At 65.9% G+C, this 56,211-nt stretch carries 57 protein-coding genes (2 of these 57 only partly in view); 24 read left to right on the top strand and 33 right to left on the bottom strand.

Translation table 11 applies throughout. The annotated features are described in order from the left end of the window. The 4 genes in view from M1248_RS05740 to M1248_RS05725 are tightly spaced (at most 40 nt apart) and all read right to left on the bottom strand, a layout consistent with a single transcriptional unit that may run on beyond the window. Positions 1 to 2,453, bottom strand: the 5' portion of a protein-coding gene (locus M1248_RS05740; RefSeq protein ID WP_317147795.1) for an AAA family ATPase. Its footprint begins 328 nt before the window's first position; 2,453 of the gene's 2,781 nt are visible here — the first part of the coding sequence; its start codon is at positions 2,451 to 2,453; its stop codon lies beyond the left edge, outside the window. A 36-nt stretch (positions 2,454 to 2,489) separates the two neighbouring features. Then, positions 2,490 to 3,581 (bottom strand): NAD-dependent epimerase/dehydratase family protein, encoded by a 1,092-nt coding sequence (locus M1248_RS05735; RefSeq protein ID WP_163732901.1) that lies wholly within the window; start codon positions 3,579 to 3,581, stop codon positions 2,490 to 2,492. Then, positions 3,539 to 4,057 (bottom strand): nuclear transport factor 2 family protein, encoded by a 519-nt coding sequence (locus M1248_RS05730; RefSeq protein ID WP_163732897.1) that lies wholly within the window; start codon positions 4,055 to 4,057, stop codon positions 3,539 to 3,541. Before M1248_RS05730 ends, M1248_RS05735 begins: the two co-directional genes overlap by 43 nt. A gap of 40 nt (positions 4,058 to 4,097) precedes the next feature. Continuing rightward, on the bottom strand, positions 4,098 to 4,496 hold the full coding sequence (locus M1248_RS05725) for a hypothetical protein (RefSeq protein ID WP_317147794.1): 399 nt from the start codon (positions 4,494 to 4,496) through the stop codon (positions 4,098 to 4,100). A gap of 57 nt (positions 4,497 to 4,553) precedes the next feature. On the opposite strand from M1248_RS05725, the gene msrB reads away from it, so the two are divergent. Together msrB and msrA are read left to right on the top strand one after the other, a co-directional pair. Continuing rightward, positions 4,554 to 5,015, top strand: a complete 462-nt coding sequence (gene msrB, locus M1248_RS05720) for a peptide-methionine (R)-S-oxide reductase MsrB (RefSeq protein ID WP_163732891.1) — start codon at positions 4,554 to 4,556, stop codon at positions 5,013 to 5,015. An 80-nt stretch (positions 5,016 to 5,095) separates the two neighbouring features. Next, positions 5,096 to 5,566, top strand: a complete 471-nt coding sequence (gene msrA / locus M1248_RS05715; RefSeq protein ID WP_232076662.1) for a peptide-methionine (S)-S-oxide reductase MsrA — start codon at positions 5,096 to 5,098, stop codon at positions 5,564 to 5,566. A 17-nt stretch (positions 5,567 to 5,583) separates the two neighbouring features. On the opposite strand, the gene M1248_RS05710 is transcribed toward msrA, so the two are convergent. From M1248_RS05710 to M1248_RS05700, 3 genes are read right to left on the bottom strand one after another with little or no spacing between them, the layout of a single operon-like run. Continuing rightward, complete coding sequence (locus M1248_RS05710) at positions 5,584 to 6,030, bottom strand: YiiD C-terminal domain-containing protein (RefSeq protein WP_163732885.1); 447 nt, start codon at positions 6,028 to 6,030, stop codon at positions 5,584 to 5,586. Positions 6,031 to 6,053: 23 nt separating this feature from the next. After that, positions 6,054 to 7,379: a cytochrome P450 gene (locus tag M1248_RS05705; RefSeq protein ID WP_163732883.1), complete on the bottom strand. Its 1,326-nt coding sequence runs from the start codon at positions 7,377 to 7,379 to the stop codon at positions 6,054 to 6,056. Positions 7,380 to 7,401: 22 nt separating this feature from the next. Beyond that, a complete protein-coding gene (locus M1248_RS05700; RefSeq protein ID WP_317147793.1) occupies positions 7,402 to 8,766 on the bottom strand; it encodes a cytochrome P450 in 1,365 nt (454 codons plus the stop codon). Positions 8,767 to 8,901: 135 nt separating this feature from the next. On the opposite strand from M1248_RS05700, the gene M1248_RS05695 reads away from it, so the two are divergent. Beyond that, positions 8,902 to 9,513, top strand: a complete 612-nt coding sequence (locus tag M1248_RS05695; protein ID WP_410506620.1) for a TetR/AcrR family transcriptional regulator — start codon at positions 8,902 to 8,904, stop codon at positions 9,511 to 9,513. Here M1248_RS05695 and M1248_RS05690 read toward each other — a convergent pair. Beyond that, entirely contained in the window at positions 9,510 to 10,079 is a 570-nt protein-coding gene (locus M1248_RS05690; RefSeq protein WP_163732874.1) for a TetR/AcrR family transcriptional regulator, read from the bottom strand. The two genes, M1248_RS05695 and M1248_RS05690, sit on opposite strands and share 4 nt — an antisense overlap. 53 nt (positions 10,080 to 10,132) lie before the next feature. Here M1248_RS05690 and M1248_RS05685 point away from each other — a divergent pair, with 53 nt between their 5' ends. Further along, positions 10,133 to 10,852, top strand: a complete 720-nt coding sequence (locus M1248_RS05685) for a class I SAM-dependent methyltransferase (RefSeq protein WP_317147792.1) — start codon at positions 10,133 to 10,135, stop codon at positions 10,850 to 10,852. Between the two features lie 58 nt (positions 10,853 to 10,910). On the opposite strand, the gene M1248_RS05680 is transcribed toward M1248_RS05685, so the two are convergent. From M1248_RS05680 to M1248_RS05670, 3 genes are read right to left on the bottom strand one after another with little or no spacing between them, the layout of a single operon-like run. Continuing rightward, on the bottom strand, positions 10,911 to 11,984 hold the full coding sequence (locus M1248_RS05680; RefSeq protein ID WP_317147791.1) for a prenyltransferase: 1,074 nt from the start codon (positions 11,982 to 11,984) through the stop codon (positions 10,911 to 10,913). Next, a complete protein-coding gene (locus M1248_RS05675; RefSeq protein ID WP_163732868.1) occupies positions 11,981 to 12,697 on the bottom strand; it encodes a class I SAM-dependent methyltransferase in 717 nt (238 codons plus the stop codon). The genes M1248_RS05680 and M1248_RS05675 overlap by 4 nt, the downstream gene beginning before the upstream one ends. Further along, positions 12,691 to 13,926 (bottom strand): glycosyltransferase family 4 protein, encoded by a 1,236-nt coding sequence (locus M1248_RS05670; protein ID WP_317147790.1) that lies wholly within the window; start codon positions 13,924 to 13,926, stop codon positions 12,691 to 12,693. Before M1248_RS05670 ends, M1248_RS05675 begins: the two co-directional genes overlap by 7 nt. A gap of 223 nt (positions 13,927 to 14,149) precedes the next feature. On the opposite strand from M1248_RS05670, the gene M1248_RS05665 reads away from it, so the two are divergent. Continuing rightward, complete coding sequence (locus tag M1248_RS05665; protein WP_163732862.1) at positions 14,150 to 14,533, top strand: DUF3224 domain-containing protein; 384 nt, start codon at positions 14,150 to 14,152, stop codon at positions 14,531 to 14,533. 3 nt (positions 14,534 to 14,536) lie between these two features. Here M1248_RS05665 and M1248_RS05660 read toward each other — a convergent pair whose 3' ends face one another. Continuing rightward, the gene (locus M1248_RS05660; protein ID WP_163732859.1) at positions 14,537 to 15,001 is read right to left on the bottom strand and encodes a PPOX class F420-dependent oxidoreductase; all 465 of its coding nucleotides are present in this window, start codon (positions 14,999 to 15,001) and stop codon (positions 14,537 to 14,539) included. 26 nt (positions 15,002 to 15,027) lie between these two features. On the opposite strand from M1248_RS05660, the gene M1248_RS05655 reads away from it, so the two are divergent. Genes M1248_RS05655 through M1248_RS05645 form a run of 3 tightly spaced genes read left to right on the top strand, consistent with a single transcriptional unit; the run spans position 15,028 to position 17,136 of the window. Further along, positions 15,028 to 15,510, top strand: a complete 483-nt coding sequence (locus tag M1248_RS05655; RefSeq protein ID WP_163732856.1) for a flavin reductase family protein — start codon at positions 15,028 to 15,030, stop codon at positions 15,508 to 15,510. Positions 15,511 to 15,563: 53 nt separating this feature from the next. Then, complete coding sequence (locus M1248_RS05650) at positions 15,564 to 15,767, top strand: hypothetical protein (protein ID WP_163732853.1); 204 nt, start codon at positions 15,564 to 15,566, stop codon at positions 15,765 to 15,767. A gap of 4 nt (positions 15,768 to 15,771) precedes the next feature. Beyond that, the gene (locus M1248_RS05645; protein ID WP_317147789.1) at positions 15,772 to 17,136 is read left to right on the top strand and encodes an HNH endonuclease signature motif containing protein; all 1,365 of its coding nucleotides are present in this window, start codon (positions 15,772 to 15,774) and stop codon (positions 17,134 to 17,136) included. Positions 17,137 to 17,166: 30 nt separating this feature from the next. On the opposite strand, the gene M1248_RS05640 is transcribed toward M1248_RS05645, so the two are convergent. Both M1248_RS05640 and M1248_RS05635 read right to left on the bottom strand, forming a co-directional pair. Beyond that, a complete protein-coding gene (locus tag M1248_RS05640) occupies positions 17,167 to 17,475 on the bottom strand; it encodes a hypothetical protein (RefSeq protein ID WP_083127788.1) in 309 nt (102 codons plus the stop codon). 7 nt (positions 17,476 to 17,482) lie between these two features. Next, a complete protein-coding gene (locus M1248_RS05635) occupies positions 17,483 to 18,013 on the bottom strand; it encodes a hypothetical protein (RefSeq protein ID WP_317147788.1) in 531 nt (176 codons plus the stop codon). A gap of 220 nt (positions 18,014 to 18,233) precedes the next feature. On the opposite strand from M1248_RS05635, the gene M1248_RS05630 reads away from it, so the two are divergent. The 8 genes from M1248_RS05630 (at position 18,234) to M1248_RS05595 (ending at position 25,645) form a co-directional block, all read left to right on the top strand. Continuing rightward, complete coding sequence (locus tag M1248_RS05630) at positions 18,234 to 18,533, top strand: hypothetical protein (RefSeq protein ID WP_083127683.1); 300 nt, start codon at positions 18,234 to 18,236, stop codon at positions 18,531 to 18,533. 122 nt (positions 18,534 to 18,655) lie between these two features. Next, a complete protein-coding gene (locus tag M1248_RS05625; RefSeq protein ID WP_317147860.1) occupies positions 18,656 to 20,050 on the top strand; it encodes an acyl-CoA dehydrogenase family protein in 1,395 nt (464 codons plus the stop codon). Positions 20,051 to 20,112: 62 nt separating this feature from the next. Beyond that, positions 20,113 to 21,291, top strand: coding sequence for a zinc-dependent alcohol dehydrogenase (locus tag M1248_RS05620; RefSeq protein ID WP_163732837.1), 1,179 nt, complete (start codon positions 20,113 to 20,115; stop codon positions 21,289 to 21,291). Positions 21,292 to 21,382: 91 nt separating this feature from the next. Continuing rightward, positions 21,383 to 23,215: a hypothetical protein gene (locus tag M1248_RS05615; protein ID WP_163732833.1), complete on the top strand. Its 1,833-nt coding sequence runs from the start codon at positions 21,383 to 21,385 to the stop codon at positions 23,213 to 23,215. Continuing rightward, entirely contained in the window at positions 23,212 to 23,382 is a 171-nt protein-coding gene (locus M1248_RS05610) for a hypothetical protein (RefSeq protein WP_174262131.1), read from the top strand. The genes M1248_RS05615 and M1248_RS05610 overlap by 4 nt, the downstream gene beginning before the upstream one ends. Beyond that, the gene (locus M1248_RS05605; RefSeq protein WP_163732830.1) at positions 23,379 to 23,795 is read left to right on the top strand and encodes a hypothetical protein; all 417 of its coding nucleotides are present in this window, start codon (positions 23,379 to 23,381) and stop codon (positions 23,793 to 23,795) included. The genes M1248_RS05610 and M1248_RS05605 overlap by 4 nt, the downstream gene beginning before the upstream one ends. After that, positions 23,792 to 25,084: a hypothetical protein gene (locus tag M1248_RS05600; protein ID WP_317147787.1), complete on the top strand. Its 1,293-nt coding sequence runs from the start codon at positions 23,792 to 23,794 to the stop codon at positions 25,082 to 25,084. Before M1248_RS05605 ends, M1248_RS05600 begins: the two co-directional genes overlap by 4 nt. A gap of 9 nt (positions 25,085 to 25,093) precedes the next feature. Further along, positions 25,094 to 25,645 carry a nicotinamidase gene (locus M1248_RS05595; protein ID WP_163732826.1) on the top strand — a complete coding sequence of 184 codons (552 nt, stop codon included), beginning with the start codon at positions 25,094 to 25,096 and terminating at the stop codon, positions 25,643 to 25,645. Here M1248_RS05595 and M1248_RS05590 read toward each other — a convergent pair. Next, positions 25,638 to 26,471: an enoyl-CoA hydratase/isomerase family protein gene (locus M1248_RS05590; RefSeq protein WP_163732823.1), complete on the bottom strand. Its 834-nt coding sequence runs from the start codon at positions 26,469 to 26,471 to the stop codon at positions 25,638 to 25,640. The genes M1248_RS05595 and M1248_RS05590 overlap by 8 nt on opposite strands. Positions 26,472 to 26,520: 49 nt before the next feature. Between M1248_RS05590 and glgX the strand changes: the two genes are divergently transcribed. Further along, a complete protein-coding gene (gene glgX, locus M1248_RS05585) occupies positions 26,521 to 28,680 on the top strand; it encodes a glycogen debranching protein GlgX (protein WP_317147786.1) in 2,160 nt (719 codons plus the stop codon). Here the strand turns inward: glgX and M1248_RS05580 are convergent, their stop codons facing one another. Beyond that, positions 28,681 to 29,028 carry a hypothetical protein gene (locus M1248_RS05580; protein WP_174262130.1) on the bottom strand — a complete coding sequence of 116 codons (348 nt, stop codon included), beginning with the start codon at positions 29,026 to 29,028 and terminating at the stop codon, positions 28,681 to 28,683. A 199-nt stretch (positions 29,029 to 29,227) separates the two neighbouring features. Between M1248_RS05580 and M1248_RS05575 the strand changes: the two genes are divergently transcribed. Further along, positions 29,228 to 30,166: a sensor domain-containing protein gene (locus M1248_RS05575; RefSeq protein WP_163732814.1), complete on the top strand. Its 939-nt coding sequence runs from the start codon at positions 29,228 to 29,230 to the stop codon at positions 30,164 to 30,166. Positions 30,167 to 30,171: 5 nt separating this feature from the next. Here M1248_RS05575 and M1248_RS05570 read toward each other — a convergent pair whose 3' ends face one another. The 6 genes from M1248_RS05570 to treS form a co-directional block, all read right to left on the bottom strand. Then, the gene (locus M1248_RS05570) at positions 30,172 to 32,157 is read right to left on the bottom strand and encodes a serine/threonine-protein kinase (RefSeq protein ID WP_317147785.1); all 1,986 of its coding nucleotides are present in this window, start codon (positions 32,155 to 32,157) and stop codon (positions 30,172 to 30,174) included. Between the two features lie 95 nt (positions 32,158 to 32,252). Next, a complete protein-coding gene (locus M1248_RS05565; RefSeq protein WP_317147784.1) occupies positions 32,253 to 33,527 on the bottom strand; it encodes a hypothetical protein in 1,275 nt (424 codons plus the stop codon). 59 nt (positions 33,528 to 33,586) lie between these two features. Continuing rightward, positions 33,587 to 34,321 carry a sensor domain-containing protein gene (locus M1248_RS05560; RefSeq protein ID WP_317147783.1) on the bottom strand — a complete coding sequence of 245 codons (735 nt, stop codon included), beginning with the start codon at positions 34,319 to 34,321 and terminating at the stop codon, positions 33,587 to 33,589. 392 nt (positions 34,322 to 34,713) lie between these two features. After that, positions 34,714 to 35,094, bottom strand: coding sequence for a hypothetical protein (locus tag M1248_RS05555; RefSeq protein WP_163732801.1), 381 nt, complete (start codon positions 35,092 to 35,094; stop codon positions 34,714 to 34,716). 52 nt (positions 35,095 to 35,146) lie between these two features. Then, positions 35,147 to 36,490, bottom strand: coding sequence for a maltokinase N-terminal cap-like domain-containing protein (locus M1248_RS05550; protein ID WP_317147782.1), 1,344 nt, complete (start codon positions 36,488 to 36,490; stop codon positions 35,147 to 35,149). Continuing rightward, complete coding sequence (gene treS, locus M1248_RS05545; RefSeq protein WP_163732795.1) at positions 36,487 to 38,265, bottom strand: maltose alpha-D-glucosyltransferase; 1,779 nt, start codon at positions 38,263 to 38,265, stop codon at positions 36,487 to 36,489. Before treS ends, M1248_RS05550 begins: the two co-directional genes overlap by 4 nt. 221 nt (positions 38,266 to 38,486) lie before the next feature. On the opposite strand from treS, the gene M1248_RS05540 reads away from it, so the two are divergent. From M1248_RS05540 to M1248_RS05525, 4 genes are all read left to right on the top strand, one after another. Next, on the top strand, positions 38,487 to 38,876 hold the full coding sequence (locus M1248_RS05540; RefSeq protein WP_163737989.1) for a hypothetical protein: 390 nt from the start codon (positions 38,487 to 38,489) through the stop codon (positions 38,874 to 38,876). A gap of 345 nt (positions 38,877 to 39,221) precedes the next feature. Continuing rightward, entirely contained in the window at positions 39,222 to 40,019 is a 798-nt protein-coding gene (locus tag M1248_RS05535; RefSeq protein WP_317147781.1) for a hypothetical protein, read from the top strand. Between the two features lie 119 nt (positions 40,020 to 40,138). Then, entirely contained in the window at positions 40,139 to 41,131 is a 993-nt protein-coding gene (locus tag M1248_RS05530) for a hypothetical protein (RefSeq protein WP_317147780.1), read from the top strand. Between the two features lie 162 nt (positions 41,132 to 41,293). Continuing rightward, positions 41,294 to 43,348, top strand: coding sequence for a hypothetical protein (locus M1248_RS05525; RefSeq protein ID WP_317147779.1), 2,055 nt, complete (start codon positions 41,294 to 41,296; stop codon positions 43,346 to 43,348). Here the strand turns inward: M1248_RS05525 and M1248_RS05520 are convergent. Beyond that, the gene (locus M1248_RS05520; protein ID WP_163732780.1) at positions 43,345 to 43,578 is read right to left on the bottom strand and encodes a hypothetical protein; all 234 of its coding nucleotides are present in this window, start codon (positions 43,576 to 43,578) and stop codon (positions 43,345 to 43,347) included. The two genes, M1248_RS05525 and M1248_RS05520, sit on opposite strands and share 4 nt — an antisense overlap. 100 nt (positions 43,579 to 43,678) lie before the next feature. On the opposite strand from M1248_RS05520, the gene M1248_RS05515 reads away from it, so the two are divergent. Continuing rightward, entirely contained in the window at positions 43,679 to 44,164 is a 486-nt protein-coding gene (locus tag M1248_RS05515; RefSeq protein WP_163732777.1) for a WXG100 family type VII secretion target, read from the top strand. Positions 44,165 to 44,265: 101 nt separating this feature from the next. Continuing rightward, positions 44,266 to 45,087 (top strand): hypothetical protein, encoded by an 822-nt coding sequence (locus M1248_RS05510; RefSeq protein WP_317147778.1) that lies wholly within the window; start codon positions 44,266 to 44,268, stop codon positions 45,085 to 45,087. 5 nt (positions 45,088 to 45,092) lie between these two features. Here M1248_RS05510 and M1248_RS05505 read toward each other — a convergent pair whose 3' ends face one another. The 10 genes from M1248_RS05505 to eccB form a co-directional block, all read right to left on the bottom strand. Beyond that, the gene (locus tag M1248_RS05505) at positions 45,093 to 45,401 is read right to left on the bottom strand and encodes a type VII secretion target (protein WP_317147777.1); all 309 of its coding nucleotides are present in this window, start codon (positions 45,399 to 45,401) and stop codon (positions 45,093 to 45,095) included. A gap of 18 nt (positions 45,402 to 45,419) precedes the next feature. Further along, complete coding sequence (gene eccD, locus M1248_RS05500; protein ID WP_317147776.1) at positions 45,420 to 46,943, bottom strand: type VII secretion integral membrane protein EccD; 1,524 nt, start codon at positions 46,941 to 46,943, stop codon at positions 45,420 to 45,422. Then, positions 46,940 to 48,310, bottom strand: coding sequence for a MinD/ParA family protein (locus tag M1248_RS05495; RefSeq protein WP_317147775.1), 1,371 nt, complete (start codon positions 48,308 to 48,310; stop codon positions 46,940 to 46,942). The genes eccD and M1248_RS05495 overlap by 4 nt, the downstream gene beginning before the upstream one ends. A 97-nt stretch (positions 48,311 to 48,407) precedes the next feature. Further along, complete coding sequence (locus tag M1248_RS05490; protein WP_163732734.1) at positions 48,408 to 48,704, bottom strand: WXG100 family type VII secretion target; 297 nt, start codon at positions 48,702 to 48,704, stop codon at positions 48,408 to 48,410. Positions 48,705 to 48,734: 30 nt separating this feature from the next. Further along, positions 48,735 to 49,049, bottom strand: coding sequence for a WXG100 family type VII secretion target (locus tag M1248_RS05485; protein ID WP_232076248.1), 315 nt, complete (start codon positions 49,047 to 49,049; stop codon positions 48,735 to 48,737). A gap of 80 nt (positions 49,050 to 49,129) precedes the next feature. Next, positions 49,130 to 50,413: a PPE family protein gene (locus M1248_RS05480; RefSeq protein ID WP_163732731.1), complete on the bottom strand. Its 1,284-nt coding sequence runs from the start codon at positions 50,411 to 50,413 to the stop codon at positions 49,130 to 49,132. Between the two features lie 41 nt (positions 50,414 to 50,454). Then, positions 50,455 to 50,748: a PE family protein gene (locus M1248_RS05475; protein WP_163732728.1), complete on the bottom strand. Its 294-nt coding sequence runs from the start codon at positions 50,746 to 50,748 to the stop codon at positions 50,455 to 50,457. 165 nt (positions 50,749 to 50,913) lie between these two features. After that, entirely contained in the window at positions 50,914 to 52,674 is a 1,761-nt protein-coding gene (gene eccCb, locus M1248_RS05470; RefSeq protein WP_317147774.1) for a type VII secretion protein EccCb, read from the bottom strand. Next, positions 52,671 to 54,902, bottom strand: a complete 2,232-nt coding sequence (gene eccCa, locus M1248_RS05465) for a type VII secretion protein EccCa (protein ID WP_317147773.1) — start codon at positions 54,900 to 54,902, stop codon at positions 52,671 to 52,673. Before eccCa ends, eccCb begins: the two co-directional genes overlap by 4 nt. Further along, positions 54,899 to 56,211: the 3' portion of a type VII secretion protein EccB gene (gene eccB / locus M1248_RS05460; protein ID WP_317147772.1), read on the bottom strand. It continues 169 nt past the right edge of the window; only the last 1,313 of its 1,482 coding nucleotides appear in the window; its start codon lies off the right edge, out of view — the gene reads right to left on this strand; its stop codon occupies positions 54,899 to 54,901. Before eccB ends, eccCa begins: the two co-directional genes overlap by 4 nt.

Here is a 56,211-nt window from a genome sequence, read left to right as displayed (position 1 = left end):
ATACGGCGCAGCCACTCCCCGAACACGAGATGCGAACGAGCGAGATAGACCTTCATCCGGGTGCGACCGAGCCGTTCGATTGCCTCGCGGTAGAGCATCTCAGCGGTCTGGTCGTCGGCGACGAGAGCCCGGCAGCGGGCCAATGTGCCGAGTGCCCAATCTGTGTCGGCGACGGCCTGGGTCTCCATCAGCGCGACTCCGCGGGCGGCCGCTTCCCGGTCGCCGCACCGGACACCCGCCTCGATGAGTTCGGCGAGCGCCATCCGGTACGGGCCCAGGTCCTCGTGCTCGCACGCCTGCTTCGCCGCGGTGAGCGCTTCTTGATAGCGGCCGAGCCCGTTGTTGAGGATCGCGGTGAAGCATCCGACCAGCCCCGTGACTCGGCCCTCGCCGCGTGACTCCGCGAGCTTCGTGGTGGCCTCGAGCAGTCGCAACGACTCGGTCTCCGCGCCGCGCCAGACGGTGAGCGAGATCGCGTGGTACCGCACCGGCGCCAATCCCGTTGCGGCGGAGATCGTATTGGCCTCCTCGATCAGCGCCGCGGCCGCCTCGAACTCGCCCGCGAACACGTGGCTGCCCGCCCGTGTCGCCAGCGCCAGCGGGAGCATCGCGAGCGCACCCGATTCGCGTGCCAGGCGAACCGCGGTGGTGCCGACGTTGTGCCACATGTCGTCGTCCCACAATTCCCCCGCCGCGCACTCGAGCGCGATGGGAAAGCCCTGCCAGAACGATCGCATCACATCGTCGTCGGTGTGCTGCGCTGCCTCGAGGACCTTCGTCACGGCGGTGCGCAACGTCGGCAGGCTCGCGGCGTGGCCGTCGGTGAACCGCATTGCCAAACCGTCCAGCAGCAGATCGTGCGGGCGCGGCGGCTGCGGTCCCGGAGGTGCGTGGCGGGCCGGTTCGGCGACGACGATCGGCCCGCCGTACGGGCACAACCTGCCCGCGTACATCGCGGCGCCGAGGGCGTCCAGATAGGTCTCTCTCGCGAGCCCGTCGTCGAGCCCTTCCAGACCCCGGGCGGCATCAAGCAAGCCGAGCGCGGTGTCGGCCACCGGCGCGGCACCGTCCACGCCGCCGCGACTCTCCACGAAGGCGATCCGCGCACGCAGTCGCTGAGCACGCGCGCGCTGCAGCGCATCAAGGGGGCTCATCTCCGCGATCGCCAGCAGGCCGAACGCCGCTTCGGAGGACGTGGCCGCGAACTTGGCCTCGGCGGCGGCCAGCGCCCTGGCTCCTCGTTGTGCCGGGTCCGACGTCAGCTCGGTCGCCCGTTCCAGGAACGCCGCCGCGGCGGCGACACCGCCCCTGGCGGCGGCGCGGTCGGCGGACCTTTCGAGTTCGTCGGCCACACCGTCGTCGGTGCCGAACGCGGCGTTGGCGCCGTGCCAGGCGCGGCGGTCGGGGTCGGAGTTCGGATCGGTCTCTTCCGCGAGGGCGCGGTGCGCCTGTCGCCGATCGTCGATGTCGGCGGCGAGGTAGGCGGCCGAGCGCATCAGCGGGTGGCGGAACCGGACCCGGGTGCCGATCTCGATCAGTCCATCGGCCTCCGCGTGTGCGGCGTCGTCCGGGGTGATTCCCAGCCGACGCGCGGCTCGTATCAGGAGGGCTTTGTCGCCGACGGGTTCCGCCGCAGCGGCGAGCAACAGCTTCTGCGTCGGCGCGGGCAGCGACTTGACCCGTCGCACAAAGCTCTGCTCCAGATGGCTCGATGGGGCGCGCGCGTCGGGACGTCCGTAGCCACCCTCGGCCGCGGCCGGATCGCGCGGCAGCTCCAGCAGCGCCAGCGGATTGCCGCGCGCCTCGGCGATGATCCGTTCGCGCACCCGATCGTCGAGGCGGCCGCGAATCACGGTGTCCAGCAGGGCGCGCGAGTCGCCGTCGGACAGACCGTGGATCTCCATGTCGGGCAGCCCGGTCAACTCGTCGGCGACGGTGATGTTGCGCACCGCGAACACCAAGGCGACGGGCTCGGCGAGCAGACGGCGCGCGACGAACGCGAGCGTCTGCGCCGAAACCTGGTCCAGCCATTGGGCGTCGTCGACGATGCAGATCAGCGGTCGGTCCGCGGTGAGTTCGGCGAGCAGGCTCAGCGTGGCGAGACCGACTAGGAAGCGGTCCGGCGGCGGTCCAGCACTCTGGCCGAACGCGGTGGCAAGCGCGTCGCGCTGCGGCGCGGGCAGGGCATCCAGACGGTCCAGCATCGGGGCGCACAGTTGGTGCAGGCCCGCGAAGGCGAGTTCGACTTCGGCCTCGACACCGGCTGCGCGGGCGACGTGGAACCCGGCGGCGCGCTCGGCGACGTAGTCCAGCAGTGCGGTCTTGCCCACGCCCGCCTCGCCTCGCAGCACGACGACCTGGCTCTCGCCCCTGCCGGCAGCCTTGACTAGACGGTCCAGCGCCTCGCACTCGTCATGTCGGCCGCGCAGGGGATTTTCCGCACCGCCTGCCATGTACACCGCCGTCGATCTTGAAGGGCGGCCTTCACGTTAGCCTGTGCTGCCGTCCGACGGCGATTTGGCCTTGCGCCGGGCCTCGCGCAGCCCGACCCAGAAACGGGCCGCTTCCCTGATCGACTCCTCGACGGGTCGCGGCTCCCAACCCAATTCGCGCTTGGCTTTGTCACACGCCACCGGCGCCTCCGCACGCATGAGACGCAGCGAACCCATCGACAGTTGTTCGTCGGTGCCGCGCAGCTTGGCCTTCGCGCTGCCGAGTACGGCCATCGCGTACGACACCGGCAGAGGAATCGACTTGGTCGGTGCGGGCACCCCGGCGGCCTCGGCGGCGATGCGCACCACTTCGGCGTTGCTGATCATCTTCTCCGAGATCAGATAGCGCTCACCGTTCCTGCCCTTTTCGGCGGCCAGGATGAGCGCCCGCGCCGCGTCGTCGATGCCGACGGCCTCGAGCTCGATCTTGTCCATCACGAACGGCAGCTTGCCGAACGCGGTACCGGCGATGATCTGGCCGTGCGGGGTCATGCCCCAGTCGCCGGCGCCGTACGTCGTCGACACACACATCGCGACGGCGGGCAGATCGTGTTCGCGCGCGTACTGGAGCACGAGTTCCTCGGCCTGCACCCGGGAGCGGACGTACGGTGTCAGGCCTCGGAGCCGAGAGGTCGGCGACATTCCACCCCTGTCGACGATCATGTCGTCCTCGGTGGCGACCCGACCGCGTTTACGTCCGACGGTGACGTAACTGCTGGTGAAGACAAACCGGTGCAGCCCGGCATCTTTCGCGATCTCCAGCACGTTGCGGGTGCCGTCGACGTTGGTGTGGAACAGCGGCGCGGGGTCGCGCAGCCAGCCGCGGGTGTCGACGACGCAGTAGTAGACGTCGTCGACACCGGCCATCGCTTCGCGCAGGGTCTCGTTGTCCCAGATGTCGCCGACGAACCGCGTGACGTCGAGATCGTCGATGCCGATCGTGTTGGCACCGTCGCGCACCATCACGCGCACGTCTTCGCCCTTGTCGACCAGCTGACGGGTGACGTGCGAGCCGAGATAGCCGTTGGCGCCGATGACCAGTGCGGTCACTTCTGTCCGCCCTGCTGCCCGCCGAACTGCTTCATCCATTCGGCCGCTTCGTCGGGCAGGGTGCCCAGTTCCTCCGCCTTACGGCACCACTTCACCGCGGCCCTCACGAACCGCAACGGGTTGTAGATGTCCTCCTGACGGCGCCACAGCCCGTCGCCCGCGTACGTGATGATCGAGATGTTGGTGGCCGTGATGATCGTGCCGTCGCCGGGGTCACGCATCGGGTTGTCGAGCTCGCAGATGACCCGGCCGGTCGCCTCGTCGAACACCTTCCAGAGCGCCGGGAACGACGTCATGTAGCTGCCGGGGAAGCTCTCCATCGTCTGCCAGATCCAGGGGCGCACCTCGTCCCGGCCGCGCATGGTGCCCGCCGCGTGCTCGACGTAGAGGACGTCGGGTGTGTACTGCTCAACCCAGGGATCCCAGTCGCGGGTCTGCGCCGCGCGATCGACCGTCGCTTCGAATTGCTCGAACGCCGCGACCAACTCATCGCGGCTGAAAGTGCTGCCAGTCACACCAGAACTAGAACACGTTCTACTGAGGTTTGTCGAGCAGTCAGGACACGCTGAGAACCCGCCGGTCACCGAGCGGGCCGGCCAGCCGCACCTCGACGCTGCCGGATACCGCGATCATGATGCAGGCACGGCCGGCTGCCTCGGGCAGCGTGCCGGAAAGCAATTCGACGCTGACGGTCTCGGCGGTCTCGGTGACGGTGGCATGGACGCCGTAACACTCCGGTGTTCCGGTCGTGAAGTGCACGTCCACGGCCTGGTCGCCAGCGACGCGGCTGAACGAGTCGGCGGGCATCGGATGGGCGTCCACGGTCGCCGGATTGTCGACGAAGACGACGCCTGCGGGTCCCTGCCGTTCCGGCAGCACCGTCGTCTCCGCAGCCGCCGCGGGTGCGCCCCAGACAGCGATCGCGACAGCGGCGAGGATCGGGAATGAACGCATCACACTTCGGTAATCTCCGCACGGAACAGCGCCGTTACCCGCGTCGTTAGTCGTTACATGAGCGTGCAATACAACAAGAATCCCGCCGCGGTCAGTGCGTTGTCGCCGGAGCAGTATCACGTCACCCAGGAGAACGGCACCGAGCGGCCGTTCACCGGTGAGTACTGGGACAACCACGAGCCCGGCATCTACGTGGACGTGGTGTCTGGCGAGCCGTTGTTCGCCTCGGTCGACAAGTTCGAGAGTGGCACCGGCTGGCCGAGCTTCACCCGGCCGATCGAGGACGCGAACGTGGTCGAGAAAGTTGACCGCACGCTGTTCATGAAGCGCACCGAGGTCAGGTCGGCACAGGGCGACAGCCATCTCGGGCACGTGTTCAACGACGGCCCGCGATCCGAGGGTGGGTTGCGCTACTGCATCAACTCGGCTTCGCTGAGGTTCATCCACCTCAACGATCTGGACGCCGAGGGTTATGGCGACTACAAGAGGCTCTTCGAGAAGAAGGAGGCACAGGCGTGACGACGAGCGAGAAGCCGGAGGCGAATCGCGCATCTGACGGTGTCAAGAAGGCGATCCTGGCCGGCGGCTGCTTCTGGGGTATGGAGGATCTGATCCGCAAGCAGCCCGGTGTCATCGACACACGCGTCGGCTACACCGGCGGCGAGAACGCCAATGCGACGTACCGCAACCACCCCGGTCATGCCGAGGCCATCGAGATCGTCTACGACCCGACGCAGACCGACTACCGTGCGCTGCTCGAGTTCTTCTTCCAGATCCACGATCCGACCACGAAGAACCGTCAGGGCAACGACGTCGGCACGAGCTACCGCTCAGCGATCTTCTACCTCGACGATGAGCAGAAGGCCGTCGCGCTGGACACCATCGCCGACGTCGACGCCTCGGGGCTGTGGCCCGGCAAGGTCGTCACGGAAGTGACTCCGGCAAGCGACTTCTGGGAGGCCGAACCGGAGCACCAGGATTACCTGGAGCGCTACCCGAACGGCTATACCTGCCACTTCCCGCGGGCCGGCTGGAAGCTGCCCAAACGCGCGGTGGGCCCACGGGCGTAGCCCAGGGGAGTCTAGGCCTACTTCCCGTGGGCTCGCAGTTGATAGAGCCCGCGGGTGAGCGCCACGGTCTGGCCGGCTTCATCACGGACGACCGCGTCCAGCATGAAGTCGGCCTTTCCATTTTCGGCGGCTTCGGCTTCGACGCGACGTAATTCGTCCTCGCCCAGGCTCGCTTCGGCGCGTAGGTCACTGCGCGCCGCCGCGGTGAACTCGATGTCGAGTTTCTTCACCAGCGGGTAGTACTTGGCGGCATCGAAGCTCGCGATCGCGATGATACCGCCGAGGATTTCGGCGACGGTGAACTCGACTCCGGCGTACACGACGCCGAAGTGATTGCCGTTGCCCGCCAATGGCACGGTGGCTGCGGCATAACCGCGGCGCGCCTCGACGGCCTTGATCCCCAGCTTGTGCGCGGCGGGGATGGTGGCTTCCATGCCGCCGTTGATCATCTCGACCAGACTCATGGGACGAAACTAGCCCACGCGCGTCAGCGCCGGTGCACGGTGACGAGCCCACCGTCTTTCGGAGTGAACGCGATGCCGCGGAAGTGGATCTTCTCCTCGGGGGCATCGTCGGTCTCAATGACGAAGTGCCGCAGAATGGTTCGCAGCACGACGTCCATTTCGACGTTGGCGAACGCGGCCCCGATGCAGCGGCGGGTGCCGCCGCCGAACGGTATCCACGCCGTCGGGGTCCTAGTGCCCAGGAATCGGTTGGGGTCGAAACGCTCGGGGTTCGGGAAGGCGTCGGGGTTGGCGTGCACGTTGCCGATCGAGACCATCACCGTGTAGCCGTGCGGAACCCGCCATTCGCCGAGATCGAAGTGCGGCGCCACGACGTGGCGACCGGAGAAGTCGATGACGGTCCGGTTCCGTTGCAGCTCAACGATTGTGGCCTGGCGGTACTCGTTGCCGCCCTCGTCGTTCTCCTCGACCAGCTTGGCGAGCACGTCGGGGTGACGGCGCAAGCGCTCGAACGCCCAGCCCAGGGTCGACGCGGTCGTCTCGTGGCCGGCGCCCAGCAGGGTCAGCAGTTCGTCCGAGATGTCCTGGTGCGACATCGGGGTGCCGTCCTCGTACGTGGTGCGCAGGAGCAGCGCCAGGATGTCGGTGCGGTCTTCCAATCGCGGATCGTTCTCGGCCTTTTCGATCAGCGCGAACACCGTGCGGTCGAAGTCCGTGCGGAACTGGGTCAGCCGGCCCCACGGACTGTACCGCCCGGTGCGGAACGGAGGCTCGGGCAGCGTGGCCATCCGCGACGCCAGCTTGGCCCACGGCGGGATTATTGCGCGCAAGTAGTCCAGTTGGGCTCCGTCGGCGCCGAACACGGTGCGCAGGATGACATTCAGCGTGATCCTGTTCATCGGCTCGAGCGTCGCGAACTCGCGCCCCTCGGGCCAGGTCGACGTCTCGCGCAGGGTTTCCTCTTCGATGACCTTCTCGTAGTTCCTGATGCTCTGCCCGTGGAACGGCGGAGCCAGCAGCTTGCGACGCGCCCGGTGCTCTTTGTTGTCGAGTGCGAACACCGAACCGGGCCCGAAGATCCTGCTGAGGTTCGGCTTCACATTGATCAGGTCGTCGGCGCTCGCCAGGAACACCTGGCGGGCCAACGCGGGATCGGAGACCACCACGCTGCGGCCGAAGAACGGGACATTGATGGCGAAGACGGGGCCAAGGCGCTGCAGTGTGGTGCGCAGGAAGTAGCGCCGAAAGCCGGCGAGCAGCACCCCTTGCACCACCTTCGGCAGCCGCACCGCCGGTGGCATCTTGGCCGGCGGGGCCTCGGTGGCTTCAACATTGCTGGTGTCGCTCATGGTTGTATCCGTCATTGCTCTCCTAGCCCAGCGGGGTCTCGCGACGGTGCACGATGATGCGCCCGCCGTCTTTCGGGGTGAAGGCAACACCGCGCGAGTGTGCCTTTTCATCCGGAGCCGAGGTCGTATCGATCTCGAAGTGCCGCAATACCGTTCGCAACACCACATCCATTTCGACGTTGGCGAAGGCGGCGCCGATGCACCGGCGGGTACCGCCGCCGAACGGCATGAACGCAAACGTCGGCCGCGTGCCGATGAAGCGCGTCGGATCGAACATCGCCGGTTCCGCGAAATCCTCTGCGCGGTCGTGCACCTGCGCCAGGGCGACCACGATCGAATACCCGCTGGGGATCACCCACTCGCCGAGCTCGAAGGTCGGCGCATACACGTGCCGACCTGCGAAGTCGATGACCGTACGGGCACGCTGTACCTCCAGGATGGTGGCCTGCCGGTATTCGTTGTCGTCGGTGGCCGCCTCGGCGACCAGCTGTGACAACACCTTGGGATGACGGCTGATGCGTTCGAACGCCCAACCAAGGGTGGAGGCGGTCGTTTCGTGCCCGGCGGCCAGCAGCGTCAACAGCTCGTCACCGATATCGCTGCGCGACATCGCCGAGCCGTCCTCGTAGGTGCTGCGCAACAGAAGTGCGAGCACGTCGTCGCGGCTGCCGAAGTTCGGGTCGGCCCTGACACGGTCGATCAGCTTGTCGATGATCTGGTCGTACTGGCGCCGGTATTCGGCGAGCCTGCCCCAGGGGCTGAACCGCCCGAAGGTTCGGTTCGGCGTCGGCAGCACGACCAATCGTGACGCGAGGGTGACCCACGGCGGAATGATGCGCTTGAGGTCGGCGAGCTGTTCACCGTCGGCGCCGAACACCGCGCGCAGGATCGAGTCGAGTGTGATCCTCAGCATCGGTTCCATCGTCGGAAACGCCTGGCCCTCTGGCCAATTGGCGGTTTCGCGCAGGGTCTCCTCTTCGAAGATCTTCTCGAAGTTCTTGATGCTCTTGCCGTGAAACGGAGGGGTGAGCAGTTTGCGGCGGAGCCGATGGTCGGCACCGTCGAGCGCGAACAACGACCCGTCGCCCAGCACCCTCGACAAGTTGGGCTGGACATTGCCGACGTCGTCGGTGCCGGCCATGAACAACTGCTTCGCCAACTCCGGGTTGGCCACGATGACCGTCGGGCCGAACACCGGCAGGTTCATTCTGAACACGTCGCCGTGGCGGCGGGCGATCTGCCTGTACGTCCAATTCCGGTTGATCGCGTAGCCAATGCCCTGCACCAGCTTCGGCAGCCGTGAACCGGGTGGCAGATTGAGCGCGCGCGGCGCAGCGGCGGCCTTGTCGAGGATCGCGGTCCCATTGCGCGTGGGGCCATTGCTCATGGTGCACTCCCAGCCATCTCGCCAGGACGCTAGAGTCCTGGAACTGCGGCGGACTGGTACTACGGTGTACCGCAGGTTCGTGTAGTACGGTACCGGTTAGTACCAGCAATGTGCAAGAGTCCGGAGGGAGGCGACGTGACGACAGCGCTCGGCCAGCGTGATTCGCAATCCGAAGAGATGGCCGATCCGTTTCGCGACCGCTTACTCGACGGCATGGCGGCGTCGATCGTCGAGCGCGGTTTCCGAGACACCACCGTCGCAGACATCGTCCGGCACGCCCGCACCTCGAAGCGCACCTTCTACGCGCAGTTCGCCAGCAAGGAAGACTGCCTGATCGAGCTGCTGCGCCGGAACAACGAGACCCTGATCACCAACATTCGCAACGCCGTCGACCCGGAGGCGGACTGGCAGGAGCAGATCCGCCAGGCCGTCGACGCGTACGTCGGGCACATCGCGGCGCGGCCGGAGATCACCCTTGCCTGGATCCGCGAGCTTCCCGCGCTGGGCGCGGTGGCTCAGCCGCTGCACCGCATTGCGATGGAACACCTCACCGACATGCTGGTCGATCTCAGCGACAGTCCCGGATTCCATCGCGCGCAGATCGCACCGATCTCCCGGCCGCTGGCGCTGATCGTGCTCGGTGGTCTGCGCGAACTGACCGCCCTGTTCGTCGAGGCGGGCCACGATATACAGGGCATCGTCGAGCCGGCGATCGTCGCATCGACGGCGATCCTCGGCCCTCACTAGCCGAGCATCAGCCGCGCAGACTTCTCCAACCGCTGCGCGATCTCGGCGTAGGACGCGTAACCCATTCCGGCGCGCACCAGCGCACCGGAGTACAACATTTCCAGCGAGTCGACGACGTCGGGATCGACGGCGGGTCCGAGCGCAGCGGTCAGCCGGTCACGGATGTCGCGCCCGATGCGCAGCCGCAGCACCTCGACGTCGGGATCCCGGCCGAGCAGCGCATTGGTTACCGCACAAGCGAATTCGGGTTCGTCGGCGACCAGCAGGGCGATGTGCCGGAGCACCTCGGTGACCCGCGTCGCCGGGTCATCGGTATCGTGGCTCGCCAGCGGCGCGGCGGCGAGACGGCGCCAGAAGACCTCGGCGACCAGGTGCTCTTTGGACGAGAAATACGTATAGGCGGTGGCAGCCCCGACCCCGGCCTCGGAAGCCACGCGGCGCACGGTCAAGCCGGTGAAACCATCCCTGTTGAGGAGCTCGACCGCGGCTCTTCCCAGGCGATCGACGGTGTCGGCCTGCTTGGCGGTCAGACGGCGCCGAGTCGACTCCAGGGTCGTGTCGGACACATGTCCGGACGCTACTACAACTACCCATGACCAGCAACGGTAGGTTAGCCACCATGAGCACTACAGACACTGCCCTCTCCGAGGGCGCTGATAACGCGCTCCCCGCGGGCGGCGACACCGCCCTGCCCGAGGCCGCTGCCCGCCTGTTCGCGCTCGCCGACGAGGTGACCGGCTTCATGCCCGCCGACGAGGGGCGCACGCTGTACGACACCGCCGTCCGCTACCTGGGCGACGGTGTCGGCGTGGAGATCGGCACCTACTGCGGTCGATCGACGGTTTTACTCGGTGCCGCGGCGCAGCAGAGCGGCGGTGTGGTCTTCACCATCGACCACCACCATGGTTCCGAAGAGCACCAGCCGGGCTGGGAATACCACGACGAGTCGATGGTCGACCCTGTCACCGGATTGTTCGACACGCTGCCGACGCTGCGTCACACGCTCGACGCCGCGGGGGTAGACGATCATGTCGTCGCGATGGTCGGCCGGTCGACGACGGTGGCCCGAGGATGGCGAACCCCGTTGCGGCTGTTGTTCATCGACGGCGGTCACACCGAGGAGGCCGCCCAGCGCGACTTCGACGGCTGGGTGCGGTGGGTGCTCGTCGGCGGCGCGCTGATCATTCACGACGTGTTCCCGAACCCCGACGACGGCGGCCAGGCGCCGTATCACGTCTACCGCCGCGCGCTGGACACCGGCGATTTCCGCGAGGTCTCGGCGACCGGGTCGATGCGGGTGCTGGAGCGCGTGTCCGGTGCGCCCGGCGAGGCCCTGTAACGGCTGGCGGACTGGATCAGCCGCGCGGTCCTCGGCTGAGCCCTTCGCACTACCCGTGCTAGCGGTCGCTGGTCGCGCACTCGCAGTCGTACTCGCCCACGAGGCCGCGCGGCAGATCCGCGCCGCGGAAGATGCCGTTGGCCGGTGTCGTGCACGACAGCGCGTCGGCGGCGAGGATCATCGCCGCGCCGGTCCACGTGGTGCGTTCCACCGGCCACCGTTTCCCGTCGGCGTAGACGAGGCCGGTCCAGTAGGAGCCGTCCTCCTCGCGCAGGTGGTGCATCGCCGCGAATTGCTCGTGTGCGCGGGCCGTATCGCCAATCGCGTCCAAAGCCATTACCAGCTCGCATGTTTCGGCCCCGGTGACCCACGGCCGGTCGTCGACGCAGCGGATGCCGAGACCGGCCACCACGAAGTCGTCCCACCGTTCGTCTATGCGTGTCCGCGCGGCGGCACCGCGCATGGCGCCACCCAGCACCGGGTAGTACCACTCCATCGACCAGCGGTCCTTGGTCACAAAGGCGTCCGGATGCTCGGCGATCACGTGGCCGAGACGACCGACCGCGAGCTCCCACTCCGGCTGCGGGTCCCTGAAGTAGTCCGCGAGCGCCAGTGCGCAACGGAGGCTGTGATAGATACTCGAGCATCCGGTGAGCAGCGCTTCGGGTTCTAGCCCGTTCGGGCTTCTGGCCCAGGAGATTTCGCCACCGCTGAGCTGCATGTCGAGGACGAAGTCGACAGCTTTGGCAACCACTGGCCACATCTTCTCGGCGAATCGGCGATCGCCGGTGATCAGCACGTGGTGCCACACTCCGGTCGCGATGTAAGCACAGAAATTGCTGTCGCTGTTGGAGTCCTCGACGACGCCGTTGCGGAATTGGATGGGCCAGGAGCCATCGGGACGCTGCGTCCTACGGCACCATTCGAACGCGCCGCGCGCGGGTTCCAGGAGTCCGGCCGCCGTCAGTGCCATCGCGTTTTCCACGTGATCCCACGGGTCGGTGTGGCCGCCCTCGAACCACGGAATCGCGCCCGAGGACTCCTGGGTGTCTGCGATCGACTGGGCGGTTTGGCGGCACTGCGCAGGCGTCAGGACGCCGGGCACTCCAGGGATGTCACGAGTCAACGTCACACCACCGGCTTCTCGAAGTACATCGCGACGCTCTTGCCGATCAGCGGGTTGAGCACCGATTCCGCGGTGCGCGTGAGCCAGGGCCGGCTCATCATGTCCCACACCAGCAGCTTGTGGTACGCGGTCACCGCGGGATGATCCGACTTCTCGGTTCCGACAGCACATTTCAGCCACCAGTACGGTGCGTGCAGCGCATGCGCATGGTGCGTGCCGGTGAGCCGCAGGCCATGGGCGAGCACCTTGTCGCGCAACACGTCGGCCTTGTAGATCCGGATGTGCCCGCCCTCGTTGGCGTGATACTCGTCGGACAGGATCCAGCACACCTTCTCAGGCAGCCAGCGCGGCACCGTGATCGCCAGCGAGCCACCCGGTTTGAGCACGCGGACCAGCTCCGAGATCGCCCGGTCGTCCTCGGGCACATGCTCGAGGATCTCTGAGGCGATCACACAGTCGAAAGTTCCATCGGCATAAGGCAGATCGAGCGCATCACCTTTGACCGCCTGGGCGGTGGCCGAAGCAGGGGCCTCACCCTTGTCCTTCATGGCCTGCAGAATCTCGTCGACGTCGTTGAGGTCCTCGACGCTCTGGTCGAATCCGATGACGTCAGCGCCGCGGCGGTACGCCTCGAAGGTGTGCCTGCCGGCACCGCAGCCGACGTCGATCACCTTCGTACCCGCGCCGACACCGAGCCGGTCGTAGTCCACGGTCAGCATTTGGCGACTCGCTCACGTGCTTGTTCGTATACCGCAACCGTCTGCGCGGCAACGGATTCCCAACTGAAGACATCCAGCGCGCGCTGGCGGCCATTGGCCCCGAGGCGGCGCAGTTCCAGCGGCGAGTCGAGGAGTTCGGCGAGCACGCTGGTCAACTCGTCGACATCGGCCGGAGTGACCAACCGGGCGCAATCACCGTCGGCGCCGACGACCTCGGGCAGCGCCCCCGCGCGGCTGGCGACGATCGGTGTGCCGCTGGCCATCGCCTCCACCGCCGGTAGCGAGAAGCCCTCGTAAAGCGAAGGGATGCAGGCGATTTCAGCGGACGCCAGCAGGTCGGCGAGCTCAATGTCGGTTACCCCGCTAGAGCTGTGCACGATGTCGGAGATGCCGAGTTCGGCGATCAGCTTCTCAGTCGGTCCGTTGGGCTCGAGCTTGGCGACGAGCTGCAGTTCGAGGTCACGTTCCACGCGCAGCCTCGCGACGGCGTTCAGTAAGTGTGCGACGCCCTTGAGCGGGACGTCGGCGCTGGCGATCGCGATGATGCGGTTGCGCACCCGCCGCTCGGACGGCTTGAACAGTTCGGTGTCCACGCCGAGCGGTACGACATGCAGCTGATCCGGCGACACCCCGAAGTCCTCGGCGATATCGGCGGCCGACGTCGACGAGACGGTCAGCAGCTCGGGGATGCGCCTCGCAACATCCTTCTGCATCTCGGCGAAGCCGTACCAGCGGCGCACCAGAGGCTTGCGCCACCACGGTGCCGCCGACACGTCCAGCACCCGGTCGCGGGTGATCGGGTGGTGCACGGTGGCGACCACCGGCATGCCGAGGTCGGCGATCTTCAGCAGGCCGGTGCCGAGGCACTGATTGTCGTGGACCACGTCGAAGTCGTCGAGCCGCTCGGCCAGTGCTCGGGCGGCGCGCAGGCTGAACGTCTTGGGCTCGGGGAAACCCGCAGTCCAGGTCGTCAGCAGCTCGCGCAGATCGATGCTCGTCTTGATCTCGTTGGGCCACGGAATGCGGAACGGGTCCGGCTCGCGGTAGAGATCCAGGCTCGGCACCTTGGTCAGGCGTACCCGGGGATCGAGGCCACCGGGGTAGGGCTGACCCGAGAAGACCTCGACGTCATGACCCAGCTCGACGAGGCCGCGGGACAGGTGGCGGACATAGACCCCCTGCCCTCCGCAATGGGTCTTGCTCCGGTATGAAAGCAATGCGATGCGCATATTCAGCTCATGCCGATGCGCGGAGGCGGACACGTCCAGGGCCGATGAGCAGGACAAATCGTGTCACTCAAATACTCCGAACCTCTCTGGACATGTGTCCAGACTATAGTTTGACTAGCTATCGGACGCAACGCGTGCGTACTGCTCTGACTACCACATACGCCGCGCTGCGCGCTCTCCGGCCTTTCGATTCCCAAGCCATCTGGGAGGGTATTCCCCCTCGATGACCACACAAATCAAGGCGGAATTCGAGATCGCCGGTTGGGACGAGAAACCGTTCGAGGACAGCGACGAGGAGACCAAGCTCACCGAGGCGTTGGTCAAGAAGCGCTACTCCGGGGACATCGACGGCACCTCGACCACCAAATGGCTGATGTCCTACGCGCCGGACAAGTCTGCAACCTACGTCGGAATCGAGCACATCACCGGAACCATCGGCGGCCGGCGCGGCGGATTGGTTCTCCTGCACGACGGTGAGTTCGCCGACGGTGTCGCGACGGCGGCCCTGCGCGCCGTGTTGGGCACCGGTGAGCTCTCGTCGGCGTCAGGCACCGGAGAGTTCCGCGCCGACCCGGCCGGCTCGCTGGTGCTCGACCTCGACGGCTGAGTGCTACTGCGCTTGCTCCGGCGGGAAGCCGCCGGTCGCCACCGGACCCCACCGCGTTGGCGTGACGCGGATCAAGCACTTGCCCTGGTCGACCATCGCCTTTCGGTATTCATCCCAGTCGGGATGTTCTCCGGCGACGGCGCGGAAGTAGTCGACCAGCGGCTCGACGGCATCGGGCAGTTCGATGACCTCGGCGTCGCCGTCGACTTGCACGTAGGCGCCGTTGAATTCGTCGGACAACACGGTGACGCTGGCCCTCGGGGTGCGCTTCAGGTTGGCCGACTTGGCCCGTTGCGGGTAGGTCGCGATGACGATGCGACCGTGATCGTCGACGCCGCCGGTCACCGGCGAACTCTGCAACGATCCGTCCGATCGAAATGTGGTGAGCACCATGCGATGTCGTGGCCGGACGAAATCGAGCAGCTGCGGCAGATCGACGGCGTCGGCGGTTGCGTACGTTCTAGCCATAGCAAAAGCCTAGCGACGGGATAGCGATGGAAGCCTTCGAGAAGCTGGTCTCAAAGCTCGACTATCCGATGTACGTGGTCACCACCCGCGCGGGCGACCAGCGAGCCGGCTGTCTGGTGGGATTCACCAGCCAGGTCAGTATCGGGCCACCGCGCTTTCTGGTCGGACTGTCGGACAAGAACCACACGTACCGGGTTGCGCAGGATGCGACGCATCTGGCCGTCCATCTTCTGCCGCGCACACATCGCGAATTGGCCCGGCTGTTCGGCAGTGAGACCGGCGATCGCACGGACAAGTTCGCGCGGACATCGTGGCACGAGGGTCCGCATGGCCTGCCGATCCTCGATGACGCGGCGGGCTGGTTCGTGGGCGAGGTGCTCGGACGTCACGCTCTGGGCGATCACGTCGGGCATCTGCTCGAGCCGGTCGCCGGCGATGCCCCCGACGAGTTCGAGCAGCTGGTGACCTTCGCCGATGTGCGTGATCTGGAGCCGGGACACGAGGCCTGAACGCCTGAGGACAACTTTCGTCACGTGTCAGAACCCGACGCTATGATTCGAACATGCGTTCGGATAGAGAAGCGCTCATCGAAGCGCTCGATGCAATAGAAGCGGGATGCAAGGCGGTCGGGGTGTTCCCCGTGGAGACGCTGTCGCGGACCGACGGCCAGGCCTTACTCGCGCGGCTCGACAAACTGGACCAGAAGTTGGTCGCACTGCAGCGGAGCCTGCGCGGCCGGCTCCTCATGACTCGGATGTCGGCCTAGGGCCGTGGGCGCGGCGCAGGCCGCTGTCGAGCGCCTTCGAGCGGCGCGCGACGAGGTGACGGAGTTGTCGCTCGACGCGTTGACCGTGCCCGAGCTGCTCCACCTGCTTGGCGAGCTCGAGGTGGATCGGCGTCGTCAGCCGACAGTCGAGCATCGCCTGATACAGGCGCTGCGCAGCCGGTGCGAGCCGGCCGCCATCGGCGCCAAAAACTGGACCGGCGCACTGGCCACCGCGTTGCGTATCACCGAGAAGGAGGCGCGACGGCGGATCAAGAATGCCGAACTGCTCGGACCCCGGCAGGCCATGACCGGAGAACCGCTGCCGCCAAGGCTGCCCAATGTCGCCATGGCCCAGCAGCGCGGTGCCATCGGCCCCGAACACGTCAAGATCGTCAAAGAGTTCTTCGAGAAGCTGCCCCCCTATGTTCCGGCCGATCTGCGAGACGAGGTGGAGTCCCATCTGGCCGGTATCGCAGGCGGACTCGGCCCGACGGAGTTTCGCCAGGCCGCCGATCGGCTGGCGCACCTGGCGAATCAGGACGGCGACCCGCCCAACGAAGCCGAGCGCGCCCGCCGACGCGGTTTCACGATCCACAAACAGGACATCGACGGCATGAGCAAGATCAGCGGGTCACTCGATCCGGAGGCGCGGGCCACCATCGATGCGGTGTTCGCCAAACTGGCGGCGCCCGGCATGTGCAACGCGGACGATGAACAGCCTTGCGTCGACGGCGAACCACGTGAGGAGCGGGTTCACGGCGATGTGCGGTCGCAAGCCCAACGCAATCACGACGCGTTGAAGGCGATGGGCCGTGCGGTTCTGGCATCCGGCGAGCTCGGCAAGCACAACGGTTTGCCGACGAGCATCATCGTTTCCACCACGCTGCAAGATCTCGAATCCGCTGCGGGACAGGGTGTCACCGGTGGCGGATCGATGATGCCGATGCGCGATGTCATCCGGCTCGCCAGCCACGCTCATCACTATCTGGTGATCTACGACAAGCACACCCGTGAGCCGTTGTACCTCGGACACACCAAGCGTTTTGCTTCACCGGGCCAGCGGATCGTGCTGCACGCGCTCGATCGCGGTTGCACGCGGCCTGGCTGCACCACACCGGGCTACTGGTGCCAGGCGCACCACGTCGAAGGTTGGGCAGCCGAGAACGGACGCACCGACATCACCAAGATGACGATGGCGTGCGGGCCCGACAATCGCCTCATCGAGAAAGGCGGCTGGGTGACGCGGAAGCGCAAAGACGGTCGCACCCAATGGATTCCGCCGCCGCACCTCGATACCGGTCAAGCCAGAGTGAACAACTACCACCACCCGGAGAAGTACCTGCTGCCCGAGGAGGACGAGGGCCCCTAGAGCTGGCAGCCGTGAAAGTCGGCTCCGTCGCTAGTTCGCCTTGCGCTTCAGCGTCCAGGCGGGGATCCAATGTGTCACCGCCTTACGGCGCGCGCCATAGGCGATCTCGTAGGTGACCAGGCCCCACCAGAAGCCCTGCTCGCAGATGGCCCAGCACGACAGCCTGCCCTCAACGATCGAGTGCATCTGCAATCCGGCCGGGTTGTAGCCGCCCGTCCGATGCGGCTCGCGCGGGAACACCGTGGCGAGATCGACGAGCACCGCCACCGGCGGGTCGACCCGCCGGAAGGCCTGCTGCACGGGTTGCCCGTTGTAGCCGATCGACTGGAGCTCGCCCACCGTTCGATCATACGTTCGAACGCGGTAGCACGAACGCGAACGGACGCGGGAAGCCCAGGCCCGTCAGGCGCGACTCCCGCACCGCGACGACGTCGACCGTGCGCAACTCCCCAGACGACGGTTCGTAACAAGTCAGCCTCTCGCCGGCCACCGCGACGATCAGCACCCAGTGCCTCGGAATCCCGCGTCCGACGAGCATCGCCACCGGCCGATCACGGCCGGCCGCCGCCAGGACATCCACGAGCTTGTCGCGACGGCCCCGAAACAACCGCCACCGGTAACAGACCCCTGCCGTAGCTCCCATGGTTGTGAGCGCGCGCGCCATTCCCCATGGCGTCGTGCCAAGCCGTCGCGGCCAGATCCGATTCACGTCGGCGTGCACGCGAAGCTGCTCGGCCGCGAACAGCGCGGCCCCGGATTCCGGTTCGGCCAACGCCGCATGACGGGCGGGATCGAGCAGCGCACCGGCCATCACCGCGACCGACGGGCCGCACGTCACCCCGTCGCGTTGGCGCAGCCGCAGACCGGCGAGCTTCATCGGCTTCCAGTGTGCTGACACAGCACCGGTTGGTCCAATCGCGCTCGGCGATCGTGGGCAACTCGCGGTTTCTGCAGCGCAATTCCTGCCATTCGGCAACCAATTGCTGCCACCGGAATTAAATCCCTGACCACCAGGTTTACAAGATCAGCTGCAGCTCGAACCGCGACATTCGCCACGGCTCGGAATACGAAAAGCAAGAAGGAAGAGGGCTCGGAAGATGAAGAAGTTTGGATTCGCCACAGTCGCTGCGAGTGCACTCACTGCCGCATTTCTCGGACTGGCCGCGCCGGCTCTGGCGGCGCCGACGGGACCCGGGAACGCGCAGGACACCATCAGCAAGCTGGAGGCGCAGGGCTACCAGGTCGTCGTCAACCGCCTCGGTAACGCGCCGCTCGAACAAGCCAGCGTTGTCGCGGTGCGGCCAGGGCAGACGTACAGCCGCACCGACCACAGTGGTCCCGGTGACGATCTGAGCACCAAGTTGCTCAGCAAGACGGTCTACGTCGACGTGAAGTAGACGGCATCTAGGCCCTCACCCCGACAAGCCCCCGCCGTGTCTCCCCCCGGACATCCCGGGGGCTTGTCCCTGTTCAGTGAACAAGTGTTTCGAATGAGCTACGGGTGGCTAATCGAAGGCCTGTGACATTCGACCTCACCCCGACCGCGGCGCAGCACGACCTCGCTCGCCGCACCCACGAATTTGCCGAAGAGGTCGTGCGCCCGGTTGCAGCGGAGTACGACCAGCGCCAGGAGTTTCCGTGGCCCGTCCTGGAAGAGGCGGCGGCCCGCGGCTTCTACAGTCCGCTGTTCTATCGGGATCTCATCGGTGATCCCACCGGGCTTTCCCTGCCGATGTTCATGGAAGAGCTGTTCTGGGGCTGCGCCGGGATCGGCCTGGCCGTCGTGATGCCCGCGCTCGCGCTATCGGCCATCGGCCAGGCGGCGTCGCCGGAACAAATGTTGGAGTGGGCGCCCGAATGCTTCGGAACGCCCGGCGATCTGAAGCTCGCCGCGCTGGCGATCTCCGAACCCGAAGGCGGCAGCGACGTCCGCAACCTGCGCACCACGGCCCACCGCGACGGTTCGGGACCGAACGCCGACTGGATCATCAACGGCCACAAGATGTGGATCGGCAACGGCGGCATCGCCAACGTCCACGTCGTCAACGCCGTCGTCGACCAAGAGCTCGGCCACAAGGGGCAGGCGTTGTTCATCGTGCCCGGCGGCACGCCCGGTCTGGAGATGGTTCGCAAGCTCGACAAGCTGGGGTGCCGCGCCTCGCACACCGCCGAGCTCAATTTCACCGACGTCCGCGTCCCGGCCGCCAACCTGCTCGGCGGAGCCGACAAACTCGAATACAAGCTCGCCAAGGCCCGGGAAGTCGTGGCCGGCGGCAAGAAGTCCGGCTCCGCCACTCTCGGCACGTTCGAGCAGACGCGGCCGATGGTCGCCGCGCAGGCTCTCGGAATCGCCAGGGCAGCAATGGAATACGCCACCGAGTACGCCAACCGCCGGGAGGCGTTCGGGGCGCCGATCATCGACCACCAGGGCATCGCGTTCCCGCTCGCCGACCTCGCGACCGCGATCGACGCCGCTCGGCTGCTCACCTGGCGGGCCTCCTGGATGGCCGGCAGCGGAGTCCCGTTCGAACGCGGCGAGGGGTCCATGGCGAAGCTCGCCGCCAGCGAGGTGGCCGTCAAGACCACCGAACGCGCAATCCAGACCATGGGTGGCTGGGGTTACATCAAAGATCATCCCGTCGAGAAGTGGTATCGGGATGCCAAGCTGTACACCATCTTCGAAGGCACCAGCGAGATTCAGCGCATCGTCATCGCCAATGCGCTCGGCGCCGCTGACGGCAAGCCCCCGCTGCACTTCGACCTCGAACCCACCGGCGGACCGCTCAACCGCGTGTTGGGTCGAGGCACACCGGTGCGGACCCGGGTGGCCAGCGCCGCACTCGAAGCGAAGGATCAGATTCCGGCACCGGTCATGCGTCTGGCGATGAAAGTCCTGCGTCCGCCGCGTAGGTAGAGGTTTGGGCCGTCCCCGATCGGGCAGTTGACACGTAGCCCATCAAACTCCAGGAGGATGCGATGCGAGCAGTGACGTGGCAGGGGCGACGGAAGGTGTCCGTCGACAATGTGCCCGACCCGACGATCAAGGAACCCAACGACGCGATCATTCGCGTGACGAGCACCAACATCTGCGGGTCCGATCTGCACCTCTACGAAGTCCTCGGTGCATTCATGACCCCGGGCGACATCCTTGGACACGAGGCGATGGGTGTGGTCGAAGAGGTGGGCCGCGAAGTCGACACCCTCAGCGTGGGCGACCGCGTCGTGATTCCGTTCAACATCAGCTGTGGCAGCTGCTTCATGTGTGACCACGGTCTGCAGAGCCAGTGTGAGACGACGCAGAACCGGGACCAGGGCACCGGCGCGGCGCTGTTCGGCTTCTCGAAGCTCTACGGCGAGGTCGCCGGCGGCCAGGCCGAGTACCTGCGGGTACCGCAGGCGCAGTACACCCACATCAAAGTGCCCGACGACGGGCCCGACGAACGCTACGTCTATCTCTCCGACGTGCTGCCCACCGCGTGGCAGGGCGTCGAGTACGCAGACGTGCCCGATGGCGGCACGCTCGTGGTGCTGGGACTCGGGCCCATCGGATCGATGGCCTGCCGCATCGCGTCATATCGCAAGAGCGCCACCGTGATCGGTGTCGATCTGGTCACCGAACGGCTGGACCGCGCCCGGCCGTACTGCTCCGAGGTCGTCGACCTGCGCAGCGCCGACGCCAAAGAGGTGGTGCAGAGCTACACCTCGGGCCGGGGGGCGGACGCGGTGATCGACGCCGTCGGCATGGAGGCGCACGGTTCGCCGGTCGCGACGGTCGCGCAGAATGCCAGCAACCTGCTGCCGTCACCGGTCGGCCGCGCCGTGATGAAGCACGCCGGCGTTGACCGCCTCGCCGCGTTCAACATGGCGATCGATCTGGTGCGGCGCGGCGGCACGATCTCACTGTCCGGCGTATACGGGGGCGCGGCGGACCCCATCAACCTGATGACGCTGTTCGACAAGCAGATTCGGCTGCGGATGGGTCAGGCCAACGTCAAGAGGTGGATCCCGGACATCATGCCGCTGCTCACAGATGAAGACCCGCTGGGCGTCGAGCAGTTCGCCACTCACCGGCTGCCGCTGTCGGCGGCGCCCGACGCGTACGAGACGTTCCAGAAGAAGGAAGACGGCATGGTGAAGGTGGTCCTCTCGCCATGACAAACGAATACCCGATACCCCTGGTTTCAGGTCGGGTGGTTCTGGCAACATTACCGACGGGTAAGTTTTGGATCGGCACTCGGAGGGTGGGATGACAACGCAGTTTCTTGCTCAGGGCACCGAGGGCGGCGGGGCCGCCATCAGCGAGATCATCATCCTGACGGCGGTCGGTGCCGTTGTGGCCGCCGTGTTGGTGTGGATCGGCTGGATGCACCGTCAGCACAAGATCGAGTGGTTGGCGTCGCTGGCCGACTGGTCGGGTCGACGGTTCAAGCGTCCGTCCTGGGTGGCGCTGCCGATCGCGCTGTTCATCTCGTCGATCATCTGCGCACTGTTCGGCTTCATCTGGGACGTGAGCCTGCACATCGGCAACGGCCGTGACAACGGTGCGTTGGCCAACCCCGCGCACTACTTCATTCTGATCGGTTTGTTCGGCATTTTCGTGGCCGGCGCCACGGCGGTGGTGCTGCCCAGGGGCGCGGAGGAGCGCCCCGGCCCCGCAGCGGTCCGCATCACCGACAATTGGTACGCCCCGGTCGGCGGCATCGTGATGGCGGGTTGCGGGTTCTACGCATTGCTGGGATTCCCGCTGGACGACATGTGGCACCGGATTTTCGGCCAGGACGTCACGCTGTGGGGTCCCACCCACCTGATGATGATCGGCGGCGCCGGCTTCTCGACCATCGCGGCGTCGTATCTCGAGACCGAGGGCAAGCGCTCGGTCGGAGCCGACGCGCCGCGTGACGGCATCGGGCTGAAGTTCGTGCAGTACCTGGCGTTCGCCGGTGTGCTCGTCGGTGCGTCGGTCTATCAGATCGAGTTCGACTTCGGCGTGCCGCAGTTCCGTCAGGTCTTCCAGCCGATGCTCATTGCTGCCGCGGCCGGGTTAGCACTCGTCGGCGCCAGGATCTTCCTGGGGCGCGGCGCGGCTCTCATCGCCGCCGTGGTCGCCATCGGGCTGCGCGGCATCGTCGCCTTCCTCGTTGCGCCCGTGCTCGACGCGCCGGTCAACTGGTTCGCGCTCTACCTCGGCCCCGCCCTGGTGGTCGAGATCCTCGCACTGACACCGCTGATGAAGCGGCCGATCCTGTTCGGTGCGGTGAGCGGCCTGGGTATCGGCACCATAGGCCTGTGGCTGGAGTCGCTGTGGATCAATGCGGTGTACGACTACCCATGGCCGACCAGCATCTGGCCAGAGGGCCTCGCCATGGCAGTACCGGTGGCCATCATGACCGGTGCGTGCGGAGCCATGCTCGGCATGGTGCTCACCGGACAGCGGTTGCCACGCCGTGCCGTCGGCGTCGGGATCGTCGCTTTGACGGTGCTCGTCATCGGCGGGGCAGCGGCCAACGGCTTGCGTTATGACGTGCCGCCGGAGGCGACCGTCACGGCGACACTCACGGAGGCGCCACCGGTCAACGGCCAGCGCCACGTGACCGCTGACGTGCGGTTCAACCCGCCGAACGTGATCAGCGACAACCCGAACTGGGTGTCGGTCCTGGGTTGGCAGGGCAGGCTGGAGAACCAACGCGGCCAGTTCATCGACCATCTCGAGAAGGTCGGTCCCGGTCACTACGTCTCTACTGAGGCGATGCCGGTGTCGGGCGACTGGAAGACCCTGCTGCGTGTGCACGACGGCAGAACACTTGCGGCCGTTCCTATCTACCTCGCGGGTGATCCCGGCATCGGGGCGGAAGAGGTGCCTGCTGACCCGCAATTCCAGCGCCCGATCGTCGCCGAGATCACCATCCTGCAGCGCGAGCGCAGCCCCGACATCCCTCAATCCCTTTGGCTTGTCGGTTGTTTAGTGGTGCTGTTCTGCACGCTGGCGATGATCGCGGGTATCGCCTGGGGCGCGGGCCGGATCAACAACAACGAACCCTCGGGCAGCGAGGCGGAGCTGGAGCCCTCGGCGCAGGCATGACCATCGAACCCGATGTCGTGATCCTGGCTGATCACTCGTTCTGGCTGGCTGTGCCCGCGTTCGCACCGGCCGTCGTGGTCGCCGGTGTCGTGGTGTACATCGCAGTGCGTAACCGGCGAAAGGGTGACGAGGGGGCGGGCTCACCGAATATCGAAGGGAAACCGTGAAACTGCGTTTTGCGACGACTCTTGCGGTGGCCGCCGCTCTCCTCGTAGCCGGCTGCGGCGGCAGCGAAAGTCCAAGCGACAGTGGTGCTGCCGCGTCGGCTTCGACGGTCAACCCGTCGGACATGCAGGATCAACAGGCGCCGCCCGACCGCCTCGTCGTGGACGTCAAGATCCAGGGCGGCAACGTGACCCCCACGAACGCCCAGTTGGAGGCCTCGGTCAACGAACCGATTGTCTTCAGGGTCGACAGCGACGCCGCCGATGAACTGCACGTGCACTCGAATCCCGAGCACTCGTACAAGATCGAGGCCAAGCCCGGTCAGTCGTTCCAGTTCACCGTCGCCGTACCCGGAAAGGTCGACGTCGAGCTGCACGAGCTGAAGAAGACCGTCGCCACCATCACCGTGCAGTGAACGCGGACGGGTCGGTATCCGTAGTCGCCCATGGGCTGGGCGGGTCGGCCGACCTTCCGATCCCCTTCACGTACGCGCTGATCGGCGCGGCGTGGGCACTGACGTTCACCTTCGCCGTCGTCGCATTGGCATGGCGCAAGCCACGATTCGGTTCCGAGAAACCCGGCCGCGAACTGCCGCCGTGGGTGACTGCGGCGGTGGACGCGCCGGCCACCCGTTGGGTGGTCGGCATCGCAGGCCTGGCCCTCGCGGTGTGGGTGGGGCTCGTCGCGTTCTTCGGTCCGCAGAACGCCGAGAGTCCGCTGCCCGGCGTGTTCTACGTGTTGATGTGGGTCGGGCTGGTGGCGCTGTCGGTGCTGTTCGGCCCGGTGTGGCGGGCGCTGTCGCCGGTACGCACGGTGCATCGGTTGCTCGGCGGAAAGTCGCTGCGTGACTATCCGGCGGCGCTGGGCTACTGGCCCGCCGCATTCGGCCTCTTCGCGTTCGTCTGGCTCGAACTGGCCAGTCCAGATCCGGGATCGCTTGCAGCGATCCGTATTTGGTTGCTGATCTATCTCATCGTCACGCTCGCCGGGGCTTTCGTATGTGGCGCGCGGTGGTGCGCACGCGCAGACCCGTTCGAGGTGTACGGCATCGTGGTGTCGCGGTTGTCCGCGTTGCGGCGCAACCGCAATGGCCGCATCGCGATCGGCAACCCTTTCGATCACTTGCCGTCGCTGCCGATACGGCCGGGCATTGTCGCGGTGCTGTCGGTGCTGCTGGGCTCGACGGCATTCGACAGCTTCTCCGCACGGCCCCAGTGGCGCACGTTCATCGACGAGACGGCGGGTTCCGTGACGGCCGCCACGCTGATCAACACCGCGGCCCTGTTCGTCTTCGCCGGCGTGGTCGCGGCGACGTTCTGGCTGGCGGCCAGGGCGACCGGTGGGGTCGATCGCGAGCAGCGCCGGCTGCTACCTGGGCAGATGGCGCATTCGCTCATCCCGATAGTCGTCGGGTACGTGTTCGCGCACTACCTGACCTATCTCGTCGAGCGGGGGCAGCAGACCGTCTACCTGCTGCTGGGAGTGGACGCCGACGTGAATTACATTCTGTCGCTTCATCCTTCGCTGCTGGCGACGGTGAAGGTCGGCTTCGTCGTCGTCGGCCACGTGGCAGGTGTCATCGCCGCCCATGACCGGGCGCTGCACCTGCTGCCCAAGACGCACCAGTTGACCGGTCAGCTCGCGATGATGCTGGTGATGGTGGGCTACACCTTCACCGGGCTGTACCTGTTGTTCGGCGGGTAAGTTCTGGCTATGCGGGCGCTGATCATCACCGACGTTCAGAACGACTTCTGCGAAGGCGGTTCGCTGGAGGTGACGCGCGGCGCCGAAGTCGCCAGCGGCATCAGCGAGCTGCTGGCCGGTGATCACGGCTACGCACATGTGGTGGCGACCAAGGACTTTCACATCGATCCCGGTGAACACTTCTCCGACAATCCGGACTACGCGCACTCGTGGCCGCGGCACTGCGTGGTGTCGACCTCTGGCGCGGACTTCCATCCCCACCTGGAGACCGGCGAGGTCGAGGCTGTGTTCCGCAAGGGTCAGTTCGCCGCCGCCTACAGCGGCTTCGAGGGCGCCGACGACGACGGCACCCTGCTGGCCGACTGGCTACGGCAGCGCGGTGTCGAGGAGGTCGACATCGTCGGTATCGCGACGGATTACTGCGTGCGAGCGACTGCCGCGGATGCCGTGGAGGCGGGCTTCGCCACCCGAGTGCTGCTGGACCTGACGGCCGGCGTCGCGCCCGAGTCGACAGCCAAGGCGATCGAGGACATGCGCGCCGCCGGGGTCGAGATCAGCTAGTCGGATCGACCGGGCGTCCCGTCCATTCGGGCGCCCGGTTTTCCAGGTGGGCTCGCACACCTTCCCTGGCGTCGTCGTGGCCCATCACCGCGAGGTGGATCTCGGTTTCGCGGCGACCGACGGCGGCACGGTCGAGGTCGAAGGAATCCCACAGCAGACGCTTGCTGGCTGCCACCGACATCGGCGCGGTATTCGTCGCGATGTCATGCGCCACCTCCAGGGCGGCAGGGAGCACGTCATCTGCATCGAGCACCCGGCTGCCCAGCCCGAGTTCGACTGCCCGGTGACCGTCGAATGTCGTACCGGTCAAGAGGATTTCGGCGGCGTTGGCGATCCCGACGAGCCGCGGCAGAACCCAGTGTGAGTAGGCGTCGCCGACGACCCCGCGCCGCACCTGCACGATGCCGTACCGCGCATCGGCGGCGAAGAACCGCAGGTCGCACTGCAACGCCAACGTCAGACCCAATCCGATCGCGTGGCCGTTCACCGCCGCGATCACCGGCTTGGACAGCGTGAAGGCGGGCACGTCGATACCGGCCGCGCTGAACCCCGACCCCGGGCTGGCGAAGGTGTCCTCACCCGCAGCCAAATCGGCACCCGCGCAGAACGCCGGGGGTGCGCCCGTCAGCACGACGGCGCGGACTCCGTCGTCGCGGTCACAGGTCCGGTAGGCGTCGGCGAGCTCCTCCCGCATTCCGTCACCGACGGCATTGCGCCGCTCGGGGCGGCTGAGCGTGATAGTTGCCACACCACTGTCAACGGCCAGCAGCAATGTGCGGTATTCGTGTGACGGAGTCATTGGTTGCAATGCTTTCGCATTGGGCATCCCCTAACGTCGCCTTCGTTCGTATCCGTACTGATTTTGGAGCTGCAACTTGAGTCAACCCGCCAATCCGCAGGTCAACACCCCTCTTGAGATCTGGCCAGGCAAGGCCTATCCACTCGGGGCGACCTACGACGGCACGGGCACGAACTTTGCGCTGTTCAGCGAGGCCGCCGAGCGCGTCGAACTGTGCCTGTTCGACGCTGACGGCGAACAGACGGCCTGCATCACGCTGCCCGAGGTGGACGGCTTCGTCTGGCACGGTTTCGTCCCGACCATCGAACCCGGGCAGCGCTACGGCTACCGCGTACACGGGCCCTACGACCCCGCCGCCGGCCACCGCTGTAACCCCAACAAGCTGTTGCTGGATCCCTACGCCAAGGCCATTCAGGGTGCGTTCGACTGGAATCAGTCGTTGTTCAGCTACAACTTCGGCGACCCTGACAGCCGCAACGACGACGATTCGGCGGCCAGCATGCCCAAATGCGTCGTCATCAACCCATACTTCGACTGGGGCGTAGACCGCCCGCCCAGCCACGAATACGCCGACACCGTCATCTACGAGGCGCACGTCAAGGGACTCACGCAGACCCATCCGGACATCCCGGAACAGCTTCGCGGTACGTACGCCGCGGTGGCGCACCCGGTGATCATCGATCACCTGAAAGCATTGGGCGTCAACGCGATCGAGCTGATGCCCGTGCATCACTTCGCAAACGATTCCACGTTGATCGACAAGGGTCTGTCCAACTACTGGGGCTACAACACCATCGGGTTCCTGGCGCCCGACCCGAAATACAGCTCGAGCCCGAACCCCGGTGGGCAGGTGCAGGAGTTCAAGGCGATGGTGCGTGCCCTGCACGAGGAGGGCATCGAGGTGATCCTCGACGTCGTCTACAACCACACCGCCGAGGGCAATCACATGGGGCCGACGCTGTCCATGCGGGGCATCGACAACGCCGCGTACTACCGCCTCGTCGACGACGACAAGCGCTACTACATGGACTACACCGGTACGGGCAACAGCCTCAACGTCGGCCATCCGCACTCGCTGCAGCTGATCATGGACTCGCTGCGGTACTGGGTGACCGAGATGCACGTCGACGGGTTCCGCTTCGACCTGGCGTCGACACTGGCCCGCGAGTTCTACGACGTGGACCGACTGTCGACGTTCTTCGAACTCGTACAACAGGATCCGATCGTCAGCCAGGTCAAGCTGATCGCCGAGCCGTGGGACGTCGGACCCGGCGGATACCAGGTCGGTAATTTCCCGCCGCAGTGGACAGAGTGGAACGGCAAATACCGTGACACCGTGCGCGACTACTGGCGCGGAGAGCCGGCCACCCTCGACGAATTCGCCTCCCGGTTGACCGGATCGGCCGATCTGTACGAGGACACCGCTCGTCGACCGGTGGCATCGATCAACTTCGTCATTGCCCACGACGGGTTCACGCTGCGGGACCTGGTGTCCTACAACGAGAAACACAACGACGCCAACGGTGAGGACAACAACGACGGCGAGAGTCACAACAGGTCGTGGAACTGCGGTGTCGAGGGACCGACCGATGATCCCGAGATCAACGCGCTCCGGTCGCGGCAGCAGCGCAACTTCCTGACCACGCTGCTGCTCTCGCAGGGCGTTCCGATGATCGCGCATGGCGACGAGCTCGGCCGCACGCAGCAGGGCAACAACAACGTCTACTGCCAGGACAACGAATTGTCCTGGATCGACTGGGAGAACGCCGATACCGAACTGATCGAGTTCACCCGCAGCGTTTCAGCGATACGCGCCGCGCACCCCGTGTTCCGGCGCCGACGGTTCTTCTCCGGCCGCCCCGTGCGCCAGCGCGGCGGCGACGGACTACCCGACATCGCGTGGTTCGCACCGGACGGATCGGAGATGAGCGACGAGGACTGGGATTCCGGGTTCGCCAAATCGATTGCGGTGTACCTCAATGGGCAGGGCATCCCCGACCTCGATCCGAGGGGTCAGCGGGTGACGGATGACTCGTTCGTGATGTTCTTCAATGCCCACTACGAGGCGCTCGAGTTCGTCCTGCCTGAGGAACGGTTCGGCACCTCGTGGGAGCCGGTGATCGACACCGCGGCCACCAATGGCGAGGAACCGAAGACCCACGATGCAGGAGCGAAAGTCACCGTCGACGCCAGGTCGGTGCTGGTGCTGAGGTCGGCGACGGTCAGCGAGACGTAGTCACCGCTCGACGTTGAAGAACGAGTCACCGTCTTCGGGAGTGCCGTCGATCTGACCGCGGTCGATGCCGTGCTCTTCGGGGTCGATCCGGTCGAGTTCGTCGTCGGACATCGAGACGGTTTCCTGCTCGGTGTCATCGGCGTCGCGTGGATCGACATCATCGGGCCCGACATCGGGCACCTCGTCGGCCAGACGCTCGTCGAGCGTTTCGTCCTCTTTGGCCTCGATCCACTTCTCCGGCGGGTCAACGACCTCGTCGCCGTCGTCGTTTCGCACCTCGTCGGAGTCGAGCTGCTCTTCGGGCGTCAGGGGATTTTCGTCGGATACGTCGCGTGCCATGACTGCCATGTTGCCCGACGCGGCACCCGGTCAAACAGCGAACCCGCTTACTGGCAGAAGCGTGGCGGGCCCGAGCAATCGGGCGTCCTTTTGGCGCACAGAGGTGTATCGGAGATGCCTTAGCATCAGCGGCAGGCCTCGACTGACGCGAGGCCGTTCGCGGCTGGCGCGTGAAACACCCTGGTCAGATGAACGAAAGGGATAGACGGTGAGCAACGACGATCTGCCGCGCGACGTTGGTGAGACCACCCCAATTGCTCCGCGCAGTATCCACGAGGAAGACACGCTGGACGCCGGGCGGTTCCTTTACCCGCAACAACCGCCACCCGCTATCGGTTACCGACAGCAACCCCCATCGGGCAGCACTGGATTTCTCGGTCGCCGGCGGTGGTGGGTCATCGGCGGTGCGGCCGCCGTGGTCGGCGCCGTGATCGTGGCCCTGGTGGTGTTCACCGGCGGCGAGGACAGCTCGTCGACTGATGCCACCGCGACGACCTCGACGCCGATGCCCGCCGGTCCCAGCACGACCGCAGCCGCCACGCCCCGCTTCACGCCGGCGCCCGCTCCCCCACCACCTCCTCCCGTGGTCGATGCTGCCGCGCTGCCTGGACTACTGCTTCCCGCTGACCTGATCAATCAGCGCATGAACACCACCGGCATGACTGCCGATCCCCCGCTCGCCAAACTGTTGCCCGGTTCGGTCACTCCGCCGCATTGCACCGGTGCGTGGGGCCCGGCGTACGAGGCGACATACCAAGGGTCTCGTTACACCGGCCTTGCCATCCAGGGCTTTTTCCAGCCCCCGATTCAGATGGTGCAGGCTGTCGTCTCGTTTCCCGACGCGGGCGCCGCGAAGGCGTTTTACGACCGGCAGGTCGCCGACTGGAACGCCTGCAAATCCACCCATATCAGGTACGAGGGCGGCGGGGTTACCGAAGCTGATCTTGGTATGCCGTCGGTGGCTGCGGGCATCATGACCCTGTTGCTGGTTCCGACCACGGCGCGGACTGAAGGTCAGCAGTGTGAACGCAATATGGCCCTGCGCTCCAACGTGATCGTTGATGTGCGGGCCTGCTCGCCGACGGTCGGTAGCGCGGGATTTTCGATCGCGAACGAAATCGCCGAGAAGATCGCACCCGCGGCGTAGAGCGACTATCTCAATTCGCGGGCCAGTGCCGGCGCAAAATTCGCATCGAGATACTGGCTTGCGAGATAACCCCCGGGCCCGGTCAGCGCAGCGATGGTGTTCGGATCGTCCACGACGACCATCGTTCCCTGATATCCGGCGAAGGGCCCTGGCAGACCGTCGAATCCGCCTCCGCCAGCCTTGCCGTCGGTGCGGATGACCACCAGGACGTCTGTTTCGATGTTGTAGACGCCGGCAGGGTCGGGCATGGGCCGGGTGTCGCCGGTATCGGTGGCCCTATGGGTGAAGTCTTGGCTGTAGCGCAGCCCGAGCGCCTCGAGATAGTCGGCAGCGGTGGAGGGCGTGAGCACCTCCAAGACGGACGTGTCTGAATTGACAAGAGCTACAACAGATTTTCCGTTCCACGAAGGATTCTGGTTCTTCAAGTCATCCTGTTGGGAACGGATGTCACCGATGAGTTCCTTGGCTTTGTCCTCATAGCCGAGAATGTCGCCGATCCAATTCAGCTGGCTCTGCCACGTCCATGACTCGGCGGTTTGATCCGCGGGTCTGGTCAGCGTCGGCGCGATGGCGGCGAGTTTGTTGTACGTGGCGTCGTCGAGCGTTCCGGTCGCAATGATGACGTCGGGACGGGCGTCGGCGACCGCGGCGGTGTTGGTGAAGCCCGTCAGCACGGTCGGCGTGCCGGTGACCGCGGACTGTTCCCAGCTGGGCAGCGCATTGGTAGATGAGCCGATCACGACAGGTTGGACTCCCAGCGACAGCACGGCGTCGCCGTCGCCGGGTCCGATTGCCGCTACCTTTTGCGGCCGATAGGAGAGCTCGGTGACGCCGTGTTGATGAGTGAAAGTCTGGGCCTGGTAGGCGGGTTCGTCGGGCCCTTGATTCCACAGCACCACGCCGATCACAGCCGCGACGAGGACAACGGCAGCCAGACCGGCAGCGATGAGAGTGCGGGTGCGTCGGCGTTTGGGCCCGCCGGCCTGTCCAGCGTGGTTCTCGGCCATCTGCCACCCACTCGGGTAAGTGATGGCGGCGTCGGGCGGTCGGGCGGGGTCGAAGTATGCCGGCGGGCCGGGTGGCTGCGCACCCGTCGGTGGTGGCGGAGCCCACTCGGTGGGGGCGGGCGGCGGCGTGGCCCTCAGTTGCACCGTGCTGTCGTCGAGTGCGGCGGCGGCGGCCTGAGCGAGCTCCCTGCCGGTTTGGTAGCGCTGTGCGGGGTCCTTGGCCATTGCCTTGGCGATGACCGCATCGATGGCAGGCGGCAGTTCGGGTATCCGTTCGGTGACCCTGGGTGGCGGCGCGGTCAAATGGCCGGTGATGGTGGCCCCCACCTCGGCGCCGGGGCGCGCGAACGGTGTTTGACCGGTGAGCATTGTGTACAGACTGCAGCCCAGGGCGTAGATGTCGGCCCGGTGATCAGCGGCTTCGCCGATCAGTGTTTCCGGCGCGGCGTAGGCGATCGAGGCCAGTACCATTCCGGTTTGCGTCAGGCCGGCGGCGTCGTCGTTTCTCTTGGCGATTCCGAAGTCGGCCAGGAAGATTCGCTGATCGTTGGCGGCGAGCAGGAAGTTCGCGGGTTTCACATCGCGGTGCAGCAGGCCGTGCTGATGCGCGTAGTCCAGAGCATCGGCGACCGCGGCGGTGATGCGCAGCGCGCGCGCCGGGGTCATGCGGCCCGCTTTCAGTTCGTGGTAGGCGTCGCTGCCTGCAACGTATTGCATCGCGATCCAAAGATGTCCGTCCTCGGTTTCGCCCCGGTTGTAGACCGACACGATGTGCGGATGATCAAGAGTCGCAGCCAGATCGGCCTCACGGAGGAATCGCTCGCGAAAGTGACTGTCGGCTGTCAGGTCCGACGACAAGACCTTGAGGGCGTCGGAGCGTGGCAGGGTGGGATGGGCCGCGCGGAAGACCGTCCCCATGCCCCCCCTGCCGAGAACGGCTTCAATGCGGTAACCGGCCACCACCGATCCCACGTCCAGTGCCATCTGATTGTTCCCTCGTTACGGTCCGTAGAGCGTGTCTGTGAACGGGTAGAACGGCTGTCGCGCAGTGGGTGTGGAGGAGGCGTGCACGGCCGGGTTCATGAGGCCACCAGCATGGTGTACTGCGCGGCGCTCAACTGGTGTGCATCGGCGATCTGGGCCGACCCGGCTTCGATGACATACCGGTCAACGGCGGCGAAGCACACTACGTATTTGCTTAGTGGCTCCTCATGCTGGAAGCAGCGCGAGTCCGGCATATTCGGCACAGCCGCCGCCGGTTTGTCTCCGGAGGCCTGCGGTTCGGACGTGAACTGCTCGAACATCTTTGCCGCTGCCTCACCGTCGCGAACCTGATACACAGTGGCTTTACCCCTGGCCCACGGGTCCATGCCCGTGTCAGTGAACAGCTGCGCTGATGTCAGCGGGGAGGTCTGGAAATGCAGAGCGGCATGCGGCCCGTACACCAGGTTCGCACCGACGGGGATCGCATCGCCGATGAATGGGATGGTACGCGCCAATAGCCCGCCGTCGTCGACGGCGAGGCCGCCAAGCTCCGATACCGGGGTGGGCGCGAATGTGTCGATGGCCGGGATCTGCTGATCCAGTGTCTTTGCGACCATATCGGCGGCGGGACCGACCCCGTCAGGGGTGCTGGCGGACTGGATCAGTACAAAGGGGCCGTGGGCGGTGTAGGCGTCGACATTGATGTTCGGGGTGGTCGAACCGGGCGGGGTGGTCTCGTAGATGGAGGCGCGGGTGCCGGGATGATTGGGGATGGTCACCGGCTGCGCCTGGGGCAAGTTGTCGTTGATGCCGGGCTGCAAAGTCAGGTCAGCGAATTCGGTGGCCGCGGCCGCCGCTGATGGGGGATCGGCGAAGCGCAGCACCGCGTTGACCAGGCTGAAGCGATCGGGCTCCGTACGTCGGGCCGAGGAGAACCCCGTGACATAGTTGTGTTTGCCCGCCGCAAAGGCGATGTCCTCGGTCAAGAGCTGCTGAAGCGCTGCGGGATTGTGCAACACGGTGGTCGGCCTCGCCGATTTTGTGAGTGCCATATCGACGTCCCACGGCCCGACGACGTGCTCGGCCATTCGCGCGCCTTCGACCAGCCCGCCCCTTTCCGGGGTGCCGGCAGCTCCGAGGGGAGGGGCGGACCGCGTGGGGTAGTTACCGGTGTCGAGCAGGCTGACGTCCACGGCTCCAGGCGGCGGCCCGCCCGCCGACCGGTGCGCCGCTCCATCGATGACCGTGGTGCACGCCGTGGCGATCACGGCCGCTGCCAGCGCAACTGCACCGGAGACCCGACGCGCTGATGCCCCTGTGCGGCGAGTGCGGAGTGCGCCGACCGGCGTTCCCTGCGGGTAGAACCCCATATGGGGGTACCTTAGCGGCTCGCGGAAGCGCCGACGCGCTCGATCAGTTCACTGAACAGCTATGTCGGCACCTTGGCCAGAATTCGGTCGGCGACGGTGTTGGCCGGCGCTGTGTTGTCCCCGTCGCCGCAGACGAGGACTTCGGCCATCACGTTGCCCCGGTGTGCGACGACGTGGTGACAGTTGCGGGGCAACCCGTCGCGCTTGAAGGTCGTGCCGATGCGATCAGGGCCGGTGGTGATCGGATAGGGCACCCAACGTTGGTTGTTGGCCGGGTCGAGTTCGATGAAGAAGATGTCGCCGTCGGGGCAGTCGCGCCATTCGTCCTCGATCAGCCACATCGCACCACCCTGATTGGTGATGTCGCCAGGCTTCTCGAAGATGGCGACCATCTGCGTCACGGCTTGGCCGTTCGCGCCGCGGTTGGCATTGCCCACCAGGGTCGGCTTGTTGACCAACACCCCGGTCTCTCCGACGAGTGCCCGGGATCGGCACGGCCACGGCTCGATCTTCACGTTGGACTTCTGCGGCCCGGTGTAGGCCTCGGTTTCGGCAAGGTCGGTGGCACTGATGATCTCGCTGAGTTCGCTGCGTTTGAGCAGTAGGTCGGGACCGGCCGCCGCGGGGACCAACGTCGGAGGGGGTGGCGTGGTGTTTGTGGTGGGTGAAGACGGGGCGGATGATGTCGCCGTTCCGGGGGAGGAGGTCGGGCTTGTGCTCTTCTCGACGGCCGCTCCGCACCCGGCCAAAATCACGACCGCGCACATCGCCATGCCGGCGTGGATAGACCGCACTATTTTCGTCTCCTCGGATAGTCAGGACCCCACGGTCGGCGGTCGCCGTGATGTGTCAGCCGCAGTGACAAACTCGGATGCTACGGCTCGCGGCAGCCGCTGACTACCGGGTCAGTAGATTGCTCAGGGCGTCAGCCGCGGGCCCTTCGGACGTTGTGTTCGCCTGAGCGGCAAATCCGCCAACTCGCAGAAGTGTTGTGCGCCAGCAATCTTGCGGCGTAATAGCCCGAATCGTACTAATTCGTATGGTACGGTCGCGAACTATAGCAACCGTGGTCGCCGCATTGGCGGAGAGATTTCTCTTCCGCCGCTGGCCGGGGGGGCCGGAGTTAGGGCCGGGGGTCGGCGGCACCTAGCGGCGGCCGCGGTTGCCGACTCACCTCCTGTGAGTCTCATGCTCCGTCAATAGGTCGGGTGGGCTTCAGCCCGGTCTTGGCGTCCAGATATTGCAATAGCTGGTGCGCGGCGATCTCGATGTCCTTGTGTCGCCATTCGGACGCCCGGTAGACGCAGGCGATCAGGCCCGTGCGGTGCAGTCTCCGCAGGTCACCATAGACGAACGCGTACCGCGCCTTGGTGCCGTCGGTTGCGCCCTCGGTGAGCCCGAGATGCCACCGGGCGTAGTCCTCCCAGGAGTGCGACTCGAGGTAGGAGTTCTGGTCGTCGGCGCGGGGTTGCACGTCTCCCCAGTCGCTGTCGAGCACGTACTGGCGCGCGTCGATCAGGTCCCGCGCCTTGGCCACCGCGTCGTCGTTGAGTGAGTACTTCGCCATGGTGGCACTCCCCTCGATAGTCAGATATCAGGCAGCAGCGCAATATCTTTCGTCATCCGACGAGCCGGGCGATCGACTTCAGTGGGATCGGCAGCCAGCTCGGCCGGTGCCGCGCTTCGTAGCCCGCCTCGTACACCGCCTTATCGAGTTCGTAGGCCAGCAGCAACGGTCCGGCCTCGCGGGGATCCGCGCCTGATACCTCGGCGTAACCCTCGCAGAACGAGCCGGCGTTGCGGTCCACCCACTCGCGGGCCCGCGCGGCCAGCTGTCGATCCAGGTCGTCGTCCCGGGAGTCGCTGGAATGGTCCATCAGCCGCTGGTACGCGGCGTACTCGTACGACCGCAGCATTCCGGCCACGTCGCGCAACGGCGAATCGGGCCGCCGGCGCTCGTCCAGCGGTTGTCCCGGCTCGCCTTCGAAATCGATCACCAACCAGCTCTCCGGAGTCCGCAGCACCTGGCCAAGGTGGAGGTCGCCGTGGATGCGTTGCACGACGATCGACTCCTCGGCGAGCTTGCGGTAGCGCTCCTCGATCAGTTCCACGTATTCCCGGAGTTCGGGCACCGCGTTGGCCACCGCCGCTAGACGCTCCAGCATGGTGTCGGCCGGAAAGAGAGTCGATTCGGTGTCGAGCTTCTCGGCGAGCGTCGCGTGCACCGAGGCGACAGCTTCACCGAGACGGAAGGACTCACCGGCGAAGTCGCCGCCGACCTCGTCGGCGTAAAGATCGCCCTCGGCGAACAGATCGCGGGTGCTCGCCAGCGCCATGTCCCAACCCTCGGCGGAGTTGGCCGCGAACGCGGTGACCATCCCCAGCGCGCAGGGCTCGCCGTCGCACGTCGTCTCGAAGGAGCCCAGCAGCTGTGCCACATGGTGATTGCCCGCTCGCGCCAGGACCCGGTTGAGTTCGATGTCCGGGTTGGTGCCGGGTGTGATGCGACGGAAGATCTTCAGGACGGCTTCCTGCTCGAACACCACGCTGGTGTTGCTCTGCTCGGCACCCATCAGTCTCGGCGCGATGTCGAGCGGCAGCGTGGCGTCGGGCTCCTTCTGGAAGCGCACCGCCGCGTCCGCCTCCCCGACGGTCGCGGACGCGTCGATCAGCGACAGCAGGTACTGTCCGGCCTCCGGGTCGTAGAGAGCGTCATACGCGGTGCGGTCGCCGTCTGTCCCGATGGTGGCCGCATCCGCGAACTCCTCGATGGGCTCGTGGTTCCACTGAACGATGACCTGGTAACGCTCCGAGCCGCCGTCGGTGTACGACACGTCGAGCAGGACGAGTTCCATGTCGTCGCGCAACGGGACGCGGACAGCGGGCTCGGCGGACGCGAGTTCGCGGCTGCGGCCGGCGTACCAGCGCTGATGCGGCAGCCATTCGGCGAAGGGCAGGTTCACGGCGCAGCTCCAGGTTCCGGTTCGGGTTCGCGCAGTGCGAACCAGTAGAACCCATGGCCGGGCAGTGTGAGTAGGTACGGCAGCTGTCCGATGCGTGGGAACTCGACGTGCCCAGTCATTTCAATGGGGGTGTACCCGTTCCAGTGCTGAAGATTCAGCTCGATGGGCTGCGGGAAGCGCGACAGGTTGTTGACACACAACACGGTGCCACCCTGTTCCTCGTCTTCCATCTCCCGAACGTACGTCAGCACCGACGGATTCGAGCCGCCAAGCTCGCGGAATGCGCCGATCGCGAATGCGTCGTGGCGTCGCCGCACGGCCAGCATGGTGCGGGTCCAGTTGAGCAGCGACGTCGAACTGTCTCGCTGCGCTTCGACATTCACCGACTGGTAACCGTAGATCGGGTCCTGGTTGGGCGGCAGATAGAGCCGGCCCGGATTGGCGGTGGAAAACCCCGCATTGCGGTCGGGTGTCCACTGCATCGGCGTGCGGACGCCGTCGCGGTCGCCGAGCCAGATGATGTCGCCCATCCCGATCTCGTCGCCGTAGTACAGCACCGGCGAACCGGGCAGTGACAGCAACAGCGCGGTGAACAACTGCATCTGGTTGCGGTCGTTCTCGAGTAGCGGCGCGAGCCTTCGCCGGATGCCGACGTTGGCCTTCATCCGAGGATCCTTCGCGTACTCGGAGTACATGTAGTCACGTTCTTCGTCGGTGACCATCTCGAGTGTCAGCTCGTCGTGGTTACGCAGGAAGATGCCCCACTGCGCCATCTCCGGAATATCGGGCGTCTGGGCCATGATCTCGGAGATCGGGAAGCGCGACTCACGCCGCACCGCCATGAAAATCCTTGGCATCAGCGGGAAGTGGAACGCCATGTGGCATTCGTCGCCGCCGGTTTTCGGATCGCCGAAGTACTCGACCACGTCGGCCGGCCATTGGTTGGCCTCGGCGAGCAGGACGCGGCCGGGGAACTCGTCGTCGATGACCTTGCGGCAGTGGCGCAGGAAGCCGTGCGTCTCAGGCAGGTTCTCGCAGTTGGTGCCCTCTCGCTCGAAGAGGTAGGGCACGGCGTCCAGGCGGAAGCCGTCGATGCCGAGATCCAGCCAGAAGCGCAGGACGTCGATCATGGCTTCCTGCACGGCAGGGTTGTCGTAGTTCAGGTCGGGCTGGTGTGAGAAGAAGCGGTGCCAGTAGAACTGGCGTCGCACCGGGTCGTAAGTCCAGTTGGACTCCTCGGTGTCGACGAAGATGATGCGGGCGTCCTGGTACTTCTCGCTGGTGTCGCTCCAGACGTAGTAGTCGCCGTAGGGGCCGTCGGGGTTGCGTCGGGACTCCTGAAACCACTCGTGTGAATCGGATGTGTGGTTCATGACCAGGTCGGTGATGACACGAATGCCGCGGCGGTGTGCCGCGTCGAGCAGCTCGACGAAGTCATCGACTGTGCCGAACTCCGGCAACACCTTGTAGAAGTCGCGGATGTCGTAGCCGCCGTCACGCAACGGGGAGTCGTAGAAGGGCGGCAGCCAAAGGCAGTCGACGCCAAGCCATTTCAGGTAGTCCAGCCGCTCGGTCAGACCGCGTAGGTCACCGCTGCCGTCGGCGTTGGAGTCGTGGAAGGCGCGCACGAGGACTTCGTAGAAGACCGCGTGCTTGAACCAGGTGCGGTCCTCAGGCAGCGCGCGGGCGTGTTCGAAGTCTTCTGCGGTCGGATGTTCCACCACGCCGTTCTCGACGTGGCTACCTTCGGCTGGGTCGTGGTTGCTCAAGTCCATACAAGGTTCAAACCTACCCATGTCCGACGGAATTGAACCGCCCGGAATCGACGTTCGTCGGCCCGCTGTTTGCTGGTTTCCTAGCGGTTGTACAGACTGTCCCGACGGGCTACGGTTTCGTCCGTCTCGATCCGTGGAAGAAGCGAGTGGCTGTGGCTGATTCAGCACCCAATGACGGCGAAGCTCCAGTAATTGTCGGCATGTCCGACGCGGCGATGCACATGTACGACGTGGCAATCGACGCCCTGCCGGACGCTCAAGATCCGGAGTTCGCAGATCGCGCCGGGGTGATTCTGGTGGGGCTGCGCAAGCTCATCGGCTCGCTGACCGACGCGGCCGGGCGTAGTCGCGCGACGCCGTCGGTGGTCGTCGCGCTGAGCGCTGTGCGCGGGCGCTACGACGATCTGATGGAAGCGGCGGCCAATGGGCCCAGCGCGACGCTGGGTCAGCGGCTGTATGTGGCGCGCGGGCGGGCGAAGCTGTCCACCAAGGAGGCGGCGAACGGTGTGGGTCTGCGCAAGGACCTGATCGAGGCCGTCGAGGTGGAGGAGCCCGCGACCGAGGAAGAGACCTCGCGGATCAAGGATCTGATCGCCGCACTCGGCGGCTAGCTAGCGCCTCTTTATCGGCTACCTCCGCCGAACGTGGGTTACCCGCACGCTGTGGGTGCCGTTCGCGTGAGGAAACTCCACACTCGTCGGCGGCCGCACATTTGCTCGGCGATATAGGGGTGGTTGTTTGGGCAGTCACAGTCATTTTCCTTTGCGAAGCCGGCGGAAGCTCTTTCTGCGGGCGACATCCTCGTAGATGACGATGCCGCTACGCCCATTCGTCGAGGTCGGGTCGGCGGAATTGGTGCACGTGGCGATATTGCAGTTCCGGTAGCATTTTCGTCGTGATGGCGCAGGGGGCTTGCCAAGCACTCAGCGCGAAGCCGATTGCCATGGGGAGTAAGCGTGACTGAGGATTTGCGGGTCGATACCGCGCTGGTCCGTCAGTCCGGCGGCAAGTTGGAGACCATCGCGGGATTGCTCCCGGAACCGCCCGCCTCGTTCAGCCCTTCTGGAGCAGATGCCCTGTCGACGGCGATCGCGGGCCGGGTGTCCGAGGTGGTCGATCCGGTGCTTGCTCAGATGCCGATCGCCAAAGACGAACTGGCCCGCTTTGCCCGGAACGTCATGGAGGCCGCGGATAGCTATGACGCCGCCGATCGACGGATCGCCGAGGAGATCCTCAAGCAGTTGGGGATCCTCGAGGACGTGGATGGTGCTGGCGGGGGCGGCCAAACAGTGGGCGGAGGTGCGGCGGGATCGGTTGGTTCGGGCGCGGCGGGCGCCCCGGCAGCGGGCGCGGGACAGTCCGATCAGATGGGCCAGCTGATGCAGATGCCGATGCAGCTGGCTCAGCAGGCCGCGCAGATTCCGATGCAGTTGGCGGGCATGGCCGCCGCGATCCCACAGGCGATGATGCAGGGCGTTCAGACCGCTGTGCAGCAGGCGGCTCAGATGGCGCAGTCCGGCGGGGGTGACGAGAAGGTTGCCGAGGACGAGACGCTGATGCCGGAAGAGGCGCGCGAGGAGCGGCCCGACGAGGAGAAGACGGAGCCGCGATCCGAAGCGGCACCTGGGGCTTCGAGTTCGGGTGGTGAGCGGGTGCCGGACGTAGGTGCGCAAGGGCCCACACCGCCGGCACCGGCTGCGTCGAAGCCTGCGCCCACACGTCCTGCTGAGTCCGGCCCGGAGATCGCGCTGTGAGTTTCCCGCCGCCTGACGGGCCGCCACCTCCGCCTCCTCCTGGGGGTCCGCCGCCGCCTGGGAATCCCTATCCGCCACAAGGCTATCCGGGTCCGCAGCAGCCGTGGGGCGTCGGACCGGTGCCGAAGAAGCGCGGCAATGGCTGGAAGTGGGGGCTCGGCGCGATTGCCTTGCTTGTGGTCATCGGAGTGACTGCAGCAGTGACGATTTCGGTCACGAAGGATGATGCAGACGACGGTCCGTCACCCACAGGCGAGACCTTCGGATTGGCGAGCGCCGACGACAAGGGCCCCGCGAACATCATCACCGAAGATCCGAGTTGCGCTGCTTGGACTCCGATCATCAAGACCCTGGGAGAGAAGCAGCGGAATGGCTGGGGCGATCGAGACCGGTCAGTACCAGCGACGCAATGGACACCAGAGCAACGGAGACAATACGAAGAGGTCGCCGATGCCATGCGTCGCGCAGCCGACCAGACCGCCCAGATAGCAAGGGTTACTCCGCACAGAGTCATGCGAGAGCTCTACGAGCAGTTCATCTCGTACGCGCGCGCATATGCAGATGCAATTCCCAACTACACCAAGCCGGACAATCTATTGGTTGGTGTTGCCGGCGGTACGTCTAATGCTGTCACCCGTATCTGCGCCACCATTACCTATGAGGCTGCTCCTGCGCGTGCTCCTCTTGTGGGCAGCGCACCGAGCCCGACTGTGCTGGCGCCGCTTACCGATCCAAACCATCCCCAAATGTTCTTGGCCGATTCCGATGACACATGCGCCGAATTCATCCGCGTGCTTGAACAGTTCGACGCCAATACAACAGCATGGCAGTCTCTGGACCCAGCTATCCCGGCGAGCAAGTGGAACCCTGAGCAGCGCAAGGTGGTAGACGACGTCATTCCGCTGATGAATTCACTAGCGGACGACATAGAGAATCTCGGTTTACAGAGCAGCAATCCAACGCTGCAGGATTTCGCAGTAGCTGCTGCCCAGTATCGACGAGCCTACGCGAGTGCACTGCCCTCATACTCGACCGCTGACTCGTACTTCGGCGCAGCATCCGCCGGCATCACCTCCGCTGTCGCTGATGCGTGCAGAGCTTCGGGAAGTTAGCCCATGGGCATCGGCAGGCCACGGGATCCACATGGGATGACTGCACCTCCGGCGTGGCCTGAAGTCGATGAGGACACACTCCGCTCTTGCGCAGAAGCCTTCGAAACGACTTCGACCACGGTTGGCTCGCAACTCGACGCCGCAAAAGAGCAACGCCTCCAAATGTTCGGTGGCGTTGGAATCTGGTCGGGTGGTGGCGCAACGGCGGCCAGCGGCGCCCTCGACAGACGGATCACAGATCTTGAAGGGGTCAAGGCCCGACTCGACGCCTCGGCAAAGCTCTTCCGTGACAGCGTGACCGCGATCGTCAATGCCAAGAACGCGATCATCGAGAACGTCGATAAGGCCAACGATCTCATCGATTTGATAAACGGTGCGGGAGGGTCAGCTTCCGAGAAGGAATCGGCGGTTCAGGCCATTGTGGACGCGACCCGCGGAGAGAACGCCGACGTCGTCGCGTTGGCCGGATCGCAGGTGTCGGGGAGGCCACCGCCGGGCAACCAAAATCTCGGAGTCGCTCCCACCGAGTCAGTCGCGGGCAAGGAGAACCCGGACAATCGCGTTCTTCTAGTCAGAAATCTAAAGGGCGGGGAACCAAGTCTCGCTCCCGCACCTGAGGCGCCGGCGGCGCCAGCTGGACCGCCACCTGCTGAAAATGTTCCGCAAGCGGTGGGCGAGGACGCACCCGCCGATCTGCCCGCGGAACCCGCGGAGATACCCTCCACGGCAGAAGATCTGCCACAGGTCGCAAGCTCTGGGGGAGAGGACAAGCCGGCGAGCCCACCACCGCTTCCGCCCGCCGAAGCGCCTCCCATCGAAGCACCTCCAGCACCAGCTCCCGGCATACCTGGCCTTCCCGGAATACCAGGCGCGCCAAGCGCTCCCAGTGCGCCGTCGGCGCCCAGTATCGGGTCGCCATCCAGCCCGGTGTCGAGCCCCTCGAGTCCTTCGGTGCCGTCCGCGACACCCACACCCAGCGCGCCGGCCGCCAGCGCCGCACCTACCACTCCTGCACAGCAGCTGACCGAATTCAACCGCGCCATGGCCGAATCGGCGGCCCGCGCCGCGGCACAAATGCCACCCATCCAACCGACACAACCGTCCGTACCGATGGGCTCGGCGCCTACACCGCAGCCTCTCGCTTCCCCGGCCCTTCCCGACGCACCTGCGTCCACCGCGCCGCCTCCTCCAGCCGCCTCGGGTCCGACCGGCGGGACTGCAGCGCCCATCGCGCCCGCGCCGAGTCCCGGTGCTCCAGCCGCACCGCCCGTACCACTCGGCCAGCCGGCCACACCACCGCCCGCCGCACCCGTCGCACCCGCTGGCCCCGTCGCGCCAGCCGTCCCGCCCCCCACCGCGGCCGCCGGTGCCAGCACTGTGGGAGCCCCTGCGCCCGTGCCGGTTTCGGCCGCCCGCGCCCACCGCGAGGCCGCCGCCGCAGCAGCCACCGCCGGGGCCCTGCGCCGTCGTTCGCCCGGCAACGATCCCGCCGTGCTCGCCCAACGTATCGCCGCCGCCCTCAACGTCGGCATCACCGACGTCGGCTTCGTCTGGCTCACCGGCCTTGCGAAGGACGGCTCCATCGTCGTCGCCAACAACTACGGGCTCGGCTACATCCCCGACGGTGTGAACCTGCCCGAACAAGTCACCATGGCCACCGCCGACGAGAGCATCCCCGCGACGGTCCGCGGCACCTGGACGACGTATCCAATTCTCGCCCTTCATGGTTGGGCTCAACACCACAACACCGACCTTCGCGCCGTCATCGCCACCGAGGACCAGTTCAAGGGGTTCGACCCTGGAGCGCCCAAGATCGTTCTGCGCCCCGACGACATCCCCGAGAGCGGAACCATGGAAGGTCGGCACCGCCTCCAGGTGATTGCCCCCGACGCCGCGGTCAAGCTCGCCGCGGTCAGCAGCACCGGACTACCCGATCTCCTGCCGCCGGCTCAGGCCGATGCCAATGCGCCCGAGGACAAACGAGCGCAATTGTGGTTCGAGGTGTTCCGTCCGCTCCTGAGCAATGCGCCCGAGCGCGCTGTCGTGCAAATCGAGGCGTTCGTCACCTATGCCGAGCATGCGCAGGAACTAGCCCTGTACCGCGCCCACACCACCGTCGACCCGGCTGACCAGCGCGCCGCAATTGCCGACTGGATCTACTGGCAACACCTGAGCGTGCTGATGTCCGACGCCATCGCGACCGAAGCGACCGTCTAGCGCGACGCGGACCTATCGTCGGGACCGTCCTGTTGCGATTCGTCCCAGAGCGCCCACTCCGGTAGCGGCGTCGGCGGCACCATGCCCATCTCCCCCAGCGTGCCCAGCGTTGGATCGATCTTGTGCCGATAACTCACCTTGCGCCTGCGAACGACGTACACAATCGCGATCGCGAGCACGCCGGACGCGATGAACACCAGCAGCGCCACCTGGAGAATCAGCAGCAACACTCGCTCACTGTACGTAGATCTGCGAGCCCTTCTCGCACCGTTTGCCGCCGCATTCCAAGAACTGCAAATAGTGCATCTACTTACCCGCGATAATCAGTTCGTGGCCACTTCCATCTCAGCCGTCGAGGCGTCACAGCCGGAGCGTCTGGTATCGGCTGCCGCCGACGTGGGCGCCATGGCCTCACAGCTCGACAACCTGATCACGATGCAGCGCGAATCGCTCGCCGAACTGCGTGACGGTTGGACAGGGGGAGCGGCCGACGCGGCGATCGCCCGCGGTGAACAGAACCTCACCGTTCAGGAAGCGCTGCGCGACAGACTGCACACCCTGCAAGGCGTTCTGGCCTCCGGCGGAGGGCAGCTCAACTCGGCGCGTACGGCGCTGCTGGACATGGTCGGCGAATTGCGGGGCCAAGGTTGGGAGATCTCCGACGACGGGGTGACGACGCCCCCGCCCAATCTGTCGGAAGCTTTCCGCAGTGTCCCGCAGGCATACACGCTGATGATCCAGCGACTGCTCGAGACATACGCTGTCATCGACGACGAGACCGCCGATGGTTTCCCCATATTCGAGCCAGGCGGATGATCAGGCCTCTCGGCGTCCTCGCAGCAGCTCTCGTCGCCGTGTCTGCCTGCGGCACTTCCACTCCGGAGCTGCCACCAGATTCTCCGTCGGAAATGCTCAGCATGCTCACCAGCGACCGGGGCGACGACGTCCTCAACGCCGTGACGACGCACGAATGGGATGACGACGGCGCGGCTGCCGGGGCGCGCTTCACCTGGATCGGCGAGGACGACGGCGCTGCGAACCAAGGTGCCGCACCGTTGGCCGGGTACCTCATCACCAACCATGGCAACTTGATGGCGCTGGACTCCGGGTTCCTCGGTCTCACGAAAGTTTCGGCAGCACAAATGAATCCACAGCTGGTCCGCGACTACGCCACCGCGCTGGCGCCCCACCTCGGCCAACTTGTCGGCGGTCGCCAGAGCGCGTTCGACTCCCTCCGCGCCCAGATGGCGGACGACCCGTTGGCATTACGAAACCTGCTGTCGGTCTTCGTCGCCGACCCCGAGGCCGGACGCACAGCCGTTGAGGCCTCACAGGCCGCCGCCGAGCAGTACGAGGAGGCCGCGGCTGCGGCCCCACCGGACAGCGACGAGTCTGTTGCCGCCCTCAAGGCAGCGGGTTCACTGCTCGGCGCCGCGTATGGCGCGATCGAACTGGCGGACAGCGACATCCCGACACCATCCAGCGGCCCGGCAACCAGCGAAATGGCGGTGCGGGTCGCGACCATCCTGGTGCCGGCAGATCCCAACCCCGCGATCGTCAGCAAGTACGTCCAGGACGGCCGCCTGATGTCACCCGCTGCGGTCGAGAACACGTTCTCCATCAACGCCATGCGCACGTACTACCTTGATTTGCAGAATTACATCGGCACAAAGGGATTCGAAGACGGGAACAACGCGTTCTTCGCAGCATTCAAGGACAGTGCCGGGGTGCCTCTGTGATGATGTCAGCTCGGGATGTCGACGTTGCCGATGTCGTCGGCGACCTGTTGATCCTGACGAGAATAGGCACGCACAGCGTCATCCAGCCTTTCGCTGTACTCCCGCACACTCTCGATCGCCTCGGTAAGCGCCGCGGTGATGCCCTCCTGCGCCCTGCGGCATGACTCGGCGGTGAGCAACTGACCCAGCGACGGGGCGGCATCACCGACGACCTCGTCGGCCCGAATGCGGCTCAGACCGTCGGCTGCATCACCGAAAGCCACTGTCGCAGTGCGCAGCACCTCGGGATCGAACCCGGGTAGGTTACCGCTCATCGCTCGCTCCCCTCGCAATCAGAACCTCAAATTTCGCAGGAGGTCGTACACGCTGGCGATCCACAACAGCAACGGGATGATCGCCGCAATCGCGGCACCGTCGACCAATTCGAGGATTCGCTTGGTCACCGGCGACACCCGCTGCACGCTGCTGGCCGCTCCGATGACGATCAGCGTGACGATTCCCAACGCCACATACAGGGCGAGCACCAGCCACGCGCGGTCGGGATCCCACAACGACAGCTTCACCATCAAGCCCGTCGGAATCACGACAACCGCCGCCAACAACGCCCACGCACACCAGCGTTCGGCGTAGAGCCGAGACCTGAAGCCGCAGATCGACGTGACGAGGCCCGCGACGATCATGCTGTGGACGAAGAAGTGTCCCTGCACCACAACGGTGATCGCGCCGATCGCCAAGACCAGCGCACCCGCGGTGACGAACCCGATAAGCAACCGCGTCGCCAACTGGCTGCGCTCGTGCAGCCGCGCAGCGGAGTCCGGCACAGACTCGATTATCGCCTGCCACGTCGGTGACTCGTCGCCCATGGGAGCGGCGACGGGGTCGAGAAGTTCCTCGCTGCCGACGGTTTCGCCGGGTGCGGGAATCGGCGGCAGCGCGATCCGAGCCACCGCAACGGTCAGCTTGGCCGCGTTGGTCACGACGATCAGGCCGAATGCAATTGCGCCGGCGGGCACCCAGTATTGCCATCCATAACCGAACGCGACAGCCGCCGCGGACCCCGCGATGGACGCGACCGCCAAGAACGAAGCCAGCTCGGCCCTTTTGCGCGGTCCGCCTCGGGTCGCCAGCGTCAACAACAACACCACCGCGGCCGCACCCGCGGCTTGCGGCGCGCCGAGCCCGCCGTAGCCGATCGGCAGCGGGACGGCGAGCGCCGCCGCTGCCGCCAGTGTGGGTATCGACGCGACCAGCAGACTCTCCGACATGTTGATGTTCTGGTACCGGTTGGTCGCCAGCATGCTGCCGCCCAACAGTCCCAGCCCGAGGACGGCCAGCGCCACCGCCCACCACCACGCGTGACCGCTGCGCGCCCATGCCACCAACGACATCACCGACACCGCCAGCGCGGTGAATGGAATCGCCAGGCCGACAAACCGATTCAATGCGGTGCGATCGAACTCGGGCGACTCGTCAAGTACCGCGATAGCGTCTATCACGTCCTCGACCAGGGGCCGATAACGTTCGGTCCGGCTGACGGAAACCAGCGTCAGCAGCGACCCGTCGACCACACCCGCGTCATCCAACGACTCGTTGAATCTCAGCGGCGGTGCGCCCGGGCGCGCGAACGCCCACACCCCCTGCACCGAGAAGTCGAACCCGGCGAGGACATCCTTCGGCGTGTCCTCGAGTAGCTCGGCCAGCACCGAAACCGTCTCATCGATGTACGTTTCGATCGGTGCCGACGCCGGCAGCACCAGGTCGGTCATCCGCCGACCGGTCAGGATCGTCACGCGTGTGGTCGACGGGCGGCCAGGCGTCACACCCGACGCCGGTGCTGCGGCGGCGGTGGAGGTCAACGCCGTTCGAGCCTGTCGAAGTCGTCGGACAAGGCCGCGGCCAACTCGATGACCCGGCGCCGGAAGTCCTTACCGAGCAGGTCGAGTTGGATCTCGGTGCCTGCCGCGATGTGCTTGTCGTACGGCAACACTATGACTCGCCCCGGCGGGACATGGCGCTCGAACTGCTGCACCAGATCCTCGATATCGATGTTTGGCTTGCCCGGCACCACGTGGTTGATCACCACGCACGAGCGGCCCAGCAGATCCTGATATCCGTTCTGCCGCAACCAGTCCATGGTGATCGCGGCCTGACGTGCACCGTCGATCGAGGCGCTCGCCACGATCACCAGACCGGAAACCGTCGAAAGCACGCCGCGAGCAGCGGGCTGGAACAGCCCGGCGCCGCAGTCGGCCAACACCAGGTTGTAGTAACGCGAGACGATGCTCGTCGCTTCTTTCCAGTCCTCGTCGTTGAACTCTCGGCGCGCGGCGCTGTAATCGTCGGACGACAGGACCTCGAGGTTCGAGCCGTTCATGCTCGTATACGCGCGAATGTCGTTGTACCGCGCAAGTTCCTTGTCCGACAGCAGATCTGCGATCGTCGCCGCCGACTGCCGTCCCGCGCGATCGGCGAGGTTGCCGCCGTCCGGGTCCGCGTCGATGGCCAAGATCCGGTCGCCGCGCACCTTGCTCAGCGCAGAACCCAGCGAGACGGTGATGGCGGTCTTGCCGACACCGCCCTTCAACCCGAAGACGCCAATCTGATACGAGTCGCGCGCATTTCGGCGGATCCGGGTGTGCAGATCCATCTCGTAGAGCTCGTCGGGTGACAACCCGAGATTGATACGCGTCAGCAGGTACAGCAGGTGCCGCCAGCCGCGCTGCGAAGGCATCTTCACCGCGGACTTCACGCCGACGTGCGACAGCGCATCGATGGCGCGATGGTTGCCGATCGTCGCCGCCGACGTCTGCGCGGGCTGGCCCACGCGACGCACCAAATCCATGTCGGAAGGGCTTTCGGCGAAGTGCTGCGACGGCGCGGGTGCAGGTGCCGGCCGTGGGGCGGGTATCGGCGCCGGCCGCTGTTGTTCGAAGCGGGCACCTGCCGGTCCGGTCGCCTTCGGTGTCCGCATCATCCCGTTGGGCTGCGGGCGCTGCGGCGCGGCCGGGCGTGCGGCCGGCATCTGCGTCGTGACCTCAGTCTGGCGCGGTGCCGGCGCGGCGGCGGCCTGAGTCTTGTTCGGATCGACGGGCATCGCGGGCGGTGTCACTTCGCTACGGCCAGGGCCGGTGACGGCGACATCGCGATCCGCGTCGTCGGCTGTCGGCATAGCGTCCACCGAGGACCCTGAAGCGTGGAAAAGCCGGTCATAATCTGCCGACATGAGTACCTCTCATTGCTAGAAGTCACGGCGCACGCGGTGGGCGGGGTTGACGGGCCCCTTTGGGCGGCACCCTCGCCCACCTGCGTGCGCCGTCGTGCTAGACGAACTTTGCGGTAACGGCCGCTTCTGTTTGGGCCATGGTCATGCCAGCCTCACTGATGGCATGGCCCAGTTGTTGGAGCGCTGTGTTCAACTCAAGAGACGTGTTGTCCCAGCGCGTCTGCACGGCTAGGTAAGCCTCGGAACCGCTGCCGCCCCAGACCGACTGGAGCGCCGCCAGCGACGCCTTACCCTCATCGAGTAGCCCGTGCACTCGCGCGGCGGCGCCTCCGACCTCGCCGGCCCCGCCCTCAATCGCGCCGAAATTCCATACCTGTTGTCCAGTAGAGCTCATCCTCTGTCCTTCCTCTGCGATTGATCTGGGTCAGATGCCCATATTGGTCATTGCGGTCTGCACCACCGAAGCTTGATCGGTGTCAGTGGCCGTGTAGTCCGTGCCCGAACTGTGGATATTCATGCTGATTTCGTCCAACAACGTGCGCTGGGTCTGGGCCGCCTCCTGGTAGCGGACCAGCGCCGCCTGGGCGGCAGTACCTGAATCGCCCTGCCACGCCGGCCGAAGGCCATTCGCGGTGGCGTCGACCTGACTCATGATGGCCTGGAGCTCACCCGAGATTCGTTCGAAGTTGCCGGCCTCTTTGGCGAGGACAGCAGCATCGGTTTCCATTCCTGCTGGCATTGTGTGCTTCCTTTTCTCTTTCCTGTGTCCTCACCACGCGATGGCGAGTCTTTCCGGTCACGGGACCGGGAAGTCTGTGGTTACCAGTCGTCTTCTTCGTCTTCGCTGAGGTCTTGGGGCAGCACGGACGGCGCCGTCAACCCCTGCTTGGACCCGCCGCTCTTCCCACGTTGGCCCATCGCTCCCATCGGGCCCATCCCCCCGCCTGCTCCGACGGGCGCCAGACCCATACCGCCCGCACCCGCGGCGGCACCGGTCGACACCAAGGGCTTGCTCTCGCCGATCAGGTTGGCCAACAACGGGGTTCGTGGCGCTGTGCCACCCGCGCCGGGCAGCGACGCCGCACGGACCAGCCCGGCACCCGAGCCCGCACCCGAGCCGCCGGCCAATGGATGATTGGACAGCGGACTGGCACCGATCAGGCCAATTTGGGCCTTGTCAGCGCCGCCCAGGCTGCTGAACAGCGATGACACCTGCTGCAGTGGCTGCGTCAGCTGCTGCATCGGCTGCATGATCATCTGGCTGGCCTGCTGCGGAATCTGACCGACAGCCGATCCGATTTGCGACGCCATCTGCATGCCCATCTGCATGCCCTGCTGCGGTAGTTGGCTCTGTTGGCCGGTCTGCTGAACCTCGTTGTCCGCGCGCTGAACGGAGCCTTGCGCGCGCTGCTCGGCCATGCTGGCCTGTCCGGCGGCCTGGCCGGCGATAAGGGCGACCGACTCGGCCTTGCCCTGCGCGCTGACCTGCGCGATCGCGGCGTTGCGAATCGCGGCCGCGGGCGCCATGGCCGCCGCCGATGCCAGCGCCGCGGCCGCCCCGCTCTCGCCGACGCCGGGCATCACGACCGGCTTCGGCGGCGCGATCAGCTCGAACATCAGGTTCAGCAGGGTTTCGGCCTGGTAGACGTCCATCGCCCCGGCGGCCTGATTCCACATCCGCACGAAGTAATCGATCTCGTTCAATGCGATCGGGATGGTGTTGACCCAGAAGAAGTTGGTGGCCTCGAGCACCGCGTGGGTGATGTGGTTCTGCTCGATCTCCGCCAGCGGAGGCGTGGTCGCCATCGCGGTGGTGTAGGCGTTGGCCTGCGCGATGGCCTGCATCGCCCGCTTCATCGCCTGCGCGGACACCGTCCTCAGCCAGGTGACCATCGGCATGGTCGAGGAGACGGCCCGCTCACTGGCTGAACCACTCCATACCGATGTCAGGGCAGCCAGACTCGCGGCCAGTTCATCGGCCTGAGTCTCGAGGGATATCGCCAGGGCTTCCCACCCCGCGGCAGCCTGGAGCATGGGTGCCGGCCCGGCACCCAGCATCAGCCGCGCAGTGTTCACCTCCGGCGGCATTCCATGCCACTCCATCAGATATTGATTCCTCGCCTACGAAGTCGGTCAGCGAGATGTCAGAAGGTGGCGGCGTTGGCGCTGTCGACCGCTTCGTAAACTCCCGCGATCTCTACGTAGGCCGCCCCTGCGCGGGATAGCTCTTCCTGAGCAAACGTATTCAACGCCAGGGCCTCGACACCCTCCTTGGCGAAGACCGCGGCCGCCTGGGCGGAGACCTCGTCGGCACCGGCGGGCACCAGTGCGGAAACCGCAGCGGCGGCGACGGTGCCAGCGGCCAGACCGCGAACACCGTTTGCGACTACCTGTGTGCCGATGCCGACAGCTCCCGGGTTGTGCTCCAAGGGTTGCATTGCGCTATCTCCCTACATATAGATGAATTGCCTGAATATTCATTTATGAAAGGGCCTAGCTGCATAGCCGGTGCGTCTGGAATCTTCCCCCGACCCCGTCGCTCGCACTGAAATCTATGTTTGCTAGGACGTCTCCGATTAATACTAACCACGTCTGAGGGGTGCTCAGAACACTTCTTCTTCGGGTGGATCCACATAGGCCGCCTGGATGACCTCTTTGGCATCCGGTGAGACCAGAAAGGCCTGGCCAGGAGGCCGCCGCTGCACCTTGATCTCGCGTGAGGGGAAGTCCACCTTCTCCCCAGACAGGAACAGCGTGGGGGTACCGGCGCCGTAGGCGGCACCCACGAACTTGTCCATCGTGGCCCGATGCGCCTGGCTCATCTGGCAGGTCACGATGATGTGCAGGCCGATGTCCGCCGCCGCGGGCAGCAACGGAAACAATGGTGCCATCGGCGGGACCATCCCGCTGGCCGCGACGATCATGTGCCAGTCGTCAACCAGCAGCACCACGTCCGGGCCCTTCCACCATGACCGCGACCGCAACTGCGAGGTGGTCAGGTCCGGCGGAGGCATCCGCTTCTGCAGGTTGCCGGCGAGTGCCTGGATCGACACTTCCAGCGCTGACTGGTTGCGGTTCACCGCCCCCGCATCCAGCAGGTGGCTTTGCGGTACCGCATCGAGCAGCCCCGAGCGATAGTCGGCCAGCATGAACCGCACCTGGGATGGGTCGTTGCGCCTGCAGATGGCCTGGGCCACCGCGTGCGCGATCTGGGTCTTGCCCGACTTCGGAGCGCCGAAGATCAGCAGGTGCGGCGTCAGGTGCATGTGGTTATACGCCACCGACAGGTCCGCCTCGCGCACGCCGAGCGGCACCGTCCACCGCGTGCGGTAGTCGCTGTCGGGGCCGGGGGGGTTCGGATCCAGCTCGTGCAGGTAGATGCGCTCGGGCAGCACCCGCACCTTGGGTGCCTGTTCGGTGTTCTGCTCGCTGATGGCCTCCACCGCGTTGGACATCGCCGTGACGAGTTCGTGGTCGCTGTGCACGCCGTCGAGCCGGGGGACGCCCATCATCAGGTGGTGCTTCTCCATAGACACAGCGCGACCTGGCCGATTTTGCGGGATCTCGCGGGTGATGCGGTCGATCTGAGTCTCGTTAACGTCGCCGAGCCGGAATTCGATCTTGGTGCCGAGGTAGTCGCGGATGCGTGATTTCAGCTCGGTCCAGCGCGGGGTCGAGATCACCGTGTGCACACCGAACTGGAGACCCTGCCCGGCGATGTCCTGCACCGTGGGCTCGAGGTCGGGGAACTCCGCGACGAATGCTGGCCAGCCGTCGATGACCATGAACACGTCACCGAATGGGTCGGCGGCGGCGGGGTGGTTCGGATCTGCACGCATCTGCCGATACGCCGCCATGGACCCCACCCGCAGCTGCTTGAACAGCGCTTCTCGTTGGCGCAGAACGGCTTTCATCTCGGCGACGACCCGGTTCACCTTGTCTGGTTCCGCTCGCGTCGCCACACCGCCGACGTGCGGCAGGTCCTCCAGGTACATCAGGCCGCCGCCGCCGAGGTCGATGCAATAGAACTGCACCTGGCGCGGAGTATGCGTGGCCGCCGCGGAGAGCACGAGAGTCTGCAGGAACGTGGACTTGCCCGTCTGAGGCGCGCCACCCACGGCGATGTTGCCGCCGGCCGCCGAGACGTCGACGCCCCAGACCTCCTGGCGGTGCCGACGCGGTTCGTCCATGATTCCCAAGCCGAATCGCAGCGGCTGCCACTGATGATCGCGTTCGATGAGCTCGTTCACCGGGGTCGGATCCGACAACGGCGGCAACCACATCCGGTAGGCACGGGTCTCGCCGATGTCGAGCTGGTCGATGATGACCTCGCGCAGTACCCGCTGTTCCGGTGTCGTTGTCATGATGTCACCGCCGTATCGAAGATCGGCGCGGCGGTGAACTGGCGGATGCGTATCCGGTCCGCAGTCTGAACACGCGGCGTGACTTCACCGTTGTCCTGTACCGACGTGGTCGGCACATAGTTGACGCCGGTGTACACGCTGTGGAATTTGACGGGGTCTTCCATGCCGACCCGCAGGAACCCGACGCCGCTCTCCTTGTTCGTGATGTATTGCGCCTCAGGCGTTCCGATCACTGCCTTGGATTCGGCCGAACTCGTGGTGCGCAGCGCGATACGGTACGTGAGGTTGGGTTCGAGCTTGTCGATACGCACGCCTCCGGTGTTCAGCGACTGCGTGGCGAGCAACAGGTGCACCCGCAGCGACCGGCCAACGCGGCAGATCCGGTCGAACAGCCCGATGAAGTCCGGGTGGTTCTGCAGTAGCTCGGCGAACTCGTCGACGACCACGAAAAGGGTTGGCAACGGCGGCAAGTCGGCGCCGCGCTCCCGGTGCTTCTCATACTCGGCGACGCCTGACAGCGCACCCGCGGCGCCAACCTGGATGCCGGCCTGCCGCAGGATCGACTGCCTGCGGTCCAGCTCACCGGTGAGCACCTCACCCATGCGGCTGACGAGCTCGGCTTCTTCCTCCATGTTGGTGACGACCGCGGCGGTATGCGGCAACCGCTCCATGCCCAGGAACGTCGAGCCACCCTTGAAGTCGGTGAGCAGCAGGTTGATCTGATCCGGATGGTGGGTGGCCGCCAGCGACAGGATCAGTGTGCGCAGGAACTCTGACTTGCCGGAACCCGTTGTACCGATCAGCATCCCGTGCGGGCCGGCACCGAACTCCGCGCCCTCCTTGATGTCGAGATACATGATGTCGCCCGTCTTCAGTTCGTGACCGAACGGGATACGCAGCCGGTCCCGGTCCGCGTCGGCGAACATCCGCCACCTGCTGGGCGTCACGTCTTCGATCGTGTGCGCGCCGACGAGCTGGTGCCATTCGGTGGCAACCTTCTTCTGTACACGCACACTCTTGTCGATGATGGTTCCCGTGATGGACCATCCGGCGAGCTTGCGCGCGATGCGGTTCGCCTGCTCCGGAGTCATCTTGTCGGTCGCCGAGGTCACCAACCGGAACGTCTGGTTGGGCAACCGGTCATCGGCGGTGCCGTCGGCGTCGACGCGAATTCGGTAGGCCGAGCCGCGATGGTTGCCGAGCGTGAGGACGGTGACGCCGGCCCGGCCGTCAATCGGGAAGCCGGCCCTGCCGCCCGAGAGGTCGACGACGACGACGTACGGTCCGCTCGGGGTGGCGTCGGGCGTGTGCGGGCCGCGAGCGGTCAGGTCGCTCAACCCGTCCGGTCGCGTGAACACCAGCCTCGTCGGACCGGCGGCGTCGGTGTCCGTCTGGTGCTGTACGTGCGGAAGCCATTTGAGCCAGGCCCAATTCGGATCCTCCGGGTTGTCGGTGAGCACCCGGATCTGCAACAGGTCCGGCGGATGAAACACCGCGAGATGGCAGATCATCGCCGTGAGCAGACCGGCGGCTGCGTCCGGGTCGCCGCCGACCGCGATGGTCGGAAAGGTGCGCAGCTGCACCAGTTTCGGGCAATCGTGGATCAAACCGTGGGTGCGCAGGAACTTGGTGACCCACATGTGGCTGACTGGTTCCAGATGCGGTGCCGGGGCGCCCTGCGGTCCGGCCAGCTCGCCGCCGACGGCGGGCTTGAGCAGCCGGTCCACCGCAGGCTCGGTACCGAGGCCGATGCGCACCGCCGAGAAGAAGTCGGCATTGGTCGGACGTGACCATTGCCGGTTGGTCCCGATGATCGACAGCAGATCGTCGGGATGCGGTGCGTGATAGTTGAAGAACGTCACCTGAGCGGTCGCCGAAGACGTCACGCGGGTCCGGAGACCCGCGAGGTACCGCAGGTATTCCTTGCGGTCGGCGTTGATCTCGGGCACCTTCTTGCCGCCCGGACCGCCGCCCGCCATGAAGCCGACGGTGGCCATCACCATCATCAGCGGCATCATCAGCATGTACGGCGAGAGCTGCCGGATGCCGGTGAAGATCATGATCGCGATCATGCCGAGCATGCCGCCGCCCATGACCCAAGGCAGCGCCTTCTGAATGCCCGACGGCGGGATCTCGACGCCGAGGTCGTCGGGCGGGGTCACGTTGATCTCACCGGGTGTAAGCCGTGGCCCGCGTTTGATGATCGGCGTGAACTTCTTGGTGGTCACCGGCCGCCTCCGGTGTTCGCGGTGACGGGTTGCGCGCCGGCGTTGGTGCCGTCGGGGACCTTGCGCGGGTTGGGGTTTGGCGGCAGGGTGTCGTGTTCGATCAGCGCCGCCTCCTTGGACAGCACAGGACCGTCGACCAACAGGCTGACCACCTGCCACGGCGCGGTCACCGGCGCACTGAGGCCGATGGTGCTTCCCGTCTCCTCGTCGGGCAGCCCGTAACGCACACCCTGCGGGTCGATGTAGTAGAGGCTCTCGCCGTAGCGTGGGTCCGGCGATTGCAGCCGAATATACTTACCGCCGTCGATGTAAACCTTTGCATCGCCACCGATCTGGTCGATGCCGGTGTTCATGGCCGACGGTGCGATCGGCAGGTGACGCCCCGCGATGACGGTGGTCTTGGGCGCCTGGTCGCCCGGCTCGCGCTGCCATGACCAGCACAGCGTCGGCGCATCCTCGCGCAGCAGGATCTCCAGCGGCTCGTCCGGTAGCGGTGAGCCGTAGACCTGCTCGGCGATCTTGGCGACCGTGCTGGCCTCGACGGACGGTGGTGTCACCAGGCCGAACGAGTTGGTGGCGCGCAGTGCCGCCGCGGTGGTGCCGTTGATCCGCGCCACGCCGTCGGGCAATACCACGAAATGCTGTTCTCCGTCTTCGGTCAGCGCCATGAACACCGAACCGATCACCAGATTCGGTGGCAGGCCAACGGTATTGGGCTCGCCGAAGCGCGCGATCGCAGGCAGCCGCAACGGCCCGGCGTTGGGCAGCGCGTTGAAGACACCCTCCGAGATCGGCGTCGCCTTGGAGGTGACGGGGACGCCCACCGCCGACGTCACCGCGCGGTCAGACAGATCGATGGCGTGCCGCCCGGTCTCGGTCACCAGCCAGTTATCGTTCTCGTAGGACACCAACAGGCCCTCGTCGGGGCGCATCGGGCCGACCGAGGAGTCGAGGTAAAGGGGTTGCACGACAACCGATGTCTCCATCTCCGGTGCCACGCTCTCGGGCTTGGCCACGGTGTCGCACAAGGTCCAGGTCGAGCTGGCGCCGCCGACCGGCGTGGCATAGGGCGCACCCGGAATGCCGATCGGCTGCCCCTTGTGCATCCGGTCCAACTCGTCTGACTTCACCGCGACCGGGGTGCCTGCGTTGCCGAGCACCAGTCGCGCCGATGTCAGGTTGTAGACGGGCCGCAACTGGTCGGAGCCTGGGATGACGACGTAGAGCTGGTTGGTGGTGCGGTCGACGAGAAGCGTGTCAGCGCCCCGCTTTCCAAGCGGCTTGAAGTAGGCCAGCAGCGCCGCCCCCA

Origin of the sequence: Mycobacterium sp. 29Ha (assembly GCF_032883055.1) — a bacterium.
Taxonomy (GTDB): Bacteria; Actinomycetota; Actinomycetes; order Mycobacteriales; family Mycobacteriaceae; genus Mycobacterium; species Mycobacterium gallinarum.
Note: the sequence above shows the minus strand (reverse complement) of the source record. Positions and strands in the feature narration are given on the sequence as shown.

Excerpts from the sequence above, each read along its gene's own strand:
- M1248_RS05735 (WP_163732901.1), bottom strand. The coding sequence starts at position 3,581 with ATGGATGAAGCAGTTCGGCGGGCAGCAGGGCGGACAGAAGTGACCGCA.
- M1248_RS05725 (WP_317147794.1), bottom strand. The coding sequence starts at position 4,496 with ATGCGTTCATTCCCGATCCTCGCCGCTGTCGCGATCGCTGTCTGGGGC.
- msrB (WP_163732891.1), top strand. The coding sequence starts at position 4,554 with ATGAGCGTGCAATACAACAAGAATCCCGCCGCGGTCAGTGCGTTGTCG.
- msrA (WP_232076662.1), top strand. The coding sequence starts at position 5,096 with ATGGAGGATCTGATCCGCAAGCAGCCCGGTGTCATCGACACACGCGTC.
- M1248_RS05710 (WP_163732885.1), bottom strand. The coding sequence starts at position 6,030 with ATGAGTCTGGTCGAGATGATCAACGGCGGCATGGAAGCCACCATCCCC.
- M1248_RS05705 (WP_163732883.1), bottom strand. The coding sequence starts at position 7,379 with ATGAGCGACACCAGCAATGTTGAAGCCACCGAGGCCCCGCCGGCCAAG.
- M1248_RS05700 (WP_317147793.1), bottom strand. The coding sequence starts at position 8,766 with ATGAGCAATGGCCCCACGCGCAATGGGACCGCGATCCTCGACAAGGCC.
- M1248_RS05685 (WP_317147792.1), top strand. The coding sequence starts at position 10,133 with ATGAGCACTACAGACACTGCCCTCTCCGAGGGCGCTGATAACGCGCTC.
- M1248_RS05675 (WP_163732868.1), bottom strand. The coding sequence starts at position 12,697 with ATGCTGACCGTGGACTACGACCGGCTCGGTGTCGGCGCGGGTACGAAG.
- M1248_RS05670 (WP_317147790.1), bottom strand. The coding sequence starts at position 13,926 with ATGCGCATCGCATTGCTTTCATACCGGAGCAAGACCCATTGCGGAGGG.
- M1248_RS05665 (WP_163732862.1), top strand. The coding sequence starts at position 14,150 with ATGACCACACAAATCAAGGCGGAATTCGAGATCGCCGGTTGGGACGAG.
- M1248_RS05660 (WP_163732859.1), bottom strand. The coding sequence starts at position 15,001 with ATGGCTAGAACGTACGCAACCGCCGACGCCGTCGATCTGCCGCAGCTG.
- M1248_RS05655 (WP_163732856.1), top strand. The coding sequence starts at position 15,028 with ATGGAAGCCTTCGAGAAGCTGGTCTCAAAGCTCGACTATCCGATGTAC.
- M1248_RS05650 (WP_163732853.1), top strand. The coding sequence starts at position 15,564 with ATGCGTTCGGATAGAGAAGCGCTCATCGAAGCGCTCGATGCAATAGAA.
- M1248_RS05635 (WP_317147788.1), bottom strand. The coding sequence starts at position 18,013 with ATGAAGCTCGCCGGTCTGCGGCTGCGCCAACGCGACGGGGTGACGTGC.
- M1248_RS05630 (WP_083127683.1), top strand. The coding sequence starts at position 18,234 with ATGAAGAAGTTTGGATTCGCCACAGTCGCTGCGAGTGCACTCACTGCC.
- M1248_RS05620 (WP_163732837.1), top strand. The coding sequence starts at position 20,113 with ATGCGAGCAGTGACGTGGCAGGGGCGACGGAAGGTGTCCGTCGACAAT.
- M1248_RS05615 (WP_163732833.1), top strand. The coding sequence starts at position 21,383 with ATGACAACGCAGTTTCTTGCTCAGGGCACCGAGGGCGGCGGGGCCGCC.
- M1248_RS05610 (WP_174262131.1), top strand. The coding sequence starts at position 23,212 with ATGACCATCGAACCCGATGTCGTGATCCTGGCTGATCACTCGTTCTGG.
- M1248_RS05595 (WP_163732826.1), top strand. The coding sequence starts at position 25,094 with ATGCGGGCGCTGATCATCACCGACGTTCAGAACGACTTCTGCGAAGGC.
- M1248_RS05590 (WP_163732823.1), bottom strand. The coding sequence starts at position 26,471 with ATGCCCAATGCGAAAGCATTGCAACCAATGACTCCGTCACACGAATAC.
- M1248_RS05580 (WP_174262130.1), bottom strand. The coding sequence starts at position 29,028 with ATGGCAGTCATGGCACGCGACGTATCCGACGAAAATCCCCTGACGCCC.
- M1248_RS05570 (WP_317147785.1), bottom strand. The coding sequence starts at position 32,157 with ATGGCACTGGACGTGGGATCGGTGGTGGCCGGTTACCGCATTGAAGCC.
- M1248_RS05565 (WP_317147784.1), bottom strand. The coding sequence starts at position 33,527 with ATGGGGTTCTACCCGCAGGGAACGCCGGTCGGCGCACTCCGCACTCGC.
- M1248_RS05555 (WP_163732801.1), bottom strand. The coding sequence starts at position 35,094 with ATGGCGAAGTACTCACTCAACGACGACGCGGTGGCCAAGGCGCGGGAC.
- treS (WP_163732795.1), bottom strand. The coding sequence starts at position 38,265 with ATGGACTTGAGCAACCACGACCCAGCCGAAGGTAGCCACGTCGAGAAC.
- M1248_RS05540 (WP_163737989.1), top strand. The coding sequence starts at position 38,487 with ATGTACGACGTGGCAATCGACGCCCTGCCGGACGCTCAAGATCCGGAG.
- M1248_RS05525 (WP_317147779.1), top strand. The coding sequence starts at position 41,294 with ATGTTCGGTGGCGTTGGAATCTGGTCGGGTGGTGGCGCAACGGCGGCC.
- M1248_RS05510 (WP_317147778.1), top strand. The coding sequence starts at position 44,266 with ATGCTCACCAGCGACCGGGGCGACGACGTCCTCAACGCCGTGACGACG.
- M1248_RS05505 (WP_317147777.1), bottom strand. The coding sequence starts at position 45,401 with ATGAGCGGTAACCTACCCGGGTTCGATCCCGAGGTGCTGCGCACTGCG.
- M1248_RS05495 (WP_317147775.1), bottom strand. The coding sequence starts at position 48,310 with ATGTCGGCAGATTATGACCGGCTTTTCCACGCTTCAGGGTCCTCGGTG.
- M1248_RS05490 (WP_163732734.1), bottom strand. The coding sequence starts at position 48,704 with ATGAGCTCTACTGGACAACAGGTATGGAATTTCGGCGCGATTGAGGGC.
- M1248_RS05485 (WP_232076248.1), bottom strand. The coding sequence starts at position 49,049 with ATGCCAGCAGGAATGGAAACCGATGCTGCTGTCCTCGCCAAAGAGGCC.
- M1248_RS05480 (WP_163732731.1), bottom strand. The coding sequence starts at position 50,413 with ATGGAGTGGCATGGAATGCCGCCGGAGGTGAACACTGCGCGGCTGATG.
- M1248_RS05475 (WP_163732728.1), bottom strand. The coding sequence starts at position 50,748 with ATGCAACCCTTGGAGCACAACCCGGGAGCTGTCGGCATCGGCACACAG.
- eccCb (WP_317147774.1), bottom strand. The coding sequence starts at position 52,674 with ATGACAACGACACCGGAACAGCGGGTACTGCGCGAGGTCATCATCGAC.